This window comes from Candidatus Uabimicrobium amorphum (assembly GCF_009002475.1).
GTDB lineage: Bacteria > Planctomycetota > Uabimicrobiia > Uabimicrobiales > Uabimicrobiaceae > Uabimicrobium > Uabimicrobium amorphum.
In genome coordinates this window covers 4844401-4902071 of sequence record NZ_AP019860.1, presented here as the reverse complement: position 1 = coordinate 4902071, position 57671 = coordinate 4844401, and the positions used below count along the sequence as shown (strand labels likewise).

Below are 57671 nucleotides of genomic sequence, written 5' to 3'. Positions count from 1 at the left end.
TTTGCGGCAATAGAAGATGCCTTTGCACGCTCAGGTGAATTTTTTGGTACAATAACACAGTCGTGCAACCATGCAGCAGGAATAACCACATCAAAATTTGCTTTTTCCTCATTGGCGAGAGTTTTTGCATTGCCAACAACTCTTTGAATGTGTGCTAAATCATGAGCTTTATCTTGTGTTGCGTTTCTCTGTAAATATTGTTGAAATACAGACTCCCAATTTGTCATATCAAAATCCTTGATTTGTTAGGGGTGTCTTCATATCTTTTACCATCAATTCAATGTTGTGATTTTCTCCCCAGGTATTGATCGTTGGCGAAAAAGCTAAATCGCATACTTTGGCTTCGACTAATTCGTCCAAACGTTCTCCTTGGCCAAAAAAAACAGCTTTAAATGTCGTATCGTTTTGTCGTACATAAAAAATCAGATGTTCGCCTTTCCCCCCTGCTCTTGTAGGACGAGGGTTCATTACGACTTCCACACCAAACGCGATCAATACCGGTGGTGGATTTTTTTCTCCCAAAGGAGACATACGACGAATATTTCCCGCAAATTCCCAGTCAATTTTGTCGAATGTAATCTCTAGATCTACTTTAATGGAGGGAATAAAGTGCTCTGGTGTAAGTATTTCTTCGGCAAATTCATTCATTTTACGACGAAAGGCGGAAATCTTGTCCGCTTCGATTTTGAACCCCGCTGCCATACTATGCCCACCAAATGCAACAAGTAGTTCTTCACAATGTTTTAAAGCTTGGAACAAATTAAAGCCAGGAATAGAACGCGCCGATGACTTACCAAAGCCATTTTCAACTCCGATAATACAAACCGGACGATAGTACTTTTCGACTATGCGACTTGCAACAATACCAATAATTCCTGGATGCCAACCTTCATCTGCCAAAATAATTACGTTTTGCTTGTGATACTCATAACGTTCCATCTGGGCTAGAGCTTGCTTGAAGATGCGCTGTTGTAGCTTGCGACGTTTTTGGTTTTCCACTTCCATACTGCGTGCTAGTTTTTGCGCTGTAGTAATATTTTTTGTTGTCAAGAGCTCTACGGAATAACGAGAGTGTTCCATTCGTCCCATAGCGTTAATTCTCGGTCCTAAGCGAAACCCTACATGCTCAGGTGTAATGGGACTTGCTTGACTCAAATTAGAGACTTCCTTAAGTGCTTTTAAACCCACATTTTCAGAGCGCTCTAATGCCATGAGGCCAAAATGTGTTACAACGCGATTTTCTTCAAGAAGTGGAACCACATCTGCCACAGTTCCAATGGCAACTAAGGCCATGGCGTCTAATAAAAACTTTTGTAGTTCTGGAAGTACTTTTTTATCTTTATTTTCAGGAGAGAAGGCCTGGCACAACGCCCAAGAAAGTTTAAAAGCAACACTTGCTCCACAAATCCCTTTAAATGGATAGTTCCCACGCTGGTCTTTTGGATTTACAATGGCGTACGCTTGCGGTAAATTTTCTGGATCAACTTCGTGGTGATCTGTCACGATGATATCAAGGTTGCGCTCTTTTGCATATGCCGTAGATTTAAATCCTCTAATTCCACAGTCAACGGTAATGACCAAACTTGCTTTTTCATCTATAATGTGCTGCACAGCATCAATATTTAATCCATATCCTTCTTTTAGGCGATGCGGTATATAGAAAAATGCATTCGCTCCTAAAACTTTCAAGCATTCATAAATAACAGATGTACCGGTAACACCATCAACATCGTAATCACCATATACATATATTTTCTCTTTGTCCTCGATAGCTTTTTTTATACGCGAAACGGCTTTATCCATGTCATATAACAAATGCGGATCGTGCATATTTTTTAGTTTAGGATTTAAATAATCGTTGAATTGCTCCAAAGTTATAATGTCTCTATTCACCAGTATTGTCGCAAATAATTCATCAATTTGAGCTTCATGAGCAAGATTTTTTATTGCCTCTTCATCTCTTTCTTTCTGTAACCAACGCGTTTCCAAGGTATCTCCTAACAAAAAATAATGGTAAAACAATGCCCGTTTTTATTATACTATAATGTATGTGTGTTTTCACAATGCTTTGGTTGGACAATTTTTTGTGGAATAAAAACGCAGTATACACCCACTCTTATAGTATATAATCGAAATCTTCACATAATTATACATGGATTTAGTAATGTTTTCTTGCTCTTTTCACATTTCTTAACAGCAAGAATCAAAAGTAGTCTCAATATTTTGTGCATAAAAAACCTAAGAGACTCTCAGCAAACCTTATTTTATATAAGAATGCTCAAACTAGCGATTAAAATAACACAAAAATGCTTCAATAAATAAGTCGCAGGCAGAAAATTTATTCCTAGCATACAAACTCAAAAATTTTTCTTTATTGTCCTAAATTTTTGAACTAAGTGCAAGCAGTGATTATCCACTGTGTAATAATTCTGCGAAAAATATTTACATAATTTGTTAAAAGTAGTAAACTACGTATAAGTAGAAGTCATATATTTATTTAAATAACATGAGGAGGCTGGCAAATCTAAAACCATTTAGAAGCCGGAGCGTCTATGAGACTAAAGAGAATTCTTTTATATGCATTTGCCTGCATATCTATAACAGGTTGTTATAAACCGTTTATGGAAGTTGGCGGTGGTTATGCACGTTTTAATCTAGACGATGACATCGTATCCGTACAAGATATTAATGGAGAACTTGTAGAAACCAAAGTGAATAATATAGACTCCTTCATTGTAAAAGTACGTACTGGAGGAAGTATCATAGAAGCTCTTCCTGAATTCCGTACTGGTATTGAATTTAGGGGTGCACTTGGTGGAGACATAGATGTCGAGGATGCGGCCACTGGTGACGAGGCATTTTCAGATTTTGTCCTTTTGATGTTAGGTGGCGGTCCTTTTGTGAGTTGGAAACAACCTCTTGGAGACATGTTCTTTGTTGAAGCAGGAGCCTTTGCATCGGGTCATACCGCAGGTGTCCACGAATCGGGACAAATAATAAATGATGATGTTGTAAATGAAGATGATGTCGGAGCTCTTGGATGGAGCGCTGGGGTATTCGGAAAAATAGGTATACTTCCTAGTGGAGACTACCCTGTGGGCTTCTCCCTTGAAGCATCTTACGAAAAAGGTGAATGGGTTTTCGAAGATGAAATCGGCGGCGAAGATACGTTTGGTGTCGATGGGTATTCCGTTCTACTTTCTTCAGAGATTGAATTTTAGGAGGCCCCCCGATGTTTGCACTCAAGAAAAACCTTATAAACAAAACAATAGTTCTTTGTTTTGCTATCTTACTATGTAGCTGTGCTAATACGGCAACACAGCGTGAAGTCATTAAGCAACCCCGAGTAGAAACAAAGGATATGGTAAACTCGTTGGTTGTAAAAAGAGCCTTACAAGATGATGTTTCTTCAGAGATGTATAAAATACAACTTATGAAGGAAGTCTCTTATACAAAATTTACCCGTAGTGATACCAAAATAGTTGAAAAACGTTACCCTTTTTCTGTCGCACGTAAAGTGGATGAATTTATCATTGGTGCTATTACCGTACCTTTCACACCTTTAGCCATTGTAGGGGGTGTGATCAATGGAGACCCAGACCTAGCGATTTATCCCGTCTCTATGGTTTGGCCTTTCAGAAATTTCCGCCCAGAAAAAGCTGGTCTGTTGTCCGGACCTGTAACTCCAGAAGTTACCACAAATGTCATCCCTGGAGCCTGGAGAAAAGAAGGAACAAAACGTGATGTTGCGATTGTAAGAGGCGGTAAACTAAAAATTATCACCAACGGAAAAATAGCAGACTTTCACACGACAAAAAATGGTATTATCATCATCAACCTAAGCAAGTTACCTGGTGTTTATGATAGCAATAGCAGTGTTGATTTACGCATTACGCACAATGGACAAAGTGTTGGTCACACAATTAGTGCGCAAAGACTTGTCGTCGTTCGTAACAACGTACAACCTGATTCTTCACAACCAAGTCTTCCTGGAAACGAAATACCTGATTTAACTCAAGACCTATCTGAAAAAGAAACAGTCGCTCAGGTAAAAAAACCAGTAGAAGAAAAGCAAGTTGTGGAAAATACTGTTGATCCAACAGACTTAAACGCAACTCCAGGGGATCAAGTAGTTCCTGCCAAAAAACCAACAGAACTCATTCCGTCCCCTACAAACCAGTATCCAGGTATGGATAGAGCCCTTTTATACAAAGGACTTACTCATGGTTATTGGATCAAGAAGCAAGATGGTTTCCCGATTATGGGAGTACCAAACAAACCAGGAGTTGTCGCTTATGCAACAGAAAATATGCAACAACCAAATGGCAATGTATTAGCAATTATGAAAGAGTACTATGTTTTTGCATTTTCATTTGCGAAAGACAATGCCAATGTTGCGGTAAAAGTCGGAACTAGTCCGTTTGAAAACAATGCACACGGCTGGATTAATGCCAAAGATTTATTTTTATGGAATACTTTGTATCGTGTAAGAGCCACAAAATCATTTGCGATTTATCGCTCACATGATGATTGCCTACAAGGAAGTAACAATGTATTTACATTTAAAATGGATCAAGGAAATGCCGACACCTATTTTCCTGTTTTAGAGAAAAAAGGATCTGTTTGGTGCATCGCTTACCCTGATCAAAATGGCCATTTACAACATGGTTGGGTTCAGTGGTTATCAGAAACTGGTTTAGAAGTTGAAGTGCGTGCAATGAAGCACAAGATAGATATGGCGATCAACTACCTTGCCAAGCGTATTATCATCAACGCAGAGGATTTAGAAAAGCAATACACAATGGAACTTCGCGGCCCATTGTATTTGTTGAAACCAAAAGAAGAAATGAAAATGTCTTCTTTTAAACGCGAAAAAGAATCTTCAAAGATAACAAAGGCACGGCAAATAGAAGCTCCTGCGGACGAAGCGGAATTCCAAGAATTCCATCGTCAAGTACAAGAGCTCGGAAAAATACTTACGGAAAAAGAAGTTTGGCAAACAGATGACGATGTCATCTATGTTCCTGCTGAACGCGACTAAGTACCTAAACGTAATTATTACTAAAACAGATTTCCTCTACTATAAGTAAGGAAATCTGTTTAGCCGTATACCTCGAGGGGCAAAGGCATATAGCTTTTGCCCTTGTTTTTTGAGGATGTAAAAATTGAAAATATTTGTTGCTGGTGCTGGTGGTTTTATTGGAAGTAACATAATTGATAAACTAGCGCAAAATCATGAAGTCATCGCTTTAACACGCCAAAAAATTCACTTTCCCCAAGGGAAAAATCTCGTTAGCGATCTTGTCAAAAAAGATGATTGGAAATCAGAGTTAGCGTCGAGTGACGTTATCATTAACCTTTGCGGAAACGATATTGCACGCAAATGGACAAACTCCATCAAACGCCAATTGCAGGATGCTCGTTTAAAAACCACAAAAGCAATTGTTGAAAATATGGATAGCCATCAATGTTTAATTAACGCTTCCGCGGTAGGCTACTATGGATATGCTCTTAATAAAACATTCGATGAGCAAAGCGCAAACGGTAGAGATTTTTTAGCGCAACTTGCGAAAAATTGGGAAGATCAAGCGCAACTTGCCACTAAAAAAAATTGTCGCGTTGTCATTATGCGTTTAGGGGTTACTATTGGCAATGGCGGTGCGATAAAAAACATGATTGGGCAAAAATTTCTCGGTGGACGTATTGGAAGTGGTCAACAGTATTTTTCATGGATTCACATCGCCGATGTTCTTCATTTTATTCAACAAGCGATGAGTGACAGTTCTTACCATGGAGTGTACAATGTGTGTAGTCCTAATCCAGTTACTTACAACGACTTTAATAAAACACTCAGCTCATTGTTACCGCGAATAGCAACTGTAAAAGTTCCCAACATATTGCTAAAAATTACTTTGGGAGAATTTGCCGAAACCATTCTCCAAGGACAGAAAGTATTACCAAAAAGATTAGAAGAAAAAGAGTTTACATTCTCATATCCAGACTTAAAGTCGGCACTGCAAGAAGTCTTGAGCAAAATGTAGACCTATGAAACAGAATTTGAGACAAAAGAAAGGTGATGGCATTGATAAAAAGTATTTGTGTTTACTGTGGCTCGCGCGAAGGTAACTTATTGCAATACCAAATGGCGGCGATTGCTTTGGGAAAATTGCTTGCGCAAAATGACATCACCTTGGTATATGGAGGTGGCCATGTAGGCTTGATGGGAATACTTGCTGATTCCGTCCTACAAAACAATGGTAAGGTGATTGGTGTGATCCCTAAAGCTTTATACGAAAAAGAACTAGCCCATCTTGAGATTACCGAACTGCTAATTGTTGACAATATGCATCAGCGCAAACAAAAAATGGCCGATTTGTCCGATGCGTTCATAGCTCTTCCAGGTGGCATCGGCACTTTAGAAGAACTTATGGAAATTTTGACTTGGACACAATTGGGTTTCCATAAAAAACCCATCGCGGTACTCAATGTCGCCAATTATTATGACTTATTACTACAATTTTTCGAATTCATGATAGAACAGAAATTTTTACCACGTGAAAATTTTCGACTTAGTGTTGGCGAATCTCCCCAAGATGTACTACAGCAAATACAACAAGCAACGAAATGAGTAATATCGATAAAACTTTTTTCGAAGAATGTGAAGTTCTCCAGGTAGGAGATGAATTTGGAAAGTACACTGTTCTCAACGAAATTGACCGCGGCGGTATGGGAATTGTGTACAAATGTCAAGAACGACAATCAAAACGCACTGTTGCCATAAAATTTCTTCTACAGGGTGCTAAAAACCTCATCGCTGAAAAAAGATTTTTACGCGAAACTAAAATCATGGGTGAACTACGTCACCCCAACATAGTAACCGTTTATGCTGCTGGTAACTACAATGGGCACTTATACTTGGTGATGGAGTACTTAGAGGGTACTACCTTAGATAAATTTCCCATACACCAACTTCCCCAACTGCAACGCATTCAACTCATCAAAAAAATAGCCCTTGCTTTATACTACACACATAAAAACGGTATTGTACACCGCGATATAAAACCGTCAAATATTTTTATTGATCAGCACAACAATCCCAAAATCATGGACTTTGGCCTAGCAAAAAATATTAAATTAACAGAAGAACAACTTACGCAAACTGGTGAAATACTAGGGACTCCACGCTACATGTCACCCGAACAGGTAAAAGGTTCTCGCTTAAACGCACAAACAGATATCTACTCTCTAGGTAGTATTCTTTTCGAAATTATCAGTGGCGAGCCGATGGTTTTAGGTGATGATATGCTCGAAGTTCTATATAACTTACGTTTACAACAACAGCGCTATCTTGGCGATGTTTGTAATGTTCCCAAAACACTAGATGATATTTGCCGCAAAGCCACAAACCATCGCCACAAAAGATATCGTACGATGATGTCTTTTGTCAACGATTTAGAAATGCATATACAAAATCGTAAATTATCCTCGCATTCCCCCAGGTATAAAAAAGTAGCCTTTTTTTTATTGGCGCTTTTTATTGGTGGTTTGGCCGTTTATCAACCGCTGTTCTCCCCCAAAAAAAATACCTCATTGAAACTTTTTACCTTCGAAGATCATGTGCGCTCCATTCAAAACTCACTCTCGCACCGCAAGTACCACACAGCACTACATTTACTCCAAAATACGCAAAAGCAATTCCCCAAAAAAAATTTAAACATTTTGCAAGTGCGAATTTTGCTGGGCTTAAAGCAATACACAAGGTTCCACCAACAGTACAGTTTTGACGATATAAAAAACCACCCGCAGTGCCTAGTCGCTTTAGCGGAAATGTACCATGATTTAGAACAGCCTGAAAATGTCGCCAAAGTACTCAAAGAAATAAAACCGAGTAATGAGCTGTACATTGCAAATATAACCATCAACGATATACTTTGCTATCTGTCTGGTTATGTAGCCTTCACACAAAAAAATGATACCGATAGCCACAAATATTTCAATAAAATTTCCAATAGAAAAGCTTTTTTACAAGAATACCCCATGTACTACTACTATTTAGGCGTCATATCCTACAGAAATGGAAATATTTACAAAGCTTTTATTTCACTAAAAAAAGCATATGATTTGGAAAATAACAGTATTATCTTACGGGCAATGATGGAATGCATACTAGATAGTATCTACACAAAAAAATCGCAACAACGAAGATGGCAAAGGATTTACAATCGTTTTATTGCAACACTCAACACCGTCAATAAACGCGAGCCGAACATCGCCCATGTTCATCATTGTTTAGCCCGTATGCACTATATAATAGGCAACAAAAGTCTTTCTCTACAACATATCGTACACGCCATCGAAAAAGGTGAAAGATCGTTACCGGCTTTTCAATTTTTCGCCAAGATTAGTAACGAACGATTAACAGATTACGAAGCGTTTATATACGTTCTACAAAAAAGCTTTCAAAATTATTCGCGAAGCACAATTCCTAAACTTTTTGCCGCAGAGGTAACGTATCATCGTAAAAAGTACGAACGCGAATACCACGGTTACTTCATGGCTCTGCAAAAATATGACAGTCAAACGACAAAAGAGTTACTCGAAAAAGCTCAAGGCTCTACAAAAGATGTTATCTTGCGTTCCTTACCTGCAAACTCCAAAGTACTCAAAGATATCTACAATAGATATCCACAGTTCATCTCAGAAGAAATAAAAGATCTTCACCAGCAAAAAATCATGAATATAAATCGTTACCGTGCTGCGTATTTATATACTCGAAGTAATGGCAAAATGTATGCGCAAGTACAAGAAAATGCCGATAGTATTTTTCGCAATATATTCTGTAACGACCAAGAAAATATAGTGATGCGTTATGCAGTGCTCCATACTCTACTAAAAACTTATCACTACGCACACCTCAAAAAACAACGCGCAAAAATCTTTGATCGTAGTGGTCAACTACTTATGGATTTAGTTTTGTATCGCTATGGTTTAACAAATTTTGACAGAACCAAAGCACAACGAGCCTGGAACTGGGTATGCCGCAACTCCTCTTTGCCGGAAAAAAAATTTCTCAAAAAATTATTAATTCAAGTACTCATCTATAAGAATAATCCCTGTCTAACTTCAAAAATTGAGCGCAGTTACAAAGAAACGTTAGAAGGCGTTATGCAGGCGAGTTATATCTACAACACAAAACAAGAACAGCGAGCATATCAGTTTTTAATTACCATCGCCAATAAACCAAATGAACGCCTGAGCGCCTATGCATATGATACACTTATAAAAAAAATTAACATAAAAGACCTACACCAACACTCACTATTACTTCTTGGCCTAAGTAAACCTCACTTGGCAAAGATAACATTGCGCACGATGATAAATAAAGGTATACCAACCGATCATCATGATCGTCTTCTTGCCGAAAAGCGCTTTAGTAGAGGTCTTTATGGCAATGATTTGCTCAAGGAAATTTTAGAAAAGTTTTTTCTTGAGACGCGAGACGGGGAACTCGTTCACTTGGCCATCAAGCTCTGGGCACAACTATTTATTGTAAACTCTGCCGACATACAACGCATATTACATAACGACAAAATTCCGCGTGTTGTTCGTACAATGAGCTATTTTCATTTTTTGAAAAACAATCCCAAAATTCGCTTTTTTCGCTTTATTTTTCATATACAACGTATCATGAAAAATCGCGTATTTAAAAAGAGATATAAATGGTTTTCTGAATTTCTCAATGGATCGAAAGAACACGACGTAAAGCAAACCATCAGTGCCTTAAAAGATCCACAGCTTAAATTAATGCTCTATCGCTGCATACAAATAGACTTACATCTACAAGAAATGTTGGATGAAATAGACATCAATACAGAGACCAATGCTCATTTAGCTGCTATTTACATTTTCAGCCCGGTGAATGAAACGATCCTTGATTTTCCGTTAAATGCTTTCTGTCAAGTTAACACCCAGAGCTTAGCAAAACTTCTACAAAATATCATTGCTGAAATATGTCGTAAGCAGCGTGTAGTTGTGCAAATGGAAAAGTTACACCGTGAAAAGTTACGCAACAAAATTTTACAAAAGATAAAGCTTTTTACTCATCTACACACCAAGTACAAGACACTTCATTGGACAAGTGAGATTTTATACTTACCCGAACAAGACAGTCGTAAACTTGTTTTACGTAAAAACAAATTTGGAAAGTTAAGAAAAAAGGCCTTAGCCCAAGGATTTTACCAAAGTCTACGCTCTATGTATTCTGATATACAAAACCAGGAAAGGGTACAATTACTTCTTAAGAGAAAAAGACAGCAAAGTTTTCCTCTGAGTGGTGATAGTTTTACACAAGACAACTATTCACAATATATCGACTTCTTACGCAGTGTTATTCGAGACAAAACCATCGGTTTAAAGGTCATCAAGCTTCTAAATTATGCCGTTTCACTAAATCCACAGCATACATATTTATATGAACGTGCTGTTATTCACCAAGCCATGAAAGAATACCCCGAAGCACTCCGTCTTCTACAAAAAGCACTAAAATTACAGCCGCGTAACACGCGCTATTCCATAGAGAAGATAGAAACGCAAATACTCGCAGGAGAAAAAGTCGATTATCGCGAACTAGAGACGCTTTCGCAAACCACAAATCGCATTTTCCTGCAACGCATTGCCAAAATATACGAACGTGCATCTATGGTGACAAAAGCGCAACAAATTTATCAGAAATTGTACTTTGAAGATCCCTACGATATACAGTCTCTGCAAAAAATAGTAGATTCTTCCTCTAACAATGTTGATATTGGCGAAGATTGGCAGAGAGCACTGCGTAGTCTTAAGGAAAACATTACACAGCAACGACTACCAATCGAGGTGAAAAAATAATGCGTCCACAAGACAACCTATTTATCAAGTTATCGCAACATATGAAATTGATAACACAAGATCAAATACAAGAATATTTAGAACATCCACAACAATATAACGCACAACCAATATCGCAATTTTTTCGCGACAAGGGATATATATCCCCATCGGACTTACAAAAACTTCAGCAGCATATTGCTCAAAGTACTCTTAAAAAGCGCTACGTAATATTCGGCGAGATTGGTCAGGGAGGCATGGGAACTGTTTACAAAGCCTTTGATTTACTTTTAAACAAGCAAGTCGCCATAAAAAAACTGGCAAGGCCCGGCCAAGAAAACCTAGAACGTTTTGTTCGCGAAATTCGTTCCGTGGCCAAACTTCACCATCCCAACATTATCAAAATGTATGATGTCATCAACGAACATGGCTTTTATTTTTTCTCCATGGATCTCGTTGTGGGTCACACTCTAGCACAAATTTTAGAAGAAGATCTTCCCCAAGAACAAATGATCGACATATTTATCAAAATAGGCGATGCCGTACACTATGCGCATCGCCATGGCATTATCCATCGCGATTTAAAACCAGAAAATATCATGCTCAACAATGATTTGCAACCGATCATCATGGATTTTGGATTGGCAAAAGAAGTAAAAAACGCGGAAAAGATATCTGCAAGCGGTGCGATTATCGGTACTCCAAGCTATATGTCGCCAGAACAAGCCAACGCCAGCAACGACCTTGTCGATGAGCGAAGTGACGTTTACTCATTAGGTGTTATGCTCTACGAAGTGTTAACAAAACATTTGCCATTTAGCGCGCCACAACTCGCCCACCTTTTTATACAAATTTGTTCCAAAGACCCAGCAATTCCTTCAACACTAAATCCATCATTGCCTTCGGAACTCGACAGGATATGTCTAAAAGCTTTAGAAAAGGAACGCGAAAAGCGCTACCAAAGTGTTGCCGACTTTGTCGATGATCTAATGCGCTTTAAACAGGGAAAAGACGTTCGTGCTCATATGCCCAAAAAGTGGACGCGTATCGTTCGCAAAATAAAAAGGGATAAAGCAACACGAGTGTCTCTAATAGCCGTTGTCGTTACGATTGTGTTCCTATCTACAGCAATAACAGTTTGGAGCTATTGGCAAAAGTCCCAGCAAACACAATCATTACTTTCCCAAGCAGCAAGCATATTCCACAACATTCCCGATTACGAAACACTACAAAAATACAAGAGTAAGACTTCAAAATATTCCTTACATGATGCTGTCGAAAAGTCGTTATACAAATACCGCAAAGCCCTCAGCATTCTACAACAAGTCCCTCAGCACAACGATCATACACTAGAATTGCTATTTACCATTGAAAAACAAATGGGACTCATTGCCATCTTGATCGAAAATTACATGTTGAGTGAGTTGTGCTTTGCGCATTGTAAAGAAATAGATTCGAAAAAATCCAAGGTGCTTTTCCAAATATTAGATAGTAAACGCAAAGAATTAAAAAATCAACGTATCAAAAACTTACAAACGATTATGGACAAAGCAAATGGTCAGTTAGCCCCTGGAATGATAGACGAATATATCACCACTATTTTAAAAATGCCTGAAACCTACATAGTGACAGATTTGCTTCGCTACGTATCGATGCCTAGTTCATCTAGCGTCCAAAAGAGAATTGCCGTCGAAGCTCTGGGAAAAATAGGAGATCGCACCACAAAATACCGTGATAAAGATGCCGTAGAGTGGCTTATCTTTATTCTAAAAAATACCAATGTAAAACAAGAAGAACAATTGGTGGAAACCATTATTTGGTCTCTTGGACGACTAAGGGACGCTCGCGCCAACGAAGTGGTTTACTGGGCACGGCGAATATTCGGGGGAAACAGTCCTCTTTATTGGCGTACAAAATTACCTTACAGCTGGATACCTATCGACAACACAAAAAAACCCAACACCATTGAAGCTCTTTTCATGCGTGGTGCCCAAAAAATGGACAACAAAAATTATGAAGGAGCCATTGTAGACTTCACCGCAGCCATCGCGATAGAGCCTAATCCACAACTGTTGCTTGCACGTGCATCGGCATATGAAGCAACACAAAAGTACGAAAACGCTCTTGCCGATTACTCGCAAATACTAACATCCTACCGCCACAAAAAAATATTTGCTGCAGATGTTTACAACAAGAGAGCCATTTTATTTACCAAACAAAAAAAATATGAGAACGCTCTCCGTGACTTCAATCGTTCCGTTGCCCTGAATCCACAAGAATCTTTATATTATAGCAACCGTGGTTTCTTCTTTTTCACTCACAAAAAGCTAGATTTAGCCCTAAAAGATTTCACAGAAGCCATTCGCCGCAACAAAAATAGCTTCACAGCACATAGTAATCGTTCTCGTGTATACTTCGCAAAATACATGTGGCACCATGCGATACATGATTTAAATCAAGTACTGCGAATTAACCCTCGGTGGGCGGGCGCATATGTTGATCGTGGTTATGCATATGAAAAAATAGGCAATACACAAAAAGCGGTTGAAAACTACTTCTTAGCGTTAAAAGAAAATCCGAACATGAAGGAGGCTTATAGTAATCTAGGGGAAGTCTATTACCGCCAAGGTAACATTAAAAAGGCTTTAGAAATGTATAGGAAAACTATTTCTATCGACAAAAACTTTGGCCCCGTGTATTACCAACTGGCGCGGATCTACGAAGATAAAAAAATGTGGAACAAAGCCATAGAGAATTACTCCACTGCTTTGCGCTCAAATCACATCAAAGATCCAGGGCTTATCCACAAAGAACGCGCTCTTGTTTATAAAAAATTACGTCTTTACCAACATGCGGTAAGCGACTGGAAAAAATATTTGCAAATAAACCCACAAAGCATTGATCGCGAAGAAATACAACAATATATCGACAAATATTCAAAATAGGAAATCAACTTTATGTTGCTAGATCCCTGCTTCTTTGGCACATACGTGTCAAGCAAAGAGTAAAAGCTTTTTAAAGGCTTACAAATCCGTGTCATTCCCGCGTAAGCGGGAAACCAGCAATATAAGTGGACTTGTCAACGCTAGATCCCTGCTTTTGCAGGGATGACACCATAAGGGGTTTATGTCTTAGCTTGACATATATGTGCTTTCGCAGGGATGATACCCGGAGGCATCGCTTAATCATCTACTTTTCTTGGTGTATGAGGAGAACTTAAGATGGGACGTTTTTCACCTTCTTCCTTGATTTCAAACCATCTAAATTTAGAAAGTTCCGAAAATTCAGAGGAGAGTCGTAAGGGAATAGCATTTTTCTCCCCAGTATTTGGCAAATTCCTTTTTTTTGCACTTTGACCAAGACCACGGTCTACCTGGGGGGTAGTTTCGACCTCGTTAATATATTGACGATGTGGAGGGCCTGTTCGAATATTAACGCGCTCAAATAAGGAGCTAAGAAAAGGTACATGTCTGTGGTTGTAATAATCGTACTTTTGATAGAAAGGATTACTAAACAAATCAGAACCGATAATTACAGGGCCTAGAGACCCTCCCCACCCTTGTTTGATTTTTTCGCGTTTTGTGCCATATTTATCCAATTTTCCTTCTGGCGAAAAATACAATACTGTCAAATCTTCAAAATACGCACCAAAGGCATAATCTGCTTTACCGCGCAAGCCATACTGTCCATACGAAAGACTGAATTTTTTTTCATCGCTATCATAGCTGGCGTAAACAAAGATAAATCCTTCTTGATAGGGGTACATACGCCATGGTGGTCCCAATAAACGCAGAACATCAGAGTAAAATAAGTCTTTTTTTTCTAAGCCATGGAGTGTTTCAACAATAGGCTTTCCTATACGTATAGAATTATGAGAGCAACAACATAGCATCGCACAAATGCACAAAAATAAGATTCGCATACACGCCTACTTTTCTACGTCTCGGGAAATACCATAACTTTGTAAAACGCCATCCTTAAAAACAAACATAGCGCGATCATACTGAATGTCGATATCCCAATAATTGTACACAAATAGGTATAGTGATCTATTTTTGAGTTTTTCCATCCAATAGTAATAAACAACATGGTCTTTGATGGTTTTGACGTCGGTTAATGCCGGAGGTCCAAAAATTTGAATAAGTTCCGCTTCGGTTGTTTGCTTTACTTTTACTTGGCTAATTGCGGACTGCCACTTATCCGAGCTACCAACGCGTCGCTCTCCAAAGGTACAACCTGAAATGAAAATAATCATCATCATAAAACATAATATTCGCATTTATTTTTTTCCTAAATTAAGTACTTGGGCAACGTACACAAACTAATATTCTACAACACTAGTTGTTGTTCGTTACAGATTCTACAATAAACATATCTCTTTTCAAAAGGCGTTTTGTAATTCCACTGTTCTCAAAGCCTAACCAGTAATTATTTGTTACTTGCACTGAGACTTTGTAAAACTTCTAAAGCATTAGAAAGCTTCATTCGACTCTCAGGTTTTTTTTCAATCATTTTACCAATCACATGTGATATTTTTCGAATCTTATTTTCGTCTTGTTCTTCGTATGGCACAATATCAACCAAGGGTGTTACATCTCCGGAGATTATATTTCTCGATATTTGAAAAGGTGTTTTGCCGTGAAAAGGGCCGGTTTTTTGCCATGTAAAGAGTTGATAAATAACAGCCCCCAAAGAAAAAACATCCGAAAACGTAAGAGGTTGCGAACTAAGTTGTTCGGGACTCATATAATCGTAAGTGCCTATAACGGCCGCTCCAGTTGTCACGATCTCAAAATCTGTCCGATATGGTTTGCTAATGCCAAAATCAACTAATATAGGCTTTAAATTGTCAATCAGTATATTCGCGGGCTTTATATCACGATGGATGATATCGTTTTTATTGACATAGTCAACTGTCGCAATAAGATCCATCATAATAGTCAATTTCTCATCAATACTTAAAAAATCTTTGTGTAAGCCAATCATCTTTTGTAAAGAGTCAGCCTTGATGTACTCCATCACCAAAAACGATTGTTCATCTTCCACGAATAAATCTCTTGCTTTGACTATATTTGGATGGTCGAGATTATGCAAAATTTTGTACTCGCGCTGCATACGACTTAAAAGTTTTAATTCGTCATCGTTTTGTGGAATTTGCGCCACTTTTATGACGACATTTTCATCTAAAAATACATCGTTTGCAAGATATACACTGCCCATTCCACCTTTTTCTAACAATTCTTTTATTTCATAACGACTTCTAAAAATACTACCTTTTTGTAAATTGGCCATGATGTCTCCATCTATTCCCACTGGTAAATCGATCCCGATTCTGATCGGGATCGAAAAGCATTAAGCGCAAATTATTTTGCTTATTTTTCGAAATGTAGACGCACCTACTGTTTTAAATACTTATCGAGAAATAAACGAATTGCCTTGAAACCCTTTATACGATTTTGTTTTTTGGCAAAGCCATGGCCTTCATCTGGGAATACAATATACTCAACCGGTACTCCTTTTTTCTTTACTGCCGCCACAATTTCATCGGACTCCACCTTTAACACACGAGGATCGTTTGCACCTTGCAGAACCAAAAGAGGACGCATAATTTTATCGGAGTGAAACAATGGTGAAATACTACGTAGATACTCTTCTTCGGTATGTGGATTTCCTAATTCGCGATACAAAGCTTCACGGTAGGCTTCCCACCACGCGGGAATACTTTTGAGTGTTCTTACCCAATTCGATACACCGAAAATATTGACACCAACTTGAAACTCTGTTGGACGAAAGGCCAGTGCTGCTAAGACCATATAACCACCATAACTACCACCAACAATCGCTATTTTTTTCGCGTCAACATAACCGGTATCTGCTAAAAATTTCTTTGCCGCAATACAGTCTCCCAAGTCACCTTTGCCATGATTGTGGTCGTCCAACTGAAAAAATGTTTTACCGTATCCTGAACTTCCACGGTTATTTACAGCAAGAACAGCATAGCCATGATTTGCAAGATACTGAATCAGCGCAGAGTAACGAATGCGAGATTGTCCTCCTGGTCCACCATGAACCCATACAATGGCAGGTACTTTGTTGGTTGCAGAGGCCTGATGAGGTTTATAAAGAATTGCAGGGACTTCTAAGTCATCGAAAGATTTGTAACGGATTACATTGCCATCGACAAGATGCTCAACATTGATTTGAGAGTTCATGGTGTTGGTTAACTGACGATATTTTCCCGTTGTAAAATTGTAGACATACAAATTATTAGGCGAACGAGAACTGTTGACATAAAAAGTCATCAGGTTCTCACTAGACGAAATATTTACGGAAGTAATATCCGCATGAGGCATTTCAGGTAATTTCAACCATTTTTTCGCAACAGTGTTGTATATTTTTACTTCGGTACGCGAATCGTTATTAATTCCTAAAACCATGTACTTTCCGCTATAAGAAAAGTAGGCATACATGATATCCCAGTTTGTCTGTTCAACGATAGAAGACTTCGTTGTTTTTAAGTCATAACTCATCAAATAAGAAAATTCACTATCACGGTCTGTCAGGTAGTATAATTTTGTATTGTCCACACTAAAAGTAACGGGAGAAAAATTAATATCGCCCTTGTGAGGGCTTAAATGATGTATTTTTTTTTCGTCACAGTTGTACAAATACATATCGCTATTGTTTCGCGTAATCACTTTGGCCAAAGCGATGTATTTCTTGTTATTGGAAATACCACTAGGGTAATATCCTCCTTCATTTTTGTACAACATTTTTGCCTCGAAAGTGTCGATATCCATTTCGTAGACATCCATATAACGAGGATCGCGTTTATTGCTGCCATAAAAAAAGCTTTTGCGGTCATGGCTCCAACCATAAAAACCTGAACGAACTTTTTCACCAGGAGTCAAATCGCGCGATTTGCCATCTTCATCCAATAAATAAATATGGTGAAGCTCATTTCCTCCCTGATCACTACGGTATAAAATTCTTTTATCTTTGGGAAAGAAAGAGAGTATATAAATGGATTCTTTTGTGGAATGTGTAATTTGGCGTGCTTTACCGTCTTTCACAGACATAACGTAAGCGTTATATACTCCAGAGGCGTCACTAGAAAAAAGTATTTCTTTTTCATCAGGCGAAAAAGAACTACCTGAGATGGAGGTTGTACTGAGAAATTGTTCGATGGTGTAACGTTCATGTTCACAGTATAGACTGGTAATGCAAAAAATCCATAGAAGCAGTAGTATTTTTTTCATTTGTTTTCCTTACATTTTTAGAGATGATTTTATCTTGGTAACATAACCCATGAGTATTCTAAAATGCAAGGAATATTTCGCTACATGCCGATTAACGTAATGCAAAAAATCACGTAAAATGAGATTATGATTTGCTATTTTCTACCATAATTTTTGTAAGTTCGCGTCGTAACTGCGCAACATCTTGGTATCTATTTTCTTTGTCTTTTGCGATGGCCTTCATACATATGTCTGACAACGATTTGGGTAACCGCGGGTTCTTTTCATATGCGGGAGTAGGGTCTTTCAAAATCGTTTGTGATATTATCTGAAATGTCGATTGCCCAGAAAAGGGAAATGTGCCTGTAAGCATCACATACAGTATAATTCCCAAAGCATAGATATCCGTGCGCTCGTCTAAATCATCAATATCCCCTTTAGCTTGTTCCGGAGACATGTAGCTTGCCGTTCCCATTACACAACCTTGGGTTGTTAAATATTCCCAGTCAGGTATGAACTTCGCCAAACCAAAATCAGTGACTTTTGGGTCACCATTTTCTAAGATCAGTATATTTTCTGGTTTTAAATCGCGATGAATACACTTTTTACTATGCGCGTGTTCTACGGCCTGACAAATCTTAACAAATACTTCGATAAGTTCGCGGTAAGAGTATTCCCCTTCCTCCAATATTTTAAAGAGCAGCCTCCCCTCAAGGAACTCCATGGTAAAAAAATAATTATTTTCAATACTGCCAAAGTCATAAACTTCGACAATGTAAGGATGCTGTAATTCTTTTGTTATCTTCGCCTCGCGTGTAAAACGAATTTGGTCTTTTTCCATATCCTCGGCTTGATGCATCAGAGTTTTCATCGCCACTTCTTTTTGTAAATGCTCATCCCAAACTTTATAAACTTTCCCCATACTACCTTTACCAATTAACTCAAAATTTTTGTACCGTTCCGTATCGGAGAAAATATGCTGATGATTTGTACTTGCGATGTCGAGTGCGTCTCCCTCTGTATGGCGCACGGTACTATTTGCAATACTTTGTAAAATTTCCAAAGCATCATCAAGTTGAATTCGATCTTCAGGTTTTTTCTCCATCATTTGCTGGAGGACATCCGAGACTTTTTGAATTTTGCAGTTATCTTCTTGTGGATGATCCAAAACATCCACTAAAGGTGCAATGTTACCAGATATTATATTTCTTGATATTTGAAATGGAGTCGTACCGTGAAAAGGTCCGTTTTTTTTCCAGGTAAAAAGTTGATAAAGTACTGCCCCCAAAGAGAATACATCGGAAAACGTCAGAGGTTGCATGTTAAGGTGTTCAGGACTCATGTAATCATAAGTTCCCATAACAGCGGCCCCCTTTGTCAATGTCTCAAAATCTGTACGATATGGTTTGCTAATACCGAAATCAACTAGCACAGGGTTTAAGTTGCTATCAATAAGAATATTACTTGGTTTTAGATCACGATGAATAATATCATGTTGATTGACATAGCTAACTGTTGCGAGAAGGTCTATCATAATTTTTACTTTTTGGTCAAACGTCAAAAAGTCATTCTGTGACACAATCACTTTTCTCAAAGAGCTCGCTTTAATATATTCCATAACAAGAAATGACTCATCCTCTTCCACGAAAAAATCTCTCGCTTTTACAATATTAGGATGATCGAGACTATGGAGAATCTTATACTCGCGCTGCATACGACTTAAAATTTGTAACTCATCTTCATCTTGTGGGATTTGAACTACTTTCACGACAACATCTTCCTCCCAAAATGTATCATTTGCGATATAGACACTGCTCATTCCACCTTCGTCAAGTAGTTCTTTTATTTCGTAACGATTTCTTAAGACACAACCGCAATCGTTTTGTAAATTCATCATAATATCTCCCGAATTTGATAAGTCCTTTATATTTATTTGGCTGTGATACAATATTGTGATTTTGGAGTAAAACTTTATTGTAAAGGTACTTAGCAAAAAACATACCACTTGGAGCTATACATTTAACAAATCCCGCCAATCGCGGAGAATTTAAATTTATGACTATCCATGACACAGGAGAAATAGTCTATGGTGACGACGAAGATTGGTCATCGTGACGTAATCACAACAAAATACGGTTACGATTACGATTACGGTTACGAATTACGATTACGGTTACGGTTACGGTCAGGGTCAGAGTCAGGGTCACGGTCAGAGTCAGAGTCAGGGTCAGGGTCAGGGTCAGGGTCAGAGTCAGAGTCAGGGTCACGGTCAGGGGCTTGTAACTGCACCTTATACTCGAACTTTACATCTTGACTCCTTAGAGGTATAATGGGAGCATGTTTCATTTTTTATTCAAAATTTTAAAAATAGGGGAGTACTATTTTATGAAGCAGTTCCTTTATTTTGCGATCGCTTTTGCAGTTGTTTGCAGTACATTTGCAGACGAAGTACTTACATCGCAAAGCGGTAACAATTATTCAGCTGATCGTCTTATTGTAAAGCTACAACCACAACAAACTATGCCACAAAGCAAGTTAATTAAGCGTGCGCAACATCTCTTCGCGCAAACTTATGTTGTGTATACGAATAATCTCCACGAGCTTGAAAAAGTTTTACAAAAAAACGACAGTGTTGTATACACCGAGCGTGATTTTCACAGTGAACGTGTGACTGAATTGGCGCGCGATGTGGCAACAGTTCGCGCTAGCGAAGATGCGGCTCCTTTCAATGATCCACGTGTAGGAAGCCTATGGAGTTTTGCCGATGCGGGAGATAATGGTATCTCTGTAAATAAAGTTTACCAAGAAAAATCGACAAAGCCACAGAAAGAAATCATCGTTGCGGTTGTAGATACAGGCGTTGATGTCAATCATGAAGATTTAAGCAATGTCATGTGGAAAAATCCAGGTGAAATTGTAGGAAATGGTATTGATGATGATAACAACGGCTACATTGACGATATTTATGGCATCAATACTTTAGTACGTGACAAAGATGGTAAAGCCACAGTTGATATATCTGATACCCACAGCCATGGAACACACGTTTCAGGAACTATTGCCGCACAACAAAACAATGGCAAAGGTGTTGCGGGAATAGCCTCGAAAGTAAAAATTATGGCAATTCGTACCGTTCCTAATTTTTCGGATGAGAAAGATGTGGATGTCATCGAAGCATTTATGTATGCGGCGAAAAACGGTGCAAAGATCATCAATTGTTCTTTTGGTAAATCGCACAACGAAGGTGGAAACTCTGTTGCCGAAGCTATTGATTTTATTGGCAAAGAATACGGTGTTTTAGTCGTTGCTGCGGCGGGTAATTCTTCGCAGAATATTGATATTCGTCCTACATACCCTGCGTCTTTCACTAGCGAAAATTTACTTGTTGTTGCTTCAACAACCAGCTGGGGAACCATGTCTTCTTTTTCGAACTACGGAAAAGTAGGTGTTGATATTGCTGCTCCAGGGTCTTCGATTTTATCTACTGTACCAAGAAATCGTTACTCTTCAAAATCAGGAACATCAATGGCATCTCCCACAGTAGCAGGTGTCGCAGCAGAAGTACTTGCCAATAACCCCAACCTTGATCCAGTTACATTGAAAAGTGTTTTGATGACGTCTGTAACAAAAGTATCGGCTTTCTCAAGTAAAATAGCCTCTGGAGGACGTATAGATCTTAAAAAAGCCCTCGTAGAAGCTAAGTCACTCAACAAATAATTTACAAAGTTATTGAGGTAAAATTACCTCAATAACTTTAATTTTTTTAATTTATCTGAAAATTTTATTTGCATTTTACTTTTTTTTTCGCTATATAATCACCTCAGAAATTGCGACGCTTAACTAAATCTATACGGGAGATATATTAATGGCTTCTAAAAAAGTGAAAACGACACCTATCATTGAAAATGCACGAGAATTTATAGAAGATTGCTTAGCAACAGAAAAAGCAATGGATGGATACAACTTTACAGGTGCGGTCTTAAATAAAGTCAAGTTGAAAAACAGCAAAATCAGTAACTTGAAAATGAAGAATGCACAGGTGTGTGATGCTGATTTCGAAAATACAAAAATAGAAAATGTAGATTTTTCGAATGCCAACTTAAGGGGGACGAATTTTGAAGGTGCATGTTTAGTCAATGTAAACTTTCAAGGTGCGACATGTCTCGAAGCCTCTTTTAAAAATACGCATATTTTAAAATGCAACTTCAAAGGCACTATCCTAGAAGAAGCTCTCCTTGAAGGAGTTGAGGCAATGGATTCTAATTTTGAAAAGGCAAACTTAAAGAACGCCGATTTAGGAAACGCTTCTTTTAACAAAGTAAACCTAAAATCTGCCATGATGAAAAATGCCTACCTGGAAGGAATCTACCTAGTAAACTCCGATCTTCGAAAAGCAGATTTAGAAAACGCAAACATTGAAAGCGCTGACCTGAAAAATTCTAATTTTGAAAAAGCAAATTTGCAAAATTGTCACCTAGAAGGCTCAAATTTGGAAGATGTAGAGTTTAAAGGTGCCAACCTTGAGGGTGCAAATCTCGAAGATACGATTCTAGAAGAAGATGGGTTTGAATTGTAATTACTCAATATTTTGATAACGTAATTTAAAACGGGATTCCATGATCCGCTCCCCATTTTTTATGGTACTAATACACTCCCCAAAGCCAAAGTAGTCATTGGTATCCCAATTCGTTATCTCATTTTTTACCACAGAAATATCATTGAGTTTCGTTCCATTGGTACTACCTTTTTTGAAAGTTCCAATATCGTGGTAACAGACTTTACGACGTTTGTTGAGAAAGATTAAACCATGCTCTCTGGAAACAAAGGGATCCATGTCAACGGCATTTTCATCTAAAAACGTACGAAAGTGGTTATGCGCGTAACGCCCGATCGCCAAACACATAGCTCTCCCCAAATCCTCTAAATCAAATAGCTCTTTTTCTGTAACGATCACTTCTTCATATTGCGGAGACTTAAGAAGGGGAACTAATTTTTTCGCATCGCTGTAAAAAATATGCTTGGGCTCTAAACGTGTCAAAAACACTTTAACAATAGGAGCGGAGTTCGCTATTTTCTCTTGAACCTCTTTTTCATCAAAACGCAACAAGTCCAAATATGTTTCACGTGGTTCTTTCAGTTTTGCGATATCTTTTAGTGTAATTGATGTTAAATGGTCACCCATAGTTTCACCTTACATGTCTAAATTACTGTAGATACCGAGCATCTTTACTCGGCGCATGAGCGTTATTTGTTAGCGAACTTACTTGTTGATATGATATAATGCCCTAATAGACATACATTATATTGTTTTTGATGAAATATTCAAGTGACAAAACTTCTGTGGATTTCAATTATGTTAGAATATGTAACCGGAAAAGTGATTAGTTGTTATGATGGTGAACTCATTTTAGATATTGGCAATATGGCATTTGCGATTAAGGTTTCCACATATGCAGAAATGCAATTTCAAGCAGGTACTGATGCCAAAGTATTTACTTCTCTCACCATAAGGGAAGATGCGATAAAAATGTTCGGTTTTGCCAACGGCGAAGAGAGAATATTGTTTCATAAATTGCAAAGTATCAGCGGTGTAGGTCCAGCAATGGCTCTGAATATACTCTCAGGAGGTTCTCCAGACGATTTACGCACGGCAATACTGACAGAAAATCTAACGTATTTCAAAAAAATCAAAGGCGTTGGTCCTAAAACCGCAAAGCGTATCATCTTAGAACTCAAGGGAAGTATAAGTTCTATACCAATGCCAACTTCTGCTCTGCAAGCCCAGCCCACATCAACGCGAACCGATGCCATCAATGCACTTATGAGTTTGGGCTATAATCAAATGAACGCCGCCAATTCTATCGATCAAATTATGAGTAAAGACCCGGAAATCACTCTAGACAATCTTATAAAAACCGCCTTACAAGAAATGTAGTCCAAAAAGGCGAAGGATCCTTCGCCTTTTCGTCGCTTATCTTACCTCACGAATTTAACAAACATTTTACCACAGTTTTTTCTGTTGTTTTCTCTGTAATTCTCACATGATGAGAAACACAGACCCCTACCAACCAAACAATTCGTTCATTATGGTCGACAACAACAGGGACATGATCGCGAAAAGGTTCGTGTAACTTAATATCTTTCAATATTTTTTGAATCTTCTTTTTTCCTGGAGCACCCAATGGCTTCATAACGTCTTCTCTTTTCCAAGAACGCACTCGTAACGGAAATTGAATTTTTTCTTTGTCCATCCACTGCGCAAAAAAGTCAAACGAGTCATTCTCCTTGCCACCTTCTACGACAAACCACCCCCATGGAGTCCGTATTTTACTGTAAAATTCCTCACTCATATATGAAGAGTCATTACGCTTATAAATATATATCTTTCCAGGCTTTTTATGGATCGTCACGTTGCTTGACAAGTCAATTTCACCGGTTTTTTGTTCTTGCAACTTGGAAAGCATTTTATAGTGGTGTTCGTTCACCGATGTGTTTATTTGCATACACCGCATCGCCCTTTTCATCAAAAAAGGCATTATTTGTGTCGGAATTTTGGCAAATAATTTTTCATCAAATACACGAAAGTTCAAGGTATGTTGAATCATTGGGTCCAAATGCTTTTTCTCGCACAAACTCGCCACGGCGCTATCGTAGTATTTATTGGCCTCTTGGTCCATAAAATCAACTATTTCCTGACAACGAATCGCCATTTTATTTAAAGAGGGGACAACCTTTGCGGAGAAGTTACTTTGTAAAAATGGAATTAAATCTCTACGAATCTTATTGCGCGTAAATCTCGTATCAGCGTTTGATTCGTCTTCCATCCACTGTTGATTTTCCGTTGCCAAATAATCAACAATTTGTGATTTCTGCAATGACAACAATGGACGAATGATTTGAATAGAGGAGTCTGCGGCTATTTTGCGCTTGTAGGGCATACCTCCCAACCCCGTAACACTGCTGCCACGAATAATATTAAATAATATGGTTTCGGCTTGATCATTGGCGTGATGTGCGACAGCAATGCTGTGCGCTTTAAATTGAACTGCGCATTTTTGTAAAAATGCGTACCGGGCATTTCGTGCTCGCTCTTCGATAGCGTGTTTGCCGTACAACAGCAAATTTTCACAACAAACGTAAAAAGGTAGATTGTGAGTCTTGGCCAAACGCGCAATGTAGAGAGCCTCTTTTGTGGAATTTTCCCGAAGTCCATGATCAAGGTGGGCAATGGCTAAGTTGAGAGTATAGTGCGAACGAATGTTTAACAAAATGAGAAGTAATGCCACAGAATCCGCACCACCGGAAACAGCAACAACAATGCGATTACCACGATGAATCAAGTTATGTTCATTGTTCACCTTGATCACGTCTTTCACAATGGACAACATAGAAAGCTTTAAATATCTACATCAGGGTCAAGACGATATACACAACGAAAACCTATAAAATTATAGCGAACGGTATTCATCCAGCACCCGCGGACAGTATTGCGAATACTCGTGACAGCGTCGGTCCAAGATCCACCGCGCACAACTCGTGAAAGTTTATCCGATCTATTTACAGGATTTTTCGACCGTGCTACCCTATAGAAATTAGGATCGTATGTGTCATAGCACCACTCAGAAATATTCCCAACCATGTCCAAACATCCGTAAGGAGACATTGCTTCAGGATATGATCCAACAGGCGTTGTTTTACCTATATTACCACCAAAATTGGCCATCGCAGTTGTTGGTAAATCTTGTCCCCACGGATACATTCGTCCATCGTTACCACGGGCCGCTTTTTCCCATTCCGCTTCCGTAGGTAGACTTTTCCCTGCCCACTTCGCATATGCCCAAGCATCCCACCAATCGACAAAAATGACCGGGCTATTCGGTAAATCACTAAATGCAGAATACTCAGGTGTTCTCCATCCCTTTGGCTTAAAGTTATTTACTTTAGTTTGTTTAGGATGAGCGAGTTGTGTCAAATCCATTTTAGATGTTTCTTGTAAAAAACGCATGTACTGCTTGTTGGTCACGGGATATAAATCCAGTAGATAGCTACTTAGGTGTACGTCGTGTATGGGAGATTCACTATTTCTTTCTGTTGACCCCATAGAAAAGGAACCTTCAGAAATTAAAACCATCACACTGCCGTCTTTATTGTTGTATACCTTATCTCCTTTTACCGTCATATGCTCAGGAAGAGATATTTTTTTGCCATTTTGGTCCATGATGAACTTTGGACTTTCGGCTGCCTTTGGCTCTGCTGGTGTAGATTGTCTACTCTCGCTTGGATTCGCCAATGACTCCACAAGACTTTTGAATATTTCTTCTGCATTGGCATAACGTTCATTATGATCGTACTTTATACTTTTCGCGATAACAGAGCGTACATGGTCAGGAATGCTATCATTAAAGGGATCATTGGCATTTCCGGTCAATAAGTAACTTAATATTTTCCCCAACGAGTATACATCGCTAGATAGCGCTAGGGCCTCACTTTTTCTAACTTCTGGTGCAAAATAAGTGGCCTGTTCAAAGCTATATTGATTAATGCCCTCGCCCCACAAATCTCCGACACAAAAGCCAAAGTTACTCATTTTGATATTTTCCCCATCATATAAAATACTATGTGGAGATAAATAGCCATGCGCTAGACCAAAATCATGTGCGTGCGCAACAGCTCCCAAAATTTGCATGGCGATTTCTTGCCATCGATCTAAATCTAGAGGACCATTCTCTGCGATATACTGCATTAGCGGTACACTCTCGAAATACTCCGTTACCACAACAGCACCTTTGGCAACTTGTTTTACGTCCAAGACTTCCAGAATTTTAGAGTGTTTTAATTTACCACTCTCTTTTATGTTCTCTACGGCTTGGGAAGGTGGGTTTTTGAGGACCTTGATAAAAATAGGAATATTAATGCTTTTATCTAACCCACAATATATTTCTTCAAAGATATTTGTGGAGAGTACACTATTCACTTCGTAACGGTCAGCTGGCAATATGGCAAACGAAGGACTTGAATCGACAGCAGCATTGTAGGCTTCTAATGCCGCATCATATTCTTTACATTTTAGTGCGGCTTTAAAGTACAGCATGTAAATAAGAGGATTTGCAACCCCTGTTTCCATGACTTCCATAATCAAATTGGATACATCGACATAAAATGATTTGCTGAAGTAGTGATAGCCTATGCATAGCAAAAGCTCTTCGCGTTCTCCAAAAGGAACATTTTCCCAACCAATGCCTTGTACATACTCTGCTAAATTTTGAACAATATCTTCTTCTTTCTTAGAAGCGCAATCGACCAAATCATAGGGCAGGGCATTGCGAATGCTAGCATTGCGTGCTGCCAACATTTGGATAACATCGTGTAGAGATGAATTAAAATAGCATGTAGAGGAAATTTCTCTCTGCAAATTTGAACTACAAATAGAACTAGCAACTTGTCTGCGCACAGAACTCATTTGGTATGCGATACGTGTATCCTCTAATTCAAGATTGTATATTTCGTTACACAGGTCTTCAAGAGGGCCTTCATGTAGAAGCTCTAAAAAACTTATTCCCTCTGTGGAAAAAAGTATTTGCAGTATTCCTATATCACCAACGTCGTTCTGACTCAAGTTTACAAGCAAAGGTAACTTTATGTTTATCTGCGTCTCTAACATCATTTCGAGTACTTGGATGGCTCTGGTTATTTGTGAATGGTCCCATACTTTTGCTTCATTATCTAACATTTTTATCCTTACCCACTCTGTAATCCACATAAACTACAAACATATTGTCCACTCAACATTTTTGCTCCGCAATGTTGGCATCGGTCGCTTTTTTCAAAAAGTATAGATTTTTTCTGTTCTGATTTCGGCTCATCTGGAAAAAGCACATCTAGAATGTCTTGTTGTTTTTTTTCTTCAAAATGAGGATTGGGAACTGTTAATTGAATATGACACCTGACACAGTCAAATTTATAACCTACTAGAGAATTTGCCGATGTAAAGTACTGCCCACACTGACATTTAAAAATAATAGGCATTGATAAAAACCCAACTAATAGTTAATAGGAACAAGATTGCTGTCTAGATACACACCGATAATTTCACCATATGTGTTAAAAATAGGTGCACCTTGAGACTTGCACGAAATCACTAAGTTCGGACCTTTTGCCTTGCCCATCGTCACAACTTTGGACAAAGTACCGTTACCATCTATACCGTTTTCAGGGCTTGTGTATATAGAAAACACCTGCTCTTCTTCATTATTTTTTTGCGGATTTATCAATACATCCTTTTTTGGCAACGAAAATGGAACGATCGAATCAATCACAATTTTGCATGTCATGCCATCCTTATCGACCGTAACACCACCAATTTTTTTTCCACCAATGCGTGTATGATCATTATTATAACTGTATGTAAAGTCTAACGTGTGATACCCTAAACTTTTGTCAAAAAGAGGCGTATGACTTGGCCAAATAGCGATAACATGGATAAGTTCCTCTACCTTATCTTGAGATTTTTTCTTCCATGGGAAAATACTATCGTGTAGAGCAATAACATTTGTCTTACCATTATTGTTATATAAGACACCTGTACTATACATTTGTCCGCGAATTGTTTTTCCGTTCACTCTCACCAAATAACGACTATATATGGGAACTATTGTTTCATTGTACGTTTCAAACAAGCTAGTCTTGTCATAGACATTTCGTGAAAAAACACTAAAAAGCATAACAAGAGCTACAACACAAACAACTCCAATGACAATGCTTTCCTTTTGATGATTGCGGACATAGGTGGCTATTTTCTTATAGTTTTTATTGTCGCGTATTTGCTGTAAATATTTTTTTGATACATCCTTAACTTGGGCGACAAAATCAACATTCTGTTTCGTTTTTCGTATTTTTTTCTTGGCGACAGGTTTGACGGTTTTGGCTTGCGGCGCTTCTTCTTTTCCAATTACAGTCTCGGCTTCTTCTTCAATAACAGGTTCGGTCACGATATCTAGTGGTAATGGTGTTTGTTCTTCAGGGGCGACAACTGGATTACTGACTTCAACAGTATCATTTTCCGTAACAGTTTCTAGAGAAGAACTGCCTTGGTACAAGAACTGAAACTTAGGGCCTTCTTTTCCCAACTGAACTATGTCCAAATTTTTTAGTTTACTGTTCTTACAGATGACACCATTGAGAAATGTCCCATTCGCAGATTGTAAGTCTTCAAGATAATATCCATCATCGCGACAACAGATAAGAGCATGATAACCAGATACTTCTCGATTCTTTAAAGGATCGAGTGCTAATTCACAATCAGGTTGTCTTCCCAAACGTACAGAGGTTTTGTCAAAATTAAACACCGTATCAGTATCTAGGCGCTTTAACAAAAAAGTGTTGTCTATCTTCGAAGAAGCATCGTCTTCTTTTTCTATCTTACAATCGTATACTTCAATTTCTGGGCCGTCTCCACCTAAACGAAAAACAATTCCTTGTTTTAATTGAATAGGAGCTTTAATAGGCTGTTCATTTACAAAAGTACCGTTTTTGCTATTTAGATCTTCTAAATAATAATGTCCGCTAGATTTAAAAATCTTAGCATGCTGTCCATGAACAGAGAGATCTTGGTAGGGATCTAGTTGTAGAATGCACTCAGGTTTACGTCCTGCATAGATCACATCTAAATCACTTTTTATGATCTTACCCTCTTTACCACCAGATAATATTCTAAATACGATCATGTGTATCTACCTTAGTCTCCGAATAAAACGCTTTGGAAAATTGCTCATTACCAGGAACTTATTCAACAGGGAAATCAAGAGAAAAAATATGCTCTCCCACACGAAACATATCATTGTTTTTAAGTATACTTGGCCTGGTAATTCTGATCCATGTACCAAATTCACTATCTAAATCTTGTAATATATATCCACTTTTGTGTGCATAAATGGATGCATGTTGCGGTGATAGAGTTGTATCATCACTAAACACTATGCTTCCAGATTCACGTCCCAAAATTATTTTATTTTGGAGAAGCGTAATATCATACCCACCTTGTTCGATAAAGTATACAAGTTTTGCCTTAGGGACAAATTCCGACGGTAAAAAGGCCCCTGTAATGCGTTTGGGAACAATAGACTTTTCTGCTTTTTTTAGTAAACGAAATTGAAAAATTTGTTTACCTACACTAAAAATATCGCCATCTTTGAGAAGATATGGTTTGCGTAGTTTTAGGTATGTACCGTTCATACTCCCCAAATCATCCACCACTACTTTTTGTTGATGATAGTATATTTTACAATGGCGTTTAGAAACATACTGGCTTTGAGGAAAAAGAATATCTCCTTCATCTCGACCTATAATGTTCTCTTTATGTTCTAGGTGATAGCACTGTTTGTCATCGCTATTTTTCTGCCATATTTTAGCGGTATCTGCTTTTTTAACACTCGTTGTGTTCAGTTTATTTCCGCATACTTGACACTGCTCGTAAAAAGAAACGTTTTCTGCACGGCAATACGTACAAATAACGATGTCTTGTGATGGGGGACTATCGCTTTTACCATCTTGAAATATAGGGCTTACCATATCATTGTACTTAACAAAAATATCCTCCTTCTCGACATCTGGCAGAGGATATTCTTTTCCCACATCTTCCATGTGGGCTTTATTCGAAAATGATAGGGTAGGAGGAACATCTTTTTGGTTCTTTTTGGTAATAACAGTATTTGGAATAGCTTTTTTTTTCTCAAGGTCAAACTTTTCGTTGTTCTTTACAGGTGAAGCTACTATCGTATCAGGTATCGGTTTTTTCTCGCTTTTGGTTATAAGTGTTGAGGGAATTTTTCTCTTAGCTGCGATTGGTGCATTACAGTTTTTACAAAGGCGAGTTTTGTTTAAATTTCTTGTTCCACATTTTTTGCATATGATCATGAATGAACCCAGCTATTGTTCGTGAAAATATAGACAATTTCACTTGGCATTTTCACTAAAAAGACATAAGTCTTTTTTGGGAATACGACCCCTTTATTCCATTGCCAAAAGCATCGGAAATTACTTTTAGATAACTTATCAACAATAGAACAAAGTTATTGATGGATCTCATGCATCTTTGTCTTAGGTTGATTTTTTTAATCTTACTACCTTTTCATAAAGGTTTCAACAGAAAATTAACCTGATTTTATGCGAGATGTCTACATTCTAGTAATGTGCAACGCGTTTAAGAATCGTTATTTTCACCGTATTTTTTAAAAATAAATACTACGGAGTCGCTGATAATCAATTTATCTCCCACTTGCAACTCTTTCTTTTCTTTTCCACTTTCACTTTTCAACAAACGATGTTCATCATCTTTCACGTTGAGCCAAGTAGAACCTTTTCCCGAAACATCATAAAAATGAAACTTATCGTCTTCGAAAGTGAGACGTGCATGCTTTCGTGCAATGTACTCATCTTTCTCATTAAAGTAAAATTTCCATAAGTCGATATCGGGGTAGATGTTTTCTTCTGTACTCCTACGTCCAACACTGACAGTGGGAATATCCTTGTCGTCTTTTTCCCACTCCTGGGGATTTAAATCAAGAATGTGTGTAAAAGCGTTTCGTGCTTTAAAGTATAAAGGCGTTTGTGATTCTACCTCTAGATAGTACTCCGTATTTTGTTTTTCTTCTTCGTTTTCTACAACGTCGTCAGGTTCCTCTGTAACATTATCGGGAACAAGCTCAAAACGAAAAACTAGAGATTCACTTAAGAAAATTCGATCGCCATGATGTAGCTCGACTGTTTCATTATTGATGACTTTCACTTTTTCTTGTATAGAGGTGGAATTGTTGTTGCAAATATCTTGGACAAAATATTTGCCATCTTCATGAATAAATTTTGCATGTCGTCGTGATATGTAAGGATCTCCACCATCTAAACGATACTGTCGAAGATTTATATCGGGATAAATATCATGCTCCGGGTCCATCACCCCCAGGCTTATTTCATCTTGATCAAAACGAACTTCTGATACCCACACGCCTTTGTATAATACTTTAATGCCACCTTCTACAATGATTCGGGCGTTGTAATTTACATTCTCATCTGTAGTCATCTGTACTTTTCCTTATGATTTCTACACCAAACTAAAAAAAGAGCTCTTAGTTCTTAAAAATATTCGTCAATATAACATAAAGAAATATCTTTTTCCACTTTTTTTACAAAGGCAAAAATTTTCTCCATAACCATAAAGTGATATGATAAAATAATGGGGAATATTTTATTCTTCAGAAAGGAGATACGAGGTAAAATAAGTTTCGTACTCGATAAAAGTATCATGGTGCTCGAGTTGCGATTCTCCCAAAGTGGGTGCTCGTTATAGATTCATGAAACAAGAAGAACTTGCCAAAAAAATGCAGGCTCTATCTCAAAATTACAACAAAGTTATACGGGAACAAAAATGGCATATTGCTTTGGAGATTTCCCAACAAATGGTCCAGTTAAATCCCCAAAGTGCCATATGCTACAACTATCGGGGTTTTGTCTACTTTAAACTCCTTGAATTAGATAGAGCACGCCTAGACTTTGAACATGCAATTGTACTAGATCCTAACAATAAAAATGCTCAAGTAATGTTAGAGAAAACGTATACGCGCATTAACGCAATGAGTGAAGAAAACGAAACAGTACCTCTACCAAAAAGTAATTTTAGTCCGCAAGTGGCCCAAGAAAATACCGAGACGCAACCCATACAGCCATTAACACCAAGTAAACCGTCTCCCCCTTCAAAATCGGCAGATAGCGAAGGATTTATCGAAGAAAAAACAACTCAGATTATTCCGCGAACAAATACGGAAAGATTATTGTCTTCCGTAACGGACATCCTTGAGAACAACAGCGCTGAAAAAACGAAGGTACCACAAAAAATGATTCTGATTGCGGCAGCCATGTTGGTAGCCGGCATACTCGTAGGGTTATTATTTCTACCTCAAAAAAAAATTGTCACCAAAAAAGATTCGCAAAAGAAAAGTGCTCAAACCAACACAATTTTTGATACGTCAGCGAAAAACGACTTTGATTCCATAGCGAATATAGAAGTGCCTTCAACGGAAGAAAACCAAAAACAGGGAAACAACGAAAGTTCTTCTGCCAAAAACGATAATCCAACGAAAAAGCAAGATGTGCCAGAAAAAGAAACCCCTAAAGATGCTCACAAAGAAATTGTAAACAATACTTCACAGAAAAACACCTCGGATAAAAAAATAACCGTTGATGATATTGGTGATCTTGGCGAAGAACTGGAAAAACTGGAAAGTTTAGAAGATAAACCCGACACGGTGAAAGCCTCCAATGTCGTCAAGGAACCAAAAACAGAAAAAACGCCACCCATTATAGTTGATATTATGGGTATAAAAATTGATTTGCGTAAGTCGAAAAATATATTCTTTGTTGTCGACAATTCATTTAGTATGCGTAAAAACGTACCTGAGTTTAAAAAAACGCGCACAAACCTAGTCATGGACGCTCTCGAAACGCTACTACCTACTTTAAATAAGAACAATACAAATATCAATTGTACACTATATAGCGACAAAATAGTCACTTGGCATCCAAAACTACAAGAGGCACCCAAAAAAGGCATAAAGAATTTTTTTACAAAAAATACTTCGCGAAAAGGAACAAACATTTATAACGCATTGCAAAAAGCGATCAAAATGGAAAACACCGATACGATTATTCTAATTGCCGATGGTCCCCCGGGAATAGGTAAATATGTGACGCATCGCGATATACTACACCATGTATCTAAAATAAATACCTCACAAATTCCTATTCATGTAATTGCCATACAAACTTTGGGCTCCACAACTAAATTTTTAAAAGCTCTCGCACAACAAAGCGAAGGAAAGTTTTATAGCCATTAGTATTCTCTGAGAGGAATATTTTATGAGAATTGTCGTAGTTCTATTACTTACATCATTTCTATTTTCCGATGTAGAAAAAAAAATTACTGTTAGAAATGTAAAAAACTTCTTTTCGATTTGCCAGGGAATTGCTGCAAAATTAAAAAAAGATGCAAATGAAAAAGACCTTATGATTTGGCTGATTGACGCAACGCCTGGGTTAGAAAACGAAATTGAGCAACTAAAAAGCGAAATAAACTATTTTTACGACTGTGGTATTAAAGACCTATCGATGGCGGTTGCTGTGATCAAAAAAGAAACGGAATTTTCCTTAGATGTCACAAATAGTCCCGACAAAGTCATTCGCTTTTTAAACGATCTGCAATACGCAAAAGGGATCAACGCATACAAGAATCGTTTACTTCCACTCAGGCGCATTGCGCAAAAATATGCTACGTTTCCGGGGAAAAAATCGATTTGTTATGTCACATTATCCCCTTGGGAAAACGAAGACAAGTTGGAAGAGACTCTTAGCACACTCAAGCAAAGCGACTACAATCTCTATGTTGTATCTCTTGAGGCAGTATTTTCTGATTATTACTCCATACAAAAAAAGCTAAAAAATCCGAAATTTCAATTCCGTGGTCCTGAAGTTCCTGTTGATGAAAGCATGTGGAGTTGGATTACACTCCCATCGAGTTTTTACATCAATGGACAAAAGCAAAATACATTTTTCCCTTCAGGATTTGGATTTTATGGACTTTCTAGACTTGTCTCGCAATTAAATGGCTGGTACTATATATATACACCTACGCGTAGTACATCTTCTAGCTCAGGAAAATCGTCTTCGGGTTATCGCTACTATAATTTAAGTCACTATCGTCCCAAATGGCAGTCACGCTCTGATTACACGTTAGCGCTGCGTAAAAATCTTTCCAAAATAACTTATAAATACTGGAACGAATTGGCCTCACGCAACGGAATCTCAAGTTACCGTTCTCCATATAAAATTTCTTTTCAAATCAGCGAAAATAAACAAAGAACAGCCAAAGTAACAGCTTTGACGTACACATTTAAATCTCTGGGTCAGATAAAAACTGCCGTAAAAACGACAAGTGCCAAAATCAACTTAATACGCAACATCAAGAAAAAAATCGAGTACGCCACAAAGAAAATAGATGAGCAACGCAACCGTGAATGCGCAAACTTGAACTTACTTTATTGCAACCTCTTAAAGTCAGAATTTCACTTGCAGCAATACCTCAAAGTAGTTCTAGAAATAAATAGCATGCAAAAAAAATTACGCCGTGATTTTCGCAAAAAGCAACAAGTATCCATACGCGTAAAAACAATTGGTAGCTTTTCTAACGGCCTTAGTAGCAAAGCAAAAATCAGCAAAGTAGAGCGGAAAATCGTAGACAAAACACTTGAAAAACTCAATAGTTACCGCGCTATGTACAGAGGTACCCCCTGGGGATATAGTATCGAAACAGGTTCGATACTTACGTTTGAATATAAAATTGTTCCGCAGCCGAAACCAAAGAAGAAAACAAAACCAACTCCCAAAAAGAAACCACAAGAACCTCCGACAAGAGTACTGACGAACTCCGCGGAGGGTAACTTACAGGAATCAGGAAATTAGAATAGAAAGATCAACCATGGCACAAAATATTGTTTATCACCCTGGATACAATGTCTCTTTTTTTGGTTTAGAAAAACTGCATAAATTTCCCGTAGATAAGTTTGTACGCATACAGAAAACTCTACAACAAAACGGCTTTGACAAAACACGCTTTTTATCTCCAAACTTTGATGAAAAATTAGTATTCAAACATCTAACAGAAAAATACATCCAAAAATGCTCAAATTCCAAATGGCTAGCCGTATGTATTAATCTCGATTTTATAAAATTATTCCCCTATCGTTTAATCAAAAAATATTTATGTAATCCTTTGCTGTTTGCTTCTTGTGGTACGGTAGCGGCGGCATTTGCAGCTTGTGAACACCAAAGAAGTGTTAATGTCGGCGGTGGCTATCACCATGCATGGTTTGATGGTGGTGAAGGTTCTTGTGTTTATCCAGACATTCCCATAGCAATTCAGGAATTACGCGAGCACAAACAAATACAGCGTATCGCGATTATCGATTTAGATGCGCATCAGGGTAATGGAACAGCGCGTGCTTTTCCAAAAGATGAGGATATTTTTCTTGTCGATATATACAACGACATCCCATTTCCCAGTGATCTCGAAGCTAAAAAATACACAGCTCTAGATATACCGATTAAAGGAAAATCTAGTGACGATGAATATTTGGGTCTCATAACGGATCGTGCATTCCCAGCCATCGAAGAATTTGCACCACAAGCTTTATTCTTTAACGCAGGAACAGATATTTACGAAAAAGACCCACTCACAGAGATTCAAATTTCAGCAGATGCCATACAAAAACGAGATAAAATGGTATTTGAATTTGCAAAAAAAATAAATGTACCGATTATCATGACTTTATCGGGAGGTTATCACAAAGACTCTGCCGCAATTGTTGCAGAGTCTATCGTTGAAAATTTTCGTGGAAAGGACTCATAGTGAATAAAATTACTCTAATTATCGCATTACTACTCACAATGTGTTTTGCTGACGAGAAGCAAAATGACTTCATTGTTGAACATTCCTCTGCAATGATCGATCACGTTCAAAAAGATTTACATGACTATATAAATGGTGGAAACTATCCACAAGTCGCATCGTATGTAAGCTTACCTGCAACATATGCCGATTTTCGTGGCGAAAAAAGCATCGACAACTACCTAAACGCATACTTCACAGAGAGCGAACAATATTTTTATTCGTTGTCCAAAAAGCAAGCGCAAAACGATCGCTACCTGGAGTCTTTATTGCTAAGCAACAAAAAGATACTTGTTTTTTTAAACATTTCGCAATTCTGGCAACAAAATATCGGTAACATCGTAAATGTAAGTGCTCGTGATAAAAACATCGATTTGCGAGGTGTTGTTGTTACAGGGTTTGATCGCGATGCGCGTTATTTTATCGTTAAAGACGGTGCAAAAACCATCATGGCAAGTTACGATTACATCAAACAAAATGCACAAAGCGGTTTCTACCACCAGCAAAGTAAACAAAGTCCACAGTTACGCAATGTTAATTTTGAACTAACACGCTGGGCTTTTGGCAAAGGAAATTTATTCAAACCTAAGGCGAGAGTATACGGAAAAGCCGTTGGACATCCGGCATTCATCAAATGGGTGCGTATGGTAGTCGAGTACAGCGGAAAAAAACGCGTTGTGTTAAAACAACAAACAACAGCACCTGATGCTGATTTCATGTTACGCGATACTTACTATCGCTTAGGGTCGCGCTATGGTATTTTGGAATGCATGAACGATGATCTTGAAGTGACTCGTTTTATCAAGAGACCTGTAGATAGTAAATAAAAACTTTCAGGTATCATCCCTAGTCAAACCAGGGATGATACCTGGGATTTTATTTTAAAATACTAAAAAATAAAAATAGGTGACTTTGTTGCAACAGAACGTTTTGCCAACATACTAAGAACCAAATAATTAAAGCACGGCCAAAATGTATCAACTCCATCATGCTGGAATTCATAATCTTCTACATCTTCTTCTGTCGCTTCTAAAAATGGCGTTATCTCTTCATCCAGAACAGTATTTTCTTTTGCCTTCAATTGTTTATTAAGCCGTGTAAGTTCACTATGAAGTTTTATAGAACTACCAATAAAAATGGGAAGAGCATGGCTTTTTGTAGAAATATGTAAGGGAAAAAAGAAAAAGATGGGTAAAAATATACCAATACTATTTTGAATTTCAATAAGGTGAGAATAGCATGACTGCTGTTTTCCCATATACACAGCTTCTAAATTTCTATTTTCTTGCCCAGCTGCGTATTCTTGAATATCGTTTAAAAAGTTATTGCGCTCAATGGTCAGAAAAGCCGCACATTTTTTACTATCTTCGTCACAAATATAATCTTTTCCTGTTTCCCACTTGACGGCTTTCTTGATTTCCGCCACCAATTCTTTTCGGTTTTCTTTTGACGCAAAATAGTGATTCGCGTCCATTTTTTTATGAACAACTCTAAATGAGTGTATTGCAGCATTAAAAGACAAGTTTATTCCCTTTCTATGAATCTGTTTCTAGCGCATTTTCAATAGTTTTACTGCTAATGTAGCAAATCAAAGGAGATGCATCGATCTTATCGCGAAAAGCTCGTTTGTCGTCATCCGAAAGTTTCAGCATTTCGCAATGATGAGTAGTAATACCATAATGTTCTTGTTCTTCAGTCTCTACAACGCGCAATTGTGCTTTCATATTTTTGGGTAACTGCGGATGTTCTACAGAGAGAATCAGCTGGTCTTTTACCTTATACGGGCAAAGTGAATGAAAACTAACTTTCGCTTTACGAAAACTAATTTGTGAAACAGCTATACGCCGAGGCGGTTCCGCCTTTATCACAGAAACAATATCTTTTTTTGAAACATAGAATAAACAATCTTTTATCAACACGTTACCAGAAGAACTTTCATCATCAGCAAAAATTTGCACATCCTCTAGTAGCATTTCTCGATCTTTTTGTAATTCCTCTTGCTGAGACAAATCGTGTTTAAACTCAAATTCCTTGGCACCATTTTTGTATTGTTTTGTAACGCTAATTTTAATCCGATCACCGGGCTTTAAAGGAACGGGATCGAGTACGCGTTTACCATTTACATATGTACCATTAATACTTCCCAGGTCCTGAATATAGAAAACACCTTCTTTTTCAAATACCTTAGCGTGCTTTCGCGAAACGGCAGAAACAGGAACACATACATATGCTTGTCGATCACGACCAATAAACATAGGATAACGAGGTATTACATGTTTGCGAAGTGATCTTACTTCTTCCAGTATTGGTCGCGGAGTATCATCTTGCGGTGTATGTTCATCTGGAAGTTCTGGTAATTCATCAAATGTTTTAAATTCCATAATTAATCACACTCAGATTATGTAGTATAGTTTGTCCATAATTTACACAAAGCGAATAAGTTCAAAAAATATCATAGCATAAATTTCACAATTTATCAAGATTCCTGTTGTAGATCCCCCGAACAAAAAAGCCCAAAGGCAATTGCCTTTGGGCTAAAAGAACAAACTATTCACATAATCAATTTAAGCACAGCAGAGTAGAGTGGAACTTAAGTCAATGGATGAACTCTGCTGCAATATACTATCTATAAAGTCCAGAAACATCGGCTTGTTGCTGTGGACTGTTTTGCCACATTGTAAAATATTTACTTCGATATCCCACAACGCGAACTTTAACAATTTGGATAGTAGTGCCATCTACATACCCTTTAATTGTTCCCGTTTGGTCCTTAATCGCAATTCTTGGGGTATGATTCACGGTAGTATCCACAACAGCAACCATGTCCATATGCAAATACCCAGGTGATCTCCAATATGGTAAACCACGCTCTTCGACTGTGTGTTTTTTTGCCACTTGCAATCGGTATCCATTGAATTTTTCTTTGAGCTGCTGATAAAAAACCGCGGCACGCTGCGCTAGCGCTGGATCTAAAGCGTAGTAAAAAAGATCATTGCCATGATTTAACTTCCATGCCGTAGAATAACTGAGACTTTCGCGGGTCATATCTTTAATTGCCTTACCTGCATTTGCGTTCAAATCTTTAATAATAAGGAGTCTATTTGCAGGTATTATTGTAAACTTACCGCGGAATTTCTCAAATCCACTGTTTAGAGAGCCAGAAGACTTTGCCAAACGCCCCAACATCGTAGAATATATTTTGTTTAAGTCTTTTTTCGCAGCTTCCCAACGTTTTAGATAATTGTCGTAAAAAGCGATGATTTTCTTAGATTCTTCATGTTGGGTATTGCGCACCTCTTTAAAACGATACTTTGCGATGCCCAAATCTCCACTACCTAAACTAGAGTGTATGTACTTTGTAGCGCGAATCAATTCAAAATATTTTTTGCCATTTTCGTGACAGGTATTGCTCTTTTTGACAAGAGCACTAAAGTCTTTATGCTCGTTAAAAGGAGACATGTACGACCAAACGTTGGTGGATGTCTCTGTCAGGAATGTCTCTAACTCTTTTAAGTGTTCTTTAGGGTACACTTTAAAACTTCCTATTTTTGTGTAAAGAGCCTGCATTCCTTTTTGTTGTTCAGCTTCAAGTTGCTTTGCCTGCATCATACCGTGATCGAAAAGAGGCTTTTCACTATCCATAGCATGCTGCCATGCATCAACAAGCTCACGAGATTCACCAATTGTTCGTGAAAATGCTTCCCCATTTCTTTTCTGCAAAATCTCCATCTCTTTTTTCACATGAGCCATCTGCTCACTGTACTTCTTTCTATGTTGTGGAGTTAAGACAATTGCTTCCTTGAATGCTTTTGCGTTCCCCATAATCTGGTATTTATCGCTACTTGCGGTGATGGGCAACTGTTTCTGTTCCAAAGCGCGTTCTACGGCACGGAACAAGTCCCTCATATCGCGATCTAGTTGCTCTACTTCTTCGCTAAGATCATATTGTTTTTTGCAAAAAACAATTTTCTCTTCCAACTTGGCAAAACGTTGCGTGTAATCTTTTACTGCCGCGGCAATTTCTTCATTGTCTTGGAGATTGTCTTTATTGTTGAGTTTTGTCAAAACAGGTTTTGCCTCTTCCATAGAACTTTTCACTTTGCGATAGTCAAAAGACTTTTCTGCAAAAGGTATTTTGTAAGACAATTTTTTCATATCATCCTTGGTTTCCGATACGAGCTTTAGACTGTTGTATTTGTCTTCTAGACCTTCTACGCGTTCTTTGTACGCATCTATTTGTTTCTCAATCTCTTCATTGTCAGTCAGGTCTTTTTGCCCAATTTTAGCCAATATCGACTTAGCACTGGAAACAGCGCGGTCAATTTTATCAAAGTCTTTGGCTTTCTCTGCGGATTTTAAATTGGCATCTAATTTCTTCAAATCACCGCGAAGATCAAACGCCACCTTACTAGACGCCAGCTTGTCTTCCAGATTATCGCATCTTTCTTGCAAACTTTTCACTTTTAAATTGTCGGCCAATGCCTCAGACAAAGGTTCTAACAATTTTCGCGCATTGTCCATCTCTTTTTTGATCTGCGCAAATTCATCTTTTTTCTCGGCTTTTGCAATGGCTTTTTCTATTTTCTTGATCGCACTTAACTGTGATCTTGTCAAATTGAGCATCGATTGTTCTAACTTAATCTCTTCGATCACTTGTTCTTCAGAACGAAGTTCTACACCGTGTTCCTTAGCCTCAGCAAGTGCCTTTTCCGCAACAGAGATGTTGTTTGCAAAACGAGCATTTTTTGTCATTTTTAAATGTACCATGCTTGTTTGCACAGCCGTGGTGTCTTTTTGCAATTTTTTCTTTGCAGACGCTACCCCGCCAGCAACTTTTTTTAGATTGTTCTTCATTTTCTTCAGACTTTTCTCTAAGTCTGCACGGGCATTCTCATGAGGTACTAGCTTTTCAAGTTCGACAAATCTTTTTTCAAGTTCTAAAACTTGTGGATGATCTGCATACTTACGCTTTAAACTTTTAAGTGCACTCTTGACGGTCTTGTAGCCTTTTTTAAAATCAGCTCCTGTCTTTCCCTCTTCGGCTAGTTTTGCCCCAACAAAGGCCTTATCTATTTTTTTCTTATCACTACGGCTAAAATCCTTGGCCATAACTTGCCCAATAAAAAATAGGGATAGCGATACAATGAGTAGATTTCTCATAAAAGACTCCTATTTAGCTTTATTTATTATGTGAGTAAATTTTTCAATAATATTACTTACGCGAGTACTTCGCGCATTTTTCCATGTTTTCAGATGAGACACAAAATCTTTTATTTCGTCGATCATTCCAATATCCACTTTTCGACTAGGTTTCGAAGTACCCAAAGCTTTTACTAAACACGTACTCTTCTTTTCAGGATCGGAAAATTGAGCTATATGCTTTTGTAAAGTAGGCAGCGAGACTCTTTTGATATCTCGCAAGTGTGATCCGGGAAACACGTCGTTACAGTTAAATTTCTTGTAAAGGTATCCCATGCGTACGGTGAAGATTTTGGTATCATTCGGAACCCAGACACGACATAACAAGTATCCAAAATTTTCTTCTACACTAACATCGTCTTTCGCGATCATTATATTGTCAGCTTCAAAAGTATAATCATAATCAATATCATCTATTTTACTGCGATGTCGATCGACAGCAAAACACAGCTGTTTTTTTTGTAGTTGTTCATATTCTTTGGGAAAAATAATACATGGTCCTATTGAAATGTCTTCTAGTTTTTCCAAATACCCCCACAAACGCGGTGAATTTTTCTCTAGTTCTAAAAAAATGACACTCTGCGGGTGAACCTTCGCGTTTGTCACGGGAAAACCATATGAGGAAAAAGGACTCTTTAAGGCAACTTCCTCACCATTATTTTTATAGAAAAGCGAGATGTATCGATATTGCGTTTTTACATCGTAAGAAAAGTCGGTAAATAAACATGCATTTATGGTATTAAATTTTCGCATCGAAAATTTGTTGTGCGCTTCCGCTTTCGTGATGCGATGACGATCATTGTACCCCAGCCAATTTCCTCCGTTTTTTGTCGCAAGGTAATATGGTGTAAAATCGGCACTATTTTTCGTATACAATTTTGCATGAAAAGGCATTTCTTCGTAATCGCGGCGCAATAATGAAAATGAAAATTGCACATACCAAAAACGATAAGGTAGTTTCTTGGTATAGTCTGCCAAAAGCTGCGTAATAAATTTAGATTGTTGCAGTTCTCCCTGCGTAATAATTTTTGCACCACGAAGGTTTACCGCTATTTTGTCGCGTAGTTGTTTTATTTTTAAAGGATCGATTTCTCCATGCGTTGCAATTTTGGGCGTACGAACAATTAAGGGAATAATATAGCGGCCATTCTGCAAAACAGAAAAAGGCTTTCGCGTCCCCAAAACCCGCTCTTTTAGAAAAGAAACTTCCCGAGAAAGTTTTTTGTTGTTTTCTTTAAGTTCATTCACTTCCATAACTATATTGGCAAGGCTTTTTGCATCAACAACAACATTCTCTTCTTGCGCACACAAAAGAGAAAGGCAAACCAATAGTAGCAATATCGACATTTTATATTCCTTATATAAACTTCAACACAATCGCATTTTCAATATATTAACCAAAACAGAAACAAAATGCAAACACAAATAGATTTTTTTGCAAAAAACTATTCACACTTTAAGTTTTCTTTTTGAAAATACAAAAAAAATAATGTACAATAGTTTTTGTAATTAAAGCAGATACCAATTGTAATGGAGCATAATAGATGCAAGCAAATGAAAAAAAACATGAATGTGGTTTGTGTAAATCGTGGATTGTTTTTACAGAACAACGCTGCACAAATCCCAATTGCCCGCACTACGCAACCCCGAAAAAAGTAAACACTTTACCATCCCCTTTAGGTCAATTGACCGATGATGAAGTGTCATTGCTATACTCATTTTTACTACACGACGGTAACTTGACCTCGACAGCAAAACTTTTAGAAACAACAAAATATCACGTAAAAGAACGTATCAAGAAACTCAAAGCAAAAATTGAAGTTCTCGCGAGCGAAAGAACTATATTGGATAACTATATAAGCAAAAGCGATAGCTAGTATGGAAAAACAAGATCCTATTATTGTAATAAAAGAAAAAACTCTGCGCGAAAAACATTCGCGAAAATGGCTATACATTGCAACAATCTCTCTCTTGGTTTTAATAATAGGAGCCAGTGGCTTTTCCTACACAAAAAACTCTGGTAAGACTCTTGTAGTAACAATCACATGGAAAAAAAAGCAAACCGTTTATCATTTATCCTCAAGCACTACCCATACTCTACCATTCTTTATACCTAAAGACGAGTACAACAAAGTTGTATTACAAGTGGAAAACTCTTCTTGGCATACCAGCCAAGTATTTACCAAAAACCCCATTAATTTTCACATCGAAGGCAAAAGCATACAAGCGCAACTACTCAACGTAGTGAGCGACATTCCCATAAGTCATCAACAGTTAGATAAGCTGGCGCGAAAAGTAAAGCAAGGAATTGCAAGTAATGACGAGAAAATACTTTTTGCAAAAATGTTTTCGCAACTCTACGGCACGATAAAAGAAAAAACAATATCGGGAACTATCTTAAGTGTGAAAATCGGAAAAAATTTTAGACAGGATTAACAGGATTAACAAGATATAAATCACTCATGTTAATCCTGTTAACCCCTTTCATCCCATCGGTAAACCTCTATCTATCATCTCTTTATCTACATCGCGTATTAGGGCATGTTATTTGCTTAAACATGCCTACTATTGTAGCATCTAAACACAAAATGAGGTTTTGCGATGATTGTTTTTAAAGCACAAGGCGTTACAAAAGTTTATCACATGGGAGAAGTACAGGTTCATGCCTTACGTGGTGTGGATTTAGAACTTCATCATGGAGAATTTGTGGTTTTACTTGGACCATCAGGAAGCGGAAAATCAACTCTTCTAAATATTCTCGGAGGGTTAGACGTACCGTCTAATGGTAGCATCACCTATGCACAAAAGACTCTTACCGACTATGATGATGCCAGTTTAACTTTGTATCGCCGTGAAAATGTGGGATTTGTTTTTCAGTTTTACAACTTGATTCCTAGTCTAACAGCGCGAGAAAACGTAGCGCTTATTACCGAAATTGCCAACGATGCCATGTCACCAGAAGAAGCTCTCGACATCGTAGGCTTAGCAGATCGCATGAATCATTTCCCTTCACAACTATCCGGAGGGGAACAACAACGAGTAGCCATTGCCCGTGCTATTGCAAAAAAGCCAAACGTTCTTCTATGCGACGAACCAACCGGTGCACTTGATGTCAAAACGGGAAGTTTAGTTCTCGATGTCATCGAACATGTTAATAAAACTTTGGGCACAACAACAGTGGTCATTACTCACAATGCCGTCATATCAGAAATGGCGGACCGTGTTATTTATATTTCCGACGGCGAAATAGCCAAAATCGAAAAAAACCATATCAAGAAGACGGCAAAGGATCTCGTATGGTAATTCGTAGCCTCGACAAGAAACTACTGCGTGACATGGCAAAAATGAAGTGGCAATGTGTCGCCATTTCTCTTGTACTTGCGTGTGGAATTGCGATGTTTGTTATGTCGATTAGCACGCGAAAATCATTGATACAAACCCAAAAAATCTACTACGATAATTATGGTTTTGCCCACATTTTTTCCAACGTAAAACGCGCCCCATTGTCACTACAAAAACGCATTGCTAAAATACCAGGTATTGTAAAAGTACAGTCGGAAATTGTTGTTGATGTCACTTTAGACTTTGCCGAGGCCAAAGAGCCATGCATAGGTCGTTTTATTACTATAGGTAACGGACCACACCGCAAGTTATATCTACGTAAGGGACGTTTTGTCAACCCAAATAGTAATAGCGAAGTGATGATCAGTGAATCATTTTTTAACGCACGAAATTTCAAATTGGGGGATCATGTTGTCGCCCTATTCAACGGACATAAGAAAAAATTAAAAATCGTAGGAGTTGTTTTATGTCCCGAATACATACTAGAAATTCGTCCTGGAGATTTATTTCCAGACCAAAAACACTTTGGGGTGTTCTGGATAAAATACAACGAACTCGCCGCAGCGTTCGACATGCAGGGTGCATTTAATACAATAAATATTTATTTAATGAAAAACTCTTCTACCAAAAAAGTCATTACGATGGTAGACCGCCTATTAAAACCGTATGGGGGAAGTGGGGCCTATGACCGTAGCGAACAAATTTCCAATCGCTATGTATCAGAAGAAATCAATCAGCTAGCCAATATGGCCAAAGTAGCGCCCACCATATTTCTTCTCGTCTCGATATTCTTACTCTATGTAGTTTTTACAAGACTAATTTCCGCACAGCGCGAACAAATCGCCATACTCAAAGCGTTTGGTTATCGTCATCGAGAAGTGGGAATTCACTATTTTAAATTTGCGTGCCTCATCACGATACCCGGGTTAATTTTCGGAACGTTTCTCGGCGTTATGCTTGGTAGAAACCTTACGCGGATGTACACCAAATTTTATCATTTTCCCATTTTTCATTTTTCGTTGGACGTGGAAGTCATTATCTACGCGATACTCATTAGTTTATTCACTGCATTTTTCGGCGTTTTTCGCGTAGTGCGCCGCGCAATAAAACTTCCGGCAGCTGAAGCGATGCGACCAGAACCACCACCGATATACAAGCCCACTTTTTTCGAGAGGGCCGGTTTAAGTAAATTTCTTTCGCAACGCGAAAGAATGGTTATGCGTCACCTCGAAAGAAATTTAGGCAAGTCTTGTTTTGCCAGCCTAGGTATTGCGATGTCCGTCTCCATATTAGTACTGAGTGGTTTTATGTCCGACGCCATTTCCTATGTTATTGAAACAGAATTTCATCTTGCAAAGCGTCATGATATTTCACTCATTTTTAATGAGCCAACATCACATTTTGTAAAAAACTCTGTCGCAAAACTACCAGGAGTACTATACCAAGAATCTTTTCGCAGCGTTGCCACGCACTTACATGCCAAACACCGCTCGCGCCGTCTTGCCATTATGGGCTTACAACAAAATAGTCGTTTATATTATCTTCTCGACATGCACCGCAAACGCATTCATTTACCCACCAAGGGCTTACTTGTATCAAAAATGCTCGCCGAACTAATGCAATTACGCGTAGGTGATTTCGTCACCATCGAAGTGTTATCAGGACAACGCCCCATATGCCAAGTACAAATATGTGGCATTATCAATGATTTCTCGGGATTGAATGCTTATATGGAAAAAAACGCATTGCATCATCTACTACGCGAAGGTAGTTGCGCTTCGGGCATTTTTGCAACCATCGACTCTTCACGCAAAGCGCAACTATACACAAAAGTAAAATCATTGCCACATGTCGCCAGTGTATCCATCAAAAGTTCTTTGGTCGAAAACTTCAAGAAAACTCTGGCAGAAAATTTATTGGTGATGAAAATGATGAATGTCATCTTCGCCGTTATTATTGCATTTGGCGTAGTGTACAACACCGTCCGTATTTCTCTAGCCGAGAAGAGTCGCGACTTTGCTACCTTACGCGTTTTAGGATTCACACATAGTGAAGTTTCCGGTATTCTCCTTGGTGAGTTGGCAGTGGTTACTCTTGTGGCGCTACCCATTGGTATCGCAATAGGCTATGCTTTGGTAATGCTTTCCGTTGTTGGCCTCGCTAGTGAGATTTTTCGCGTACCACCCATTATTTACGGCAGTACATACGCTTTTGCCATTATCATCGTCATCACCGCAACGATTATTTCAGGATTCTTTGTGCGTAAAAAGTTATATAAACTAGATTTAATATCCGTACTCAAAACACGAGAGTAAACAGAAAAATATTAACAAATAAAAATAAACGACGATCAGGATCGGGAAAGGGATCGGGATCGATTTTAATAGTGGAGCATACAATGCAAGTTTTCAAACGAATCGTTTACCTAATTTTCATTGGTAGTTTTATTTTTCTCATCATTTTTGCTTTTTTGCCAAAACCTGTTATCGTAGAAGCTGTTGCTGTAACACGCGGAAAACTTCAGGTTACGATCAATGAAGATGGTAAAACACGCATAAAAGAACGCTATATTGTATCCGCTCCCGTAGCGGGAAAACAACAACGCATCCAGTTAAATATTGGTGATTCCGTCATTGCGGGAAAGACACTACTCACAACAATAGAGCCGAGTGAATCACCGTTACTGGACGAGAGAACACAAACGGAAAAAGTAGCACGTGTAAAAGCAGCACAAAGCAATTGCAAACAGTGTGAAGCGCAACTGAATAGAATTAGCGGTGAATTGCAATTAGCTAAATCCGAACGCGAACGCGCGCAAAAGCTTTTCAAAAGCCAGTTGTTCTCGCGACAAGATTTGGACAAAGCCATTACCACGGAACATACTCTGCAACAAGAACACAAACGCATCGAATTCGCCCAAGAAATAGCGCGTTTTGAGCTGGAAATGGCCAAAGCGGCCTTGGAAGTTCCCGAAGAAAGTAAAAGCAAACCGCGTACTCTCAACATCGTGTCTCCCGTAACCGGAAAAATACTCGATATATTCGAAAAAAATGCCATTGTTGTAGCACCAGGGACAAAGATACTCGAAATCGGCAATATGAAAAACTTGGAAATTATTAGCGACGTTCTGTCAAGTGATGCCGTTAAAATTCGTCCTGGAAATGCTGTGGTCATTGAACATTGGGGCGGAAAACCGATACGCGGTGTTGTAAAATATGTAGAGCCTTCGGCCTTTACAAAAGTATCTGCTTTGGGGGTGGAAGAGCAACGCGTCAATGTCGTCATCAACTTTAGCGCTCCTCATGGCCTGGGTGACAACTACCGTGTAGAAACGCGCATTGTCATCTGGCAAAACAAAAACGTACTCAAAATCCCTATTAATACGCTATTTCGCGTGAAAGACAAATGGGCAGTGTTTGTCATTAACGACAATACTGCACAAATGAAAATAGTGACCATCGACCACTGGGGAGAATTTTTTGTCGAAGTCAAATCGGGAGTCAAAGAGGGAGAACTCGTCATCGTTCACCCAGGAGATCAGATTGAGAACGATGTGGAAGTGGTTGTGCAGGGGAAGTAGTATTGTCATTTGTTGGTATGCGATGCCCTCACCATCGAATAAGCAGGTACACGTTGTTCAAGGGAAATAATGTGTTGATATTCGTTGGTGTGCGATGCCCTCACCATCGAATAAGCAGGTACAGCTGCGCTGTAACCTGCTATTCTCATACCTCTCCCACAGGGAGAGGTGTAATGCTTCTCTTTTGTAAAAAACTAAATTCGCTTGATTTGCGAGACAAAAGAGTGATTTCCAATTTTCTGAAATCTAGTGTTGTATATTTAACGGTAACAAAGTAAAACAGCGAGAGCAACTTAAGATGTGTTATGCCTCTCCCGTGGGAGAGGCATGAGAATTAAGGCTTTTAGCGAAGCTAAAACCTTAAATTCGATGGTGAGGGCACCAATCTGAAAACGACGCCCTAATATTTCTCACAATGCCGACAAGGCTTACCGTGTATTTTCTCTTTACCGCAATGTTTGCAATATGTGGTTATTTGCGTTGCGCGCTTCCATCTTTCCGCAAAAAAAATAGATGGACGAAATTGATTTCCACAATTTTTGCATCTAAATTTACAATCGAGTTCCGTACCGCAATCTAAACAACAATGCATACGATTTTCCTCGCAAAATACTAAACAACAACTAACTGATAACTGTCATAGATTTTTTGGCCATATTTATACATATCTTCAACAACAACATATACAGTTCCCACACCACTACACAGTGCTTTGCATTTTAATTGTAGCTCATTTGTAGAAATAGGCCATACTACATTTCCACTATAACTGTGTTTGCGGTCTTGGTATTGAGGATTGTAAACGATGATGTTACCAGGAATATATAAGAGTATCTTAGGGTATTTACTTTTTATACGCCCTTTCAGGGTAAACTCGTGTCCTGGTTTTAGAACTTCTGGCCCTACTAAACGTAATTTTAATTGTTGTGGTTTAAGACCTTGTAAAACAAAACTTAAAAGTGATGTATCTTTGCGTTGCCATGAGAGCTGTTCATTCTTTTGAGTTACTGCGTACATTAACTTCATATACGCAATGTCGGCGTGAACATTACCCAAGGAGTTATTTCCCCATTGAGTATTGACGTAATCAAACGCTTGCTGTGCCAGATGATGATCTATACGACACAGTGCATGTGTTGCCCAAACAGTGGCGGTAATGTTTCCTCCGAGAAGTTTACTGGTCCATGAGGAATCTTTCATGGTCTTCTGTAAATATCTCGTGGCTTTTTTCACTTTTATATCGTGGAGTATCGCACCTGCAGCATCAAGAGCATTGCGTGTTTTTTTGCTGAAATCTAGAGAGAGAAATAGTAAACGATTATCCTTTATATTGTTTTCCAAACATTTGTTTTGTAAATCAGTTGCGCATTTTTTGATGTCTTTGAATTTGGGAATTTCGATATATAACGACAAATATAGCAGTATAACGGTTACGAGCTGTGGTTCACGGAAGTTTAGATTTTCAATATCTGGCAAGTGCTTTTGCCATTGGAGAATTGCCTGTTCATTTTGATATTGATCACTGTCGATTTTTCCTTCGGCAGTCAGTTTGTATAGCACTCCTAAGGCGTAGAGTTTTGCGGCAACATGGTCTAATCCACAGAAAGGATCGTCTTTGATATTGGTGGCTATTTCGCGAATCAGTCCATAACCATTGCGATACACACGAACATCGGCAGAAATATTTTCCGGTGTTACTTTTTCAATAACGCTATGAGTTTCCTCCCGTTCTAAGAGAGGATCTACTTTGTGAACTTGTTTTTTATCTCCCAGATTTAAAGTAAATACATCGGGTTCATGGACTTTAATCGAAACTGTTTCATTGCCCGCTTGGCCTTCGACAATCACCCCTTTGTTTTGCGAATGTACCGAAAAAGGTACAGATAACTGCGAACAAAAAGTAATTGGTATATCACAGTGGTCTTTTTCGCCTATCTTTTCCGGAAAACTACATTCTATTTTCATGGAATGAATAACGCGAATCGCAATTGTTTTCTCAATAAAAAAATTACCATCACTTGCCAAAAATGTAAACTTTTGTGTCCCCTCTTGAGGCATTGCCTTTAGTTCAATTTGCCCACTTTGCGAAAAATCGTAATCGCCAATATATGTGTAGTAACGACTATTTATATTCAGGTCGGAGGGCAGCACATTCCACATTGTACTTTGTGAGTGCTGACAGTGTAATGTATTGTCGCGCATGGCAAGCTGATCTTTTAATGAGTAGAAAAGTACATTTTTGTCACGCGACAAAATATAAAGCTTTCCACTAAAGTCACTACTCACATCTACCGAAAATTTTAAATTTGGTTGGACCTCTTCCGGGAAAGATACGCGAAACTTTGGTGGTGGGCAAATTAAAGGAAAGGCGACTTCCACACCACGTTCTTGTGCTTTTTTTTTCGCAAAGCGTGCTGCCCCGAAGTATGCTCCCCCAACAAATTTCGGTATGGAAACCTCCAAGTATTGTGTATTATTTTCCCGAAAAATGTCAACAGCATCTGCACCAATAGGTTGTGTAACAACGCTCATTTCTTGGCAACTATATTTGGTATCAATACATAACTTCTTCTTTGTTACTTGGTACTGATAACCTACCTTTTCTAACGGAGAATAAAATCGTTCAACGATTTGCTGCCATGAAGCTGTTTTTTGTGTCTTAACGGTGATTACCCAAGATTGCTCGCCCATTTTTAAAAACACATACTTATATGGCGTAAGTACCTCCAGGTTTTTCCAGTAACAGTAAAGGCGATTACCTTTCTGCTCTATGATGTTGCATTTACGGTGATTTTGTGTGTGTAAATCGTATAGGTCGACTTGAGGTGTACCACTGACACCATACCCCCAACCATCCGCAACACGTAACACGATTTCCAACTCACGTTCCGCAACCCAACGTTGTGTCACACATGACACACTAAGTTCGTCATTACCATCAGCGACGAAAAATTTACAAGTACTTTCCGTGTATTTAGTGCGTACAATAGCTTCGTACATACCTGTTTCATTTAAGGTCTTTTTTAAAATCTCTAAACCATTGACATCGATGGTATTTGTATCGTATTGTTTGCCATTCTTTTTTAATTCAAAAGTGACAGAACGTGGACTAAAAACCACAAAAACTACGGTGGTATTTTTCTCATAAATAATGGCGCTGGTGGTCACAAGTAGTAGTTCTCTAGGGAAAAGTAATTTATTGCTTTGCCATCGTAGATGATCGTTTTCCCACGCAAAAATATTGAGAGGGATGAATCCACATTTATGGCAAAAGGATAATTCCTTTTGATAAGTGTGGCATACAGGACATACAGAAGAACAAAGATCTCTCAAAACACGTTCCACATCGAGTTTATCGGATTTTCCCCATAGTTCAAGCAAGGTTTGCTGTGGTTTCACCTGTACATCTATTCGTGCGCGCCACTCCGTTACTTGTGCACTTAAATCAGGATACTTTTCCTCCACATGGCAAAGTAGTTTTTTACACCGTGAGTACTTACACAAATAAAAGTAACAAATACTTTGTCCAAGAAGACTCTCCTTTTCATTTTCACTACGAAATTTTTTATAGCCTTTCATGGCCAATTTTGGCAACACAGAGCGTAATGAACGGTTCATAAAAAAAACCGCAGAACTGTCTTTACTCGTAACGATGAGCCATTTGAAAAACTTATATGCTTTATGTGATTTCGTAATGGCTTGCGAAGGATGGTGTAGAAAAATTCGCGTAATTTCTTCGATGTCTTCTCCTGTCGGTTTACGCAAAGCGTAACAACAATCAATTGCCTGGTTCCAATACCCCGCTTCAAGATATACTTCAGCCAACCCCAAATAATCTTTGCGATCTTGCGCTTGTTTTAACAGTGATTTTCCATACGCAAAGAGTGCCTTTTGATCCCATGACTTTTGCAAAAAATCGGCAATCACTAACTTTTCTGACATAGAAAGCGTCTGGCTATATTTTGTCAACAATACATTTTTAGCCAGCGTATCAAATGTTCGCTGTGGTAACTGCAACAACAAACTAATCGCTGCCGTAGTGTAAATTCCGCCATATTGTCCTAAAACGAATAAGTACTTTTCTGCTTCAGAGAAATGACGCATGTGAAAATAGATTGTCGCCAATTGAAAATAAACAACAGGGTCCCCTTGGATTGGTAACAACAAACTTTCGGCAGACTGTAAAGCGTAGCGCCAGTCTCCCTCGAAAATATGCGCCCACATACGATGCTTCACCGCATTGGGAGTAAAATTTTCTTGAAGCGGCCCCCAATTTATCTGACGAAATACGATACTCTCTGCGTGGTATTGTGCGAGAAACAGCACCAAAAAATTATCGATATCTGCGTTATCTAATTGTTCGAGGAGTTTATGGCAATGGAAGGAGTTAAAGCGCGTATGTGCACGCGGTTTTAGGACTTTAAGAAGTGCGGTAGCTACTTTATTATGCGTAGAGAAATCAATGGCTTTGTAACACTCTTCTTGTGCGAAAGCATAATTGTTACCAACATAGTAGTAACTTACAGCGCGATAATAAAATTTGATCAATTCATTCATAATTTTATCTGTGGACAAAAAAAAACGGCAGGTCAATTCCTACCGTAATTATAACAAAAACCGTATAATGATGTGTAAACAATTATTTTACAAACTCAATTACTTGCGGTTTGCCACGTCGCACGATCGCGACAGTATTTTTGGCTTTGTCATCTAAATTATCAACTATTTCTTTAAACTGTTGCGGACTCACAATTACTTCCTCATTTACTTTTAGGATTAGATCCCATTTTTGGAAGCCTGCATTCGCAAAGCGTCCGCGTGAAGAAATATTCTTGACCAAAACCCCTTGATTTTCTTTCAATTGCAATTGCGCACGTACCACTTCGTCAACTTTTTGCAATTGTAAACCGAAAATAAAGGAATTGTTTTTTAGCTGCGGCGTTTGTCTTTTTCTGTTGAAAGGGAGCATTTTTTGCCACTGGCGACGCAGACGATCAATGTCTCTTCCATTGTCTTCAGAAAAAAAGTCTTCCCATTGTCGCTGAAAGTCTTCGATATCACGAATGAAATCTTTCGGTACATGTTTGAACTGCCGACGTTTTAGGAATTCGGGAATGTCACCATCTTTGAGAAATTTTTCTACATCAAATAAATCGTCTACATTACCCGAAAAACGAAACTTGAAACGAAACCCAGGACCTTTATACTCAAATTCTTTTGCAAAAGGTGTACTTTGTTTTCGTTGCCGCTCTTCTTTTTTTACAATATTCTCTTGTTGCAATTGTTTTTCGGTGATGCGCTTAATGATTTTTGTTGCGCGCCAAGAAACTTCAGGATCTTGATGATTTTCGGCTTCGCGAAGAAGAGGTAAGGCAGTTTGCCCTATTTCCGTAAGTTTTTCCGTAGCCTCTTCGCGAACTTTAAATTCATCACTGCCGAGTTTTGCAATTAAGTCGGTAATCTCCTTTTCGCTCTGCGCAAAGGTCATTGATGTAATCAACAAACTAAAAATCATTACCCAATACTTCATGTTCTTCCTCCATAAAAAAAAGCGCCGCATGGCGCTTTTATCTAAACTTAGGAACTTTCTAAGGTAATTTTAACGGTAACCACTTGTTCATCTTTTTTCTTTACTTTAAATTCGATCGTATCACCAGCAAGCATATGGTACATACGACCAACAAGTTTTCGTGCACTTTGGATAGGAACTCCGTTAATTTCCAGTAAAGAATCTCCTGTTTCGAGACCGACTTTTGCCGCGGGAGTCTCTGCCCCAACTTTGGTAACAACAACTCCGCCTTGTGGCTGATCTTTAACATTAATTCCCATTCGACCACGTTTTTTGCCATGCTTGATGAGATTTTCACACACCCAATATACAGTATTACTAGGTATGACAAAATTAATGCCTTGTGGTAATACCATTGCGTTCCCCATTGGCTTTGAAGCGCCAAGAGTGGAACAAATAACTCCAACAAACTCACCTTTAGAGTCTACCGCTAACCCTCCTGCATCGCCAGGGTTAATCGCAGCAGTTGTCTGAATCAGTCCTAAAAGCAAATGATCATTAAACTTAACCACTCGCTCCAGACCACTTACAATACCTAAAGACGGAGAATTCTGTAGTCCGTATGGATTGCCAACTGATATCAAAAATGATCCCAGAGACAACTTCGAAGAGTCGCCCTTGACCACACATGGAAAACTTTGCGCATCTTCTACTCTCACGAGTGCTAAATTGGTTACATTATCAATGCCAACTAATTTAGCAGGAAACAACTTTCCAGATAATGTTTTAATACAAACTTTTTCCGCGCCTCTGATAGAGCTAGCAATTGTTACAACATGTCCCAGGTCGTCAAGAACAACACCTGAATGCCTGGAGAACTTGTTTTCGGAATTACAGCTTTCTACACTGACAACACTACCTTTTACTTTATCAACAATATGTTTTACAGCATTTTCTATGTCTAAGAGCGAAGGTGCTTTTGTTGTATTGTCTGTTTGACAGAATATAGAGGATATTGAAAACAACAAGCACAAATATATATGGATGTTTTTATGTACTGGCATAGTTCAAAGCCCCATTTTCTAGAACGCTGCGCTTTCAAGTTTACAATTAACAACACGATCGAGTTCATACGTCTGTTTTTGCAAATCAATTTGCATGTCTTCCACATAAAGATCTGCTGGCAACAAGCCATCTTGAGAATTCGAGTCCTGATTTGGGACACCGAAAATAATACTGGTAAAACTAACATTTGCAGAAAAAATCGAGTTACTCTTATCCATATTGAACGGTCCGACAATAGCAACTATAAATATAAGTGCACAAGCGATCGCAAAGCCTCGTCGTAAATACAAATTTGGATACGTTACTTTTGGAACATTGATGGCAAGGTTACTGCTTTTTTGCTCTTTCATCTTGGATTTAATGTCACGCCAATAATCGTCAAAGTTCTCTTCTTTTAGTTTGGTGCTCCCAAGTAACTGTAGATTTCCGCGATGAAATTCGTATTTGTTTTGTTCTTGTTTATATGACTTGCTAATGCGATGCTGTAGACTCTTCCCGAAAATGGGAAGCTCGTCTTTTGTCAAACTCAAAGGAATAAATTTGCGAATAAACCATTGAAACATGTTTTTTTAACCCTAAAATATAAATCATTTTGATTATACTGGAGATTTTGACCCCTCTGTTTTTTCCCATATATCCTTAAAAATCTGCCTACCACGGAATAAGCGCCAACGTATGGTATTATGATTACAATTGAGAATATCCGCGACTTCCTTACAGTCATAGTCCTCAATATCTCGTAAAATAAGAATTGCTTTATATTTCGGAGGAATTTGCTCCAAAACATTGTAGATTTTTTGCAAAAGCTCCATTTTTTCGAGATTGACTTCGTGACTTGGCTTTTCGTCGCAAATTTCTCCAATATCTTCCGTCGAGATAGCACGATTTCGGTTTTTAAACCTGCGAAGATGGTCAATGCATAGGTTAACAACTATACGATATAACCATGTATAGAAGTTACTCATTAAATTGAACTTATTGATGGATTTATAAACGCGTATGAAAGCATCCTGAGAAATATCCCGGGCTTCTTCATAATTATTTACCATCTGATAAGCAATCCAAATCGCTTTGTCCTGGTACCGTTTAACAAGTTGCTTAAATGCTTCTTCGTCTCCCTGTTGGCACCTCTTAATGATATCTGTATCTTCTTTATCGGCCATGGTACTTTTCTATCTAGTAATAGACTAAGTTAGTCAGTTTCGTAAACTCTATGTTAACGAAACAATCCTGGAAAACGTTCAAAGAACGCTTCTATTATTTTATCGGATTACATGGGAAAGTAAAACGAAATTTAGTTTCGTCCAAAAGGGTTTCAAGTTAGGTTAAGTACAAAACTTGCTATTTTAAATCGATCACTAAATCTTTTTCTTGGCCTTTGCGAAAGAGCTTTAGTTTTAGCTTACTTCCTGATTTCAGTTGCGAAATAATCTTGTTACCATAATTGCTGGAAGTTACCTTTTGACCATTGATCTCCATGAGGATATCCCATTTCTGTACACCTTTTTTTGAGGCCAAACCGTCGACTTGTGAAACCAAAGCACCATAGTCTTTTTCGTAGCCTTCGCGTTGCTTTAGAGGCTCAGGGATAGGGATGAGTAACATTCCCAATTCAACAGCAGTGTCATTTTCCATCAAATCATCGAGAAGATTATCAATTTCCGCATCTTCATCAGAGTCATCTTCTTCTGTTTCATCGTTATTTTCATTTGGCACAAGATCTTTTAGCATATCTTGTAAATTTTTTCCCAATTCGCGCATTGATTCAGGATCTTTTTGTAAATTCTCAAGTTGTTTGCGAAGTTTATTCTGCATTTGCTTCATCATCTCGCGTTGCTCTTTAGGCAAATGTCCAAACATCTGTTCCATTTGTTTTTCCATAAGTTTCTCAAGGTCGCTATTTCCAGAAAACATTTTTCGCAGAGGATTGGCTCTTTTTTCACCATACAGCTTTCCACCAAGTTTGACATCCACATCTTTTTTCTCGCGTTTACTTAATATGCTAAAACGCACTGTAAAACCAGGCTTCATACTGCGAATGAGCTTTTGTAATTGTGCAGGAGAAGAAACTTTATTTCCGGCAATGGAAAGAATAATATCCATTTTCTCAATACCAGCCTTGGCTGCTGGTCCGTCCATTTCGACTTCTGTAACTAAAACACCTTCGTTTGGTTCTAAATCAAGAAGTGTGCGCAACCCTTCGCTAATTTCTTTCAAACTAGCTCCCAGGTATCCTTCTTGGCGAAGACCTGCAAGACGACGATCTACTTGGTTGATTAATTCTTCGCGTACATCTTTAAGTTTTTTATCGATCTCAGTAATCATTTCGCGGCGTAACTCTTCTTTGACCTTATCCAAAGAAGCGTCTTCTTGGCAAAAGAC

General features: G+C 38.3%; 43 protein-coding genes (2 of these 43 only partly in view). 18 read left to right on the top strand and 25 right to left on the bottom strand.

Annotation, left to right across the window (positions count from 1 at the left end):
- Positions 1-227: the 5' portion of an HD domain-containing protein gene (locus UABAM_RS17825; RefSeq protein WP_151969366.1), read on the bottom strand. Its footprint begins 400 nt before the window's first position; the window shows 227 of its 627 coding nt (coding positions 1-227); the start codon lies at positions 225-227; its stop codon lies off the left edge, out of view.
- Position 228: 1 nt separating this feature from the next.
- Positions 229-1989 (bottom strand): single-stranded-DNA-specific exonuclease RecJ, encoded by a 1761-nt coding sequence (gene recJ / locus UABAM_RS17820; RefSeq protein ID WP_173013398.1) that lies wholly within the window; start codon positions 1987-1989, stop codon positions 229-231.
- Positions 1990-2552: 563 nt separating this feature from the next.
- On the opposite strand from recJ, the gene UABAM_RS17815 reads away from it, so the two are divergent.
- The 6 genes from UABAM_RS17815 to UABAM_RS17790 all read left to right on the top strand — a co-directional run bounded on the left by UABAM_RS17815 (position 2553) and on the right by UABAM_RS17790 (position 13811).
- Complete coding sequence (locus tag UABAM_RS17815) at positions 2553-3221, top strand: hypothetical protein (RefSeq protein ID WP_151969364.1); 669 nt, start codon at positions 2553-2555, stop codon at positions 3219-3221.
- 11 nt (positions 3222-3232) lie between these two features.
- Positions 3233-5041, top strand: a complete 1809-nt coding sequence (locus UABAM_RS17810; protein WP_151969363.1) for a hypothetical protein — start codon at positions 3233-3235, stop codon at positions 5039-5041.
- 124 nt (positions 5042-5165) lie between these two features.
- A complete protein-coding gene (locus tag UABAM_RS17805) occupies positions 5166-6041 on the top strand; it encodes a TIGR01777 family oxidoreductase (protein ID WP_151969362.1) in 876 nt (291 codons plus the stop codon).
- A 44-nt stretch (positions 6042-6085) separates the two neighbouring features.
- Entirely contained in the window at positions 6086-6628 is a 543-nt protein-coding gene (locus UABAM_RS17800) for an LOG family protein (RefSeq protein ID WP_152022024.1), read from the top strand.
- The gene (locus tag UABAM_RS17795) at positions 6625-10887 is read left to right on the top strand and encodes a serine/threonine protein kinase (protein ID WP_151969361.1); all 4263 of its coding nucleotides are present in this window, start codon (positions 6625-6627) and stop codon (positions 10885-10887) included. Before UABAM_RS17800 ends, UABAM_RS17795 begins: the two co-directional genes overlap by 4 nt.
- Positions 10887-13811 carry a protein kinase domain-containing protein gene (locus UABAM_RS17790; protein WP_151969360.1) on the top strand — a complete coding sequence of 975 codons (2925 nt, stop codon included), beginning with the start codon at positions 10887-10889 and terminating at the stop codon, positions 13809-13811. Before UABAM_RS17795 ends, UABAM_RS17790 begins: the two co-directional genes overlap by 1 nt.
- A gap of 236 nt (positions 13812-14047) precedes the next feature.
- On the opposite strand, the gene UABAM_RS17785 is transcribed toward UABAM_RS17790, so the two are convergent.
- The 6 genes from UABAM_RS17785 to UABAM_RS33470 all read right to left on the bottom strand — a co-directional run bounded on the left by UABAM_RS17785 (position 14048) and on the right by UABAM_RS33470 (position 20450).
- Complete coding sequence (locus tag UABAM_RS17785) at positions 14048-14788, bottom strand: hypothetical protein (protein ID WP_151969359.1); 741 nt, start codon at positions 14786-14788, stop codon at positions 14048-14050.
- Between the two features lie 6 nt (positions 14789-14794).
- Positions 14795-15145 carry a hypothetical protein gene (locus UABAM_RS17780; protein WP_151969358.1) on the bottom strand — a complete coding sequence of 117 codons (351 nt, stop codon included), beginning with the start codon at positions 15143-15145 and terminating at the stop codon, positions 14795-14797.
- Positions 15146-15294: 149 nt separating this feature from the next.
- Complete coding sequence (locus UABAM_RS17775; protein WP_151969357.1) at positions 15295-16158, bottom strand: serine/threonine-protein kinase; 864 nt, start codon at positions 16156-16158, stop codon at positions 15295-15297.
- Positions 16159-16262: 104 nt separating this feature from the next.
- Positions 16263-18125, bottom strand: coding sequence for an alpha/beta hydrolase family protein (locus UABAM_RS17770; RefSeq protein ID WP_151969356.1), 1863 nt, complete (start codon positions 18123-18125; stop codon positions 16263-16265).
- Between the two features lie 124 nt (positions 18126-18249).
- The gene (locus tag UABAM_RS17765; RefSeq protein WP_151969355.1) at positions 18250-20001 is read right to left on the bottom strand and encodes a protein kinase domain-containing protein; all 1752 of its coding nucleotides are present in this window, start codon (positions 19999-20001) and stop codon (positions 18250-18252) included.
- A gap of 257 nt (positions 20002-20258) precedes the next feature.
- Complete coding sequence (locus UABAM_RS33470; RefSeq protein ID WP_173013397.1) at positions 20259-20450, bottom strand: hypothetical protein; 192 nt, start codon at positions 20448-20450, stop codon at positions 20259-20261.
- 39 nt (positions 20451-20489) lie between these two features.
- Between UABAM_RS33470 and UABAM_RS17755 the strand changes: the two genes are divergently transcribed.
- Both UABAM_RS17755 and UABAM_RS17750 read left to right on the top strand, forming a co-directional pair.
- Positions 20490-21821 carry a S8 family peptidase gene (locus tag UABAM_RS17755; protein ID WP_173013396.1) on the top strand — a complete coding sequence of 444 codons (1332 nt, stop codon included), beginning with the start codon at positions 20490-20492 and terminating at the stop codon, positions 21819-21821.
- 148 nt (positions 21822-21969) lie between these two features.
- On the top strand, positions 21970-22680 hold the full coding sequence (locus UABAM_RS17750; RefSeq protein ID WP_151969353.1) for a pentapeptide repeat-containing protein: 711 nt from the start codon (positions 21970-21972) through the stop codon (positions 22678-22680).
- Here the strand turns inward: UABAM_RS17750 and UABAM_RS17745 are convergent, their stop codons facing one another.
- Complete coding sequence (locus UABAM_RS17745; RefSeq protein ID WP_151969352.1) at positions 22681-23286, bottom strand: FHA domain-containing protein; 606 nt, start codon at positions 23284-23286, stop codon at positions 22681-22683.
- Between the two features lie 171 nt (positions 23287-23457).
- Here UABAM_RS17745 and ruvA point away from each other — a divergent pair, with 171 nt between their 5' ends.
- A complete protein-coding gene (gene ruvA / locus UABAM_RS17740) occupies positions 23458-24039 on the top strand; it encodes a Holliday junction branch migration protein RuvA (RefSeq protein ID WP_151969351.1) in 582 nt (193 codons plus the stop codon).
- 46 nt (positions 24040-24085) lie between these two features.
- Here the strand turns inward: ruvA and tilS are convergent, their stop codons facing one another.
- From tilS to UABAM_RS17715, 5 genes are all read right to left on the bottom strand, one after another.
- Positions 24086-25462, bottom strand: a complete 1377-nt coding sequence (gene tilS, locus UABAM_RS17735) for a tRNA lysidine(34) synthetase TilS (RefSeq protein ID WP_173013395.1) — start codon at positions 25460-25462, stop codon at positions 24086-24088.
- 38 nt (positions 25463-25500) lie between these two features.
- On the bottom strand, positions 25501-27834 hold the full coding sequence (locus tag UABAM_RS17730; protein ID WP_173013394.1) for an SUMF1/EgtB/PvdO family nonheme iron enzyme: 2334 nt from the start codon (positions 27832-27834) through the stop codon (positions 25501-25503).
- Positions 27835-28144: 310 nt separating this feature from the next.
- Positions 28145-29827: an FHA domain-containing protein gene (locus UABAM_RS17725; RefSeq protein ID WP_151969348.1), complete on the bottom strand. Its 1683-nt coding sequence runs from the start codon at positions 29825-29827 to the stop codon at positions 28145-28147.
- A 58-nt stretch (positions 29828-29885) separates the two neighbouring features.
- Positions 29886-31016, bottom strand: coding sequence for an FHA domain-containing protein (locus UABAM_RS17720; RefSeq protein ID WP_151969347.1), 1131 nt, complete (start codon positions 31014-31016; stop codon positions 29886-29888).
- A gap of 286 nt (positions 31017-31302) precedes the next feature.
- The gene (locus UABAM_RS17715; protein WP_151969346.1) at positions 31303-32178 is read right to left on the bottom strand and encodes an FHA domain-containing protein; all 876 of its coding nucleotides are present in this window, start codon (positions 32176-32178) and stop codon (positions 31303-31305) included.
- A 271-nt stretch (positions 32179-32449) separates the two neighbouring features.
- Between UABAM_RS17715 and UABAM_RS17710 the strand changes: the two genes are divergently transcribed.
- Genes UABAM_RS17710 through UABAM_RS17695 form a run of 4 tightly spaced genes read left to right on the top strand, consistent with a single transcriptional unit; the run spans position 32450 to position 37421 of the window.
- Positions 32450-33988 carry a VWA domain-containing protein gene (locus UABAM_RS17710; protein WP_151969345.1) on the top strand — a complete coding sequence of 513 codons (1539 nt, stop codon included), beginning with the start codon at positions 32450-32452 and terminating at the stop codon, positions 33986-33988.
- A gap of 22 nt (positions 33989-34010) precedes the next feature.
- Positions 34011-35609: a hypothetical protein gene (locus UABAM_RS17705; RefSeq protein ID WP_151969344.1), complete on the top strand. Its 1599-nt coding sequence runs from the start codon at positions 34011-34013 to the stop codon at positions 35607-35609.
- Between the two features lie 16 nt (positions 35610-35625).
- Complete coding sequence (locus UABAM_RS17700) at positions 35626-36555, top strand: histone deacetylase family protein (protein WP_151969343.1); 930 nt, start codon at positions 35626-35628, stop codon at positions 36553-36555.
- Positions 36555-37421, top strand: a complete 867-nt coding sequence (locus UABAM_RS17695; protein ID WP_151969342.1) for a hypothetical protein — start codon at positions 36555-36557, stop codon at positions 37419-37421. The genes UABAM_RS17700 and UABAM_RS17695 overlap by 1 nt, the downstream gene beginning before the upstream one ends.
- A 62-nt stretch (positions 37422-37483) precedes the next feature.
- Here UABAM_RS17695 and UABAM_RS17690 read toward each other — a convergent pair whose 3' ends face one another.
- From UABAM_RS17690 to UABAM_RS17675, 4 genes are all read right to left on the bottom strand, one after another.
- Complete coding sequence (locus UABAM_RS17690) at positions 37484-38116, bottom strand: hypothetical protein (protein ID WP_151969341.1); 633 nt, start codon at positions 38114-38116, stop codon at positions 37484-37486.
- 13 nt (positions 38117-38129) lie between these two features.
- Entirely contained in the window at positions 38130-38975 is an 846-nt protein-coding gene (locus UABAM_RS17685; protein WP_151969340.1) for an FHA domain-containing protein, read from the bottom strand.
- A 241-nt stretch (positions 38976-39216) separates the two neighbouring features.
- On the bottom strand, positions 39217-41754 hold the full coding sequence (locus UABAM_RS17680; protein WP_151969339.1) for a Rad50 family protein: 2538 nt from the start codon (positions 41752-41754) through the stop codon (positions 39217-39219).
- A 9-nt stretch (positions 41755-41763) separates the two neighbouring features.
- Positions 41764-43140, bottom strand: a complete 1377-nt coding sequence (locus tag UABAM_RS17675) for a hypothetical protein (RefSeq protein ID WP_151969338.1) — start codon at positions 43138-43140, stop codon at positions 41764-41766.
- A 197-nt stretch (positions 43141-43337) separates the two neighbouring features.
- Here UABAM_RS17675 and UABAM_RS17670 point away from each other — a divergent pair, with 197 nt between their 5' ends.
- The 5 genes from UABAM_RS17670 to UABAM_RS17650 all read left to right on the top strand — a co-directional run bounded on the left by UABAM_RS17670 (position 43338) and on the right by UABAM_RS17650 (position 48715).
- Positions 43338-43670, top strand: coding sequence for a hypothetical protein (locus UABAM_RS17670; protein ID WP_151969337.1), 333 nt, complete (start codon positions 43338-43340; stop codon positions 43668-43670).
- Between the two features lies 1 nt (position 43671).
- Complete coding sequence (locus UABAM_RS17665) at positions 43672-44229, top strand: hypothetical protein (RefSeq protein ID WP_151969336.1); 558 nt, start codon at positions 43672-43674, stop codon at positions 44227-44229.
- A gap of 165 nt (positions 44230-44394) precedes the next feature.
- Complete coding sequence (locus UABAM_RS17660) at positions 44395-45096, top strand: ABC transporter ATP-binding protein (RefSeq protein WP_151969335.1); 702 nt, start codon at positions 44395-44397, stop codon at positions 45094-45096.
- Positions 45090-47450, top strand: coding sequence for an ABC transporter permease (locus UABAM_RS17655; protein ID WP_151969334.1), 2361 nt, complete (start codon positions 45090-45092; stop codon positions 47448-47450). Before UABAM_RS17660 ends, UABAM_RS17655 begins: the two co-directional genes overlap by 7 nt.
- An 83-nt stretch (positions 47451-47533) precedes the next feature.
- On the top strand, positions 47534-48715 hold the full coding sequence (locus UABAM_RS17650; RefSeq protein ID WP_151969333.1) for an efflux RND transporter periplasmic adaptor subunit: 1182 nt from the start codon (positions 47534-47536) through the stop codon (positions 48713-48715).
- A 5-nt stretch (positions 48716-48720) separates the two neighbouring features.
- Here the strand turns inward: UABAM_RS17650 and UABAM_RS33465 are convergent, their stop codons facing one another.
- The 7 genes from UABAM_RS33465 to UABAM_RS17620 form a co-directional block, all read right to left on the bottom strand.
- Positions 48721-48864, bottom strand: a complete 144-nt coding sequence (locus tag UABAM_RS33465) for a hypothetical protein (protein WP_173013393.1) — start codon at positions 48862-48864, stop codon at positions 48721-48723.
- Positions 48865-49327: 463 nt separating this feature from the next.
- Positions 49328-53272, bottom strand: a complete 3945-nt coding sequence (locus UABAM_RS17645; protein WP_151969332.1) for a tetratricopeptide repeat protein — start codon at positions 53270-53272, stop codon at positions 49328-49330.
- A gap of 82 nt (positions 53273-53354) precedes the next feature.
- Complete coding sequence (locus UABAM_RS17640; protein ID WP_151969331.1) at positions 53355-54245, bottom strand: hypothetical protein; 891 nt, start codon at positions 54243-54245, stop codon at positions 53355-53357.
- A gap of 47 nt (positions 54246-54292) precedes the next feature.
- Complete coding sequence (locus tag UABAM_RS17635; protein ID WP_151969330.1) at positions 54293-55288, bottom strand: S1C family serine protease; 996 nt, start codon at positions 55286-55288, stop codon at positions 54293-54295.
- 18 nt (positions 55289-55306) lie between these two features.
- Positions 55307-55852: a hypothetical protein gene (locus UABAM_RS17630; protein ID WP_151969329.1), complete on the bottom strand. Its 546-nt coding sequence runs from the start codon at positions 55850-55852 to the stop codon at positions 55307-55309.
- A gap of 33 nt (positions 55853-55885) precedes the next feature.
- Positions 55886-56452: an RNA polymerase sigma factor gene (locus UABAM_RS17625; protein ID WP_151969328.1), complete on the bottom strand. Its 567-nt coding sequence runs from the start codon at positions 56450-56452 to the stop codon at positions 55886-55888.
- 178 nt (positions 56453-56630) lie between these two features.
- Positions 56631-57671, bottom strand: the 3' portion of a protein-coding gene (locus UABAM_RS17620) for a PDZ domain-containing protein (RefSeq protein WP_151969327.1). The gene runs 42 nt beyond the window's last position; only the last 1041 of its 1083 coding nucleotides appear in the window; its start codon lies beyond the right edge, outside the window; its stop codon occupies positions 56631-56633.

Bases quoted from the DNA above. Each gene is read 5' to 3' on its own strand.
- UABAM_RS17725 (WP_151969348.1), bottom strand. From the start codon at position 29,827: ATGATCGTATTTAGAATATTATCTGGTGGTAAAGAGGGTAAGATCATA.
- UABAM_RS17625 (WP_151969328.1), bottom strand. From the start codon at position 56,452: ATGGCCGATAAAGAAGATACAGATATCATTAAGAGGTGCCAACAGGGA.
- UABAM_RS17660 (WP_151969335.1), top strand. From the start codon at position 44,395: ATGATTGTTTTTAAAGCACAAGGCGTTACAAAAGTTTATCACATGGGA.
- UABAM_RS17640 (WP_151969331.1), bottom strand. From the start codon at position 54,245: ATGAAGTATTGGGTAATGATTTTTAGTTTGTTGATTACATCAATGACC.
- UABAM_RS17630 (WP_151969329.1), bottom strand. From the start codon at position 55,852: ATGTTTCAATGGTTTATTCGCAAATTTATTCCTTTGAGTTTGACAAAA.
- UABAM_RS17710 (WP_151969345.1), top strand. From the start codon at position 32,450: ATGAAACAAGAAGAACTTGCCAAAAAAATGCAGGCTCTATCTCAAAAT.
- UABAM_RS17750 (WP_151969353.1), top strand. From the start codon at position 21,970: ATGGCTTCTAAAAAAGTGAAAACGACACCTATCATTGAAAATGCACGA.
- UABAM_RS17705 (WP_151969344.1), top strand. From the start codon at position 34,011: ATGAGAATTGTCGTAGTTCTATTACTTACATCATTTCTATTTTCCGAT.
- UABAM_RS17670 (WP_151969337.1), top strand. From the start codon at position 43,338: ATGCAAGCAAATGAAAAAAAACATGAATGTGGTTTGTGTAAATCGTGG.
- UABAM_RS17765 (WP_151969355.1), bottom strand. From the start codon at position 20,001: ATGATGAATTTACAAAACGATTGCGGTTGTGTCTTAAGAAATCGTTAC.
- UABAM_RS17645 (WP_151969332.1), bottom strand. From the start codon at position 53,272: ATGAATGAATTGATCAAATTTTATTATCGCGCTGTAAGTTACTACTAT.
- UABAM_RS17785 (WP_151969359.1), bottom strand. From the start codon at position 14,788: ATGCGAATCTTATTTTTGTGCATTTGTGCGATGCTATGTTGTTGCTCT.
- UABAM_RS17770 (WP_151969356.1), bottom strand. From the start codon at position 18,125: ATGAAAAAAATACTACTGCTTCTATGGATTTTTTGCATTACCAGTCTA.
- UABAM_RS17730 (WP_173013394.1), bottom strand. From the start codon at position 27,834: ATGTTAGATAATGAAGCAAAAGTATGGGACCATTCACAAATAACCAGA.
- UABAM_RS33470 (WP_173013397.1), bottom strand. From the start codon at position 20,450: ATGAAACATGCTCCCATTATACCTCTAAGGAGTCAAGATGTAAAGTTC.
- ruvA (WP_151969351.1), top strand. From the start codon at position 23,458: ATGTTAGAATATGTAACCGGAAAAGTGATTAGTTGTTATGATGGTGAA.
- UABAM_RS17655 (WP_151969334.1), top strand. From the start codon at position 45,090: ATGGTAATTCGTAGCCTCGACAAGAAACTACTGCGTGACATGGCAAAA.
- UABAM_RS17680 (WP_151969339.1), bottom strand. From the start codon at position 41,754: ATGAGAAATCTACTCATTGTATCGCTATCCCTATTTTTTATTGGGCAA.
- UABAM_RS17795 (WP_151969361.1), top strand. From the start codon at position 6,625: ATGAGTAATATCGATAAAACTTTTTTCGAAGAATGTGAAGTTCTCCAG.
- UABAM_RS17790 (WP_151969360.1), top strand. From the start codon at position 10,887: ATGCGTCCACAAGACAACCTATTTATCAAGTTATCGCAACATATGAAA.
- UABAM_RS17685 (WP_151969340.1), bottom strand. From the start codon at position 38,975: ATGGAATTTAAAACATTTGATGAATTACCAGAACTTCCAGATGAACAT.
- UABAM_RS17720 (WP_151969347.1), bottom strand. From the start codon at position 31,016: ATGATCATATGCAAAAAATGTGGAACAAGAAATTTAAACAAAACTCGC.
- UABAM_RS17775 (WP_151969357.1), bottom strand. From the start codon at position 16,158: ATGGCCAATTTACAAAAAGGTAGTATTTTTAGAAGTCGTTATGAAATA.
- UABAM_RS17810 (WP_151969363.1), top strand. From the start codon at position 3,233: ATGTTTGCACTCAAGAAAAACCTTATAAACAAAACAATAGTTCTTTGT.
- UABAM_RS17675 (WP_151969338.1), bottom strand. From the start codon at position 43,140: ATGTCGATATTGCTACTATTGGTTTGCCTTTCTCTTTTGTGTGCGCAA.
- UABAM_RS17635 (WP_151969330.1), bottom strand. From the start codon at position 55,288: ATGCCAGTACATAAAAACATCCATATATATTTGTGCTTGTTGTTTTCA.
- UABAM_RS33465 (WP_173013393.1), bottom strand. From the start codon at position 48,864: ATGAGAATAGCAGGTTACAGCGCAGCTGTACCTGCTTATTCGATGGTG.
- UABAM_RS17780 (WP_151969358.1), bottom strand. From the start codon at position 15,145: ATGCGAATATTATGTTTTATGATGATGATTATTTTCATTTCAGGTTGT.
- UABAM_RS17745 (WP_151969352.1), bottom strand. From the start codon at position 23,286: ATGGGTGACCATTTAACATCAATTACACTAAAAGATATCGCAAAACTG.
- UABAM_RS17815 (WP_151969364.1), top strand. From the start codon at position 2,553: ATGAGACTAAAGAGAATTCTTTTATATGCATTTGCCTGCATATCTATA.
- UABAM_RS17665 (WP_151969336.1), top strand. From the start codon at position 43,672: ATGGAAAAACAAGATCCTATTATTGTAATAAAAGAAAAAACTCTGCGC.
- UABAM_RS17650 (WP_151969333.1), top strand. From the start codon at position 47,534: ATGCAAGTTTTCAAACGAATCGTTTACCTAATTTTCATTGGTAGTTTT.
- UABAM_RS17715 (WP_151969346.1), bottom strand. From the start codon at position 32,178: ATGACTACAGATGAGAATGTAAATTACAACGCCCGAATCATTGTAGAA.
- UABAM_RS17700 (WP_151969343.1), top strand. From the start codon at position 35,626: ATGGCACAAAATATTGTTTATCACCCTGGATACAATGTCTCTTTTTTT.
- UABAM_RS17755 (WP_173013396.1), top strand. From the start codon at position 20,490: ATGAAGCAGTTCCTTTATTTTGCGATCGCTTTTGCAGTTGTTTGCAGT.